The sequence below is a fragment of the Sinanaerobacter chloroacetimidivorans genome (genome assembly GCF_018128545.1).
GTDB classification, from domain to species: Bacteria; Bacillota; Clostridia; order Peptostreptococcales; family Anaerovoracaceae; genus Sinanaerobacter; species Sinanaerobacter chloroacetimidivorans.
The window spans coordinates 1-57,671 of the sequence record NZ_JAGSND010000013.1; the positions used below are offsets into that span (position 1 = coordinate 1).

The following is a 57,671-nucleotide window of genomic DNA, read 5'->3' on the forward strand; positions in this document are numbered from 1 at the left end:
AAGGGCGTCGAATGTCTGCAAAAGGCACCGGTGATGCCTTTTGCAATGAGACGGTCCAAGCCTGCTGAACGGGCAGGCGCAGGACGGCGGACACGTTAGTGGACGTGAAGTCCCTCATGCCTTTGAGAAGATCAAAGAAGGGACGAAAACCCGCAAGGGTATCGAGCGTTAAGAAAACCATCATGGATGGGTTTTAGCGAGATAGTCCAAGTCTGTCGCACAGGTGCAGGACGGCGGACACGTTAGTGGGCGCGAAGTCCCTCATGCCTTTGAGAAGATCAAAGAAGGGACGAGAACCCGAAAGGGCACTCACTGCTTTGAAATTCAAGCGTTCTTGCAGCAAGATTGAAATGATTATTTTATTTAAAAAATAGTCAAAGCAATTTTTGATAAAATAGATTATAATAATAAAGAAATAAAGATGCGATACATCAATCGTATGGCTCTTATGCGCCCGTAGCTCAGTTGGATAGAGCGTCAGACTCCGACTCTGAAGGTCACAGGTTCGACTCCTGCCGGGCGTACCAAACAACACTAAAAGACAACTCTAAAATCTAGGGTTGCCTTTTTTATTTTTTAAAAAAGGATACTCAAAGGAATGGGTCGATAAGTATGATTGCGGAACTTCAACTACCGAAATTTCTAAGCAAGGAGAGCCGGAGACTTTTGAAGAAAATAAGACAGTGGCTTGGCAGGGTGGACAAGTTGCAATAAATTAGGCAATTCTGTTTTATTTTAAGTTAAAATCGTTACCACTTCATATACTTGTAATATGGAGGGGACGATTATGGTAATAAAAATTAGAAAAAAGGCCTTTATCACAACGATCTGCGTGGTTTTATTTGGAATCATTTGTTGCTTGACACTACCCCATTTAATAAACTTATCCTCAAAACCATCAAACAAAATTATTGCAGGAGGTATACTTCATTTATCCTTGCATGATTCAGACGAGTTGATACCGGTAATGAATCAAGAGGACAATATTAGCAGTGAACGCTTTCAGAGGCCGTCTAAAGAGCTTCCATACCCTAATCCATACTCATTCAAGGACTTTCGAAAAGAAAATGAAAAACCACCGCTGCTAACAAAGAAATTTGAAAATCCTAAGGATTTGATTCTTGCATACTATGGAATATTGCGAGAAGCCTCCAATATGCTTGGATATTCAGGTGGATGTGGTACTATTGGATGGTCCGGATTACCTTATCCCTACGCATATGAATTACTGACAAAAGCAAAGCAAAAGGAAATACCATTTGATCAGTTTATCGATTCATTTAATGGGATAGGATATACAACACTTTTGAAACTGCTCCCCGCATACGCACCTCCCGATTCACCTAATGATACTAAATACTATATGGTTGAAATAGAGATCATAACTGGAGCTGAGGCAAACACCGATAAGGGGTATAATCAAGGCAGTCAATTTGCCTACTATTATGGTCTGATTACAGTTGAAAAAACTTCTGATGAGGGCTGGAAGATTAAGAATATTGACTATATTCCTGAGGATTTTCTTTGTGCACCCATGCACCATTGGTTTTATCTTTCTGATGCCGTAGTGCAAATCGTTTACGGAGGTAATCTGAAATTAATTGATAAAATAGATAGAACCGAGCAAAAAGACGATATGATTAGTATTTACGCGTCTGGAAACGGAAAAAGTTATCGGTTTGATTTTGTCAGACTTACCAATGGGTATGACATCCTTCTTCATGAATATATTCTTGAGAATGGAGATTGGAAAGAAACAAGCCTATTGACCAATAATTGGGAAGATATGAAGCTGACTATAAAAAATAGCCAATTACATAAAACTATATAATAAAGCAGCATGATTCTTGTCCCGGACTTTTCTGGGGAAATGCTGGAGTATTAGACGAAAGCGTCGGGATACCATTGCATTTACGCAAGACATGAAAGCAGAAATTGAATCAACAGAAGAAAGTTATGCGATTGGAAAAACACTAATCGAATCTGCCGGAATGACATGGGATCAATATTGGAATGAATATAAACCAACATATGAGGCTCCGGCACACCTCATTAAGATTAATATTGCCGAGTATCTTGCAGAAAACAATATAGAAGGGCCTGATGCATCATCCATAAAATATGAAATCTTAAATGAAGAATATCTTGATTTGTTCTAAACCCAAACTATTTTTAGGGCCTGTTGCCTGTGTATTGCAGGAAGCAAGCCCTTTAATTTTGCGTTAATACGCCGATTGTAGTAATTCGGATAGTCAAGGAGTTCAATTCTGAAAAGCTCAATGGAATTCTTTCAAAACCCTTAAGGTGTCCTCTTCGCTCATGAGCCGATTCGATCTGCGCATATCCATCATAATAAACTCCTCCTTTTAAACCGCCTATAAAGTCAGTTCTCGGTTAACAATATTCATAAGAGCAATTTCAACAGTACCACCAAGATACTTCTTGGTGAGCTCTGCTAATGATGCTGCAGCCGCTTCTAAATCATACTTTCTTTCAGGATCTACTGATTCGATAATTAGAAATGCATTGGCTGTATTCTCTGTAAGCATCGTCCTTTGTCCGTCACGCCAGTTCCAGCTCCGGCATACAGCTCCGGCCTCGTCCTTATAAATAACTTCCCCGGGCAAAGCATTGTCATATTCCTCATCACCAAGTGCAAGGAAAAGTTCTCCGCCAACCGCCTTAGTTAAAAGCAAATCACCCTGAAACGTATCAATGTCTTCGCCGCCGCAGGGGAGCCCGTAGGTCAGAGATACTGCATTATAGATGTCAACCAAAGGATTTATCAACGAAACTCCGGTCCCCTTTTCTATCCGTTTCAATAACGCCTCTATTGAGCATCTGACACCTTTTTTCGTCTTAAACTGCTGATATGCTTTTCGCCAAACAGAAATCACTTTATTTTCGCTGAACACTTCCTCTGTCAGAAATTTGGTTGCTTCTTTGCTGCTCCGCTGTAATAGTTCGTTGATTTCTTGTCTTACATCCGCCACATGTGCTTCCGTATTTTGAATCCCTTTCGCTAAAACTACAGCAATCTCCGCTTGCGGAAATAATTCCCAAAACTCATCTGTAATTATAAATTTTGCCATTCTAAATCTTCTCCTTTGTCTATTTTTTCATTGGTCTCACTAATTTTATTGGTCTCTTTTGATTTTGCCGGAATCTGTGCAAGTAGAATCGCTGCAAACATTATAATACATCCAAAAGTCTCACGCATAGAAATTTGCTCATTTAGGATAATAATTCCCGCAATCACAGCAAATACGGATTCCAGACATAGAATCAGGGATGTAACGGTAGGCTCCGTATACTTTTGAGCAATAACCTGCAAGGTATAGGCAACACCGCAAGACATAACACCGGCATATATGATTGGCAGCCAGCAATTCATAATATTGGTCCAATTGATGGTCTCAAAAATAATCATAAAAGGTATGGAAAGTATTCCACATATGAGGAATTGGAAGCAGGACAGTTTCACGCCATCTACCTTTGGAGAGAAATGATCAATTACTAAAATGTGTATTGAAAACCCGAATGCACAAATCACTACCAGCAGATCACCCTTACCGATTGAGAAACCTTCCTTAATACAAAGCAAATATAGACCTGCTGTTGCTAATACAACGCAGAACCATAGGATCGGACGAACCTTCTTTTTAAGAAAGATCCCCAAAATCGGAACGATAACGATGTACAATGCGGTAATAAAGCCGGCTTTTCCGGCAGTAGTATAAACCATTCCAATCTGCTGCACCGAACTGGATATGAAAAAAACAATACCGCATGATAACCCACCTGCAATCAGATTCTTTTTCGCAGCTTTCTTTTCAATCTCCGTTGTTTTTATTTCACTTTCAGTGGATTGCCTTATTTTTCTCTGGCGATCCATTATAATGATAACAGGAATCAGAACAAGAGCTCCAATGAAACATCTTATCCCGTTAAATGTAAATGGACCGATGTACTCCATTCCCGATCTTTGGGCTACAAAAGATACTCCCCATATCAATGCTGTTATCATCAACATGAATTCACCACGTATTTTTCTTTGCATAATTTCCTCCATTACATAACTAATACTCTGTAATCTAAAAAAGTTGACAGCTGCTTGCGACTTTCACAATTGCTGTGTTGTCGTTACTCGCTTTATATTAAAGCAATCTCCATGCCAATATTATGCCTTATTATGAATGTTGAAAAAATGTTTATATTACCAAGCTTTTTACTGTATGAAATAAATACTCGGTGAAAAATAATTGAATTAATATTGAATCATCATTGAGCAAATTGATCCAAAATCGATTCAAAGGATAGACATAGGTTCCCATAAAAGCTATAATGATTCAAGGAGGAAGAAAAATGGGTATGACAAATGATACATTCGGGCTCAGTCGAGTAATAGAGCCGAAGGCTGCCGTTCCGGTTACAGCATGGAAGGTTGATAATCATAGAGAAATATCACCTTTCGAGTGCAGAATATCCTTAGAATTGATTCATTTAGAAAGAGACTGCTTCCAGCAGTTTTGCAGCGAATGCGGTTTTGATGAGGCTAAGATCATTGCAAAAATTTTAGATTTAATCAATCGCAGAGGAAAGCTTCATAATCCTTTTACAAATACTGCCGGACAATTTTACGGTACCATTGAAGAAATGGGAAGTGAATTTGAAAAGAGTTCACGGTATCATACAGGGGATAGGATTTTTTGTTTGACAACAATGACAGCCCATCCGATTTTTATCGATAAAATCCATAAAATTGACTATAACTATGGTGAACTCGCTGTATCGGGTTATGGCATTGTTTTCATCGGCTCACCATTAACAACAATCCCTCCAGATTTACAGTTGAATTATACAATGGCGACCTTTGACGAGGCCGCGAGTTTATATAGTATCCATCGTGTGTCCGACGAAGGAATGCGTTATCTTGTGATTGGGAAGGACTTAGTTTCAAGTATCACCTATGTTTGCTCGATCAAGAAATCTGTAGGTGACAATTGCTACATTACAGTGATCCTTGACGAGGATGGAATCGGAACACTTACACCGAAGCAGGTAAAACATGAACTGGCGCAGTGGGTCAATTCATCCTATATCCTTAATGTCGCCCAGCCAATCAGTTCGTCAGAAGCGGTTTTGAAAGAAGAAAAAGAACACTATGATATGACAATTAATTGTGAAGACCTTCTGGGGTCCGAAGTTCTAAGCGTTATTCTTACACGTAATAAAGGAAAACTCTATTTCACAAGTCTCAAAAATAGCTATACCCAATCGATCCTGATTGCGGAGAGCATGAGTAAGGAACTTGAAACTAATGTACTGGGCCAGTACATTATCGGATATGAGGAGTTCACATTCGATTTGCTGATATCAATTGCAAAAGAGCTGGACAGGATCAATAAGCTTTATGAATCGCAGTCAATCGCTTTTCGTCAGGCAACGAAAAAAGCTATCGCTGCTTCTATTGAAAAAACCGGGAAAACAGATGACTTTATTTTTAGCAGTGCTGCAACAAAAGCCTTGGTAGATGAAGTCTTAAATATTGCTCAATACGATTGCAATATCATTCTTCAGGGAGAAACCGGCGTAGGAAAAGAGAAAATTCTTGATTTGATACACAAAAACAGTATTCGAAAGAACAAGCCATGTATCAAGATCAATTGCGCAACCATTCAGGAGACCCTTGCCGAGAGCGAATTCTTCGGATATGAGGCGGGCTCTTTTACCGGAGCACAAACAACTGGTAAAAAAGGATATTTCGAGCTGGCCAATGGAGGAATTCTGTTTTTAGACGAGGTCGGTACCCTTTCCCTGAATCTCCAGTCAAAGCTTCTGAGAGTTCTCCAGGAAAGTCAGTTCTATAAGGTTGGTGGAACAACACCTATTCATATTAATGTACGTGTAATCTGTGCAAACAATATCTCTTTACGTCAGCTCGTTGAACAGGGAAGGTTCAGAGAGGATTTGTATTATAGGCTAAATATCTGTACCATTACAGTTCCGCCTCTCAGGGATCGCCGTGATGATATTATGACCTTGGCGACTTCATTTCTAAGCAACTATTGTAAGCATTACGGGATTGACAAGGAGCTGGATCCCACTGCGCTTACAAAACTTGCGAATTATGACTGGCCTGGAAACGTCAGAGAGCTGGAAAATCTGATACATCGAGCCCTAATCAGCGTAAAAGGCTATATAATCACGGGAGATGATATACAAGAGGTTTTAAACGAGAATATCTATGAAGACTTAGTTCTGGATCTAAAACGCAGCATGAGATCTTCCTCCTCCTTGGATTTTGAGAAGATTATAGAGCAGCAGGAAAAGCAACTAATCGAATATGCTTTAAAAAAATTTGGTACGACCAGGAAAGCCGCAGAATTTCTTCATATGTCTCAACCCAAACTGATGCGAAAAAAACAGAAATATATGAAATTGGAGGAAAATACGGATGGAGAATTGCTTTGATATAGAGGAAATAAATGAGACAATTGCCGATTTGATTGATGACCATATTCTGGTTTGTGACATAGAAGGGCAAATTGTTTTCTCCAATAAGGCTATACAGTCGTACTTGGGTTATACTGATTCAGAGTTAAAACGAAGAAACTTTTTAGATTTCATTGCGGACATTCACATGAATAAGGCCGGATCCTTTATTAAAAGTGTGTCAGAGGAACCTTCTGACTGGGAGGAATTTTTGTTTCGTGGCAAGCATAATGTGCTGAAACTTCACCTCAGGTTTCTTCGGAAGAAGGATCTTATCTATATCTATGGCAATGAAAAATATGTAGAGTATGAAAGAATTCGAAAAAAGCTGGATGTTGAAATAGCAAATGCTATTAAGATTCATAGACGCTCCCTGCCTGTGAGTCTTCCTGACACAAAAAATATCTCTTTTGCTTCCTTATATATCCCTGCCGAAGAACTGGGCGGAGATTTATTCGATGCATTTAAAGTGGACAATGGGTTGCTGGATGATTATTTTGAACAATATGTTTGCTATACAGCGGATGTTTCAGGACATGGATTGGATAGTGCTATGCTGGCTATGTTTGTAAAAGATACGATAAGAAGTTTTTTCAGACTGAAGCATATACCGGGACAAGTATTGTCTCCTAAAGAAATTATGCATTTTTTTATTGAGCAATATATAAAGGAAGGATATCCAGGCGAATATTTAGTCTGCCTTTTTATCGTTGTTTTTGATTTTAAGACAAATGAATTGACTTATTGTAATGCAGGTTTTCATATCTGTCCTTTATTAATCAAAGATGAAGAAAATATTATCGAGTTGAACAATGCAGGTCTGCCAATTTCAACAGCGATAAATGCTGATTTGTTGAAGTATGAAGATTCTTCTCTGCATCTCCTCCCAACTATGACCTTGTTTATTATGTCTGATGGATTGCCGGAGCAAAGATCCAATAATGAAGCTTATGAAGATAGACTAAAGAAGCTGTTTGCTGAAATTTATAGTCTGAAGCCCGCTGATATTGTCCGAAGAATTCATGAAGATTTTACTGATTTTTTAAGATATGAGAAAATCAAAGACGATATCACCCTAGTTGTAGTGAAATTATTACAGGCATTGAACTAGTACGATAAATGTCAAATTTGTGAACGAAAGGAGGAAAATTGTATGCAGCAAATACTGGATGGTATTTTAGAAGCGATTGAAGATGAAATGAGAGCGCAGAAACATTATCAAATGCTGGCTGAAAAGGCGACGGATCCAAAAGTGAAGAAATTTTTTGAACAATTGAGAATAGACGAAGAAAATCATGAGCAGGCATTGCGTACCCGTTATGAAGCTTTTGCAAAAATATTAAAAGCAGATAAAGGAGAAAATGAATGAAACTCCCAATTGGTGGTTACATACAGAGGGAATCGTGAAGATCGTGAAAATCGGGGCAGAAAGGTGTATTTTTAGCCCCGATTTTTTTATGCTATTGCAGAGTTTGGTCACTGGATCATACAAAATTAAATCACTGCTTGCTGCAACAAGTACTTTGCAGTATTTGAGTCAATAGCAAGCGTATTGACAGCTCCGCATCGGATTGCTCCGATCAATGGTAATACTTTTCTTTCGGAACTAATGGCAACACAAGAAATACGAGCATTTTTTAAAGTCGGCAGTGTGACACTGATCGTTCTTTCATCATAATTATTATCAACAATATTTCCGTTGATATCAATAAATCTTGAACAAATAGCACCTACAGAATTCTTCGACTTTAATACCTGAAGATCCTCTGATGTGATATATCCTGTCTGGTGCAAACAATTTTCGTCACTTAATAACCCAATATTAATAAAAGCCACATCAATTTCATTGATTTGAGCAAGCACAGAACTGATTTTTGAATCATGAGACAATAAATCGACAATAATGGGACTCTCGACAATAACGGGACAAGGCAGTGTAATTTGGGACGAAACTCCAAAGCGCTGCCCAAACTGATGAATGATTTCATGCGCGAAATTTGTGTTGTGTGCATTGTCGAGATTGCCGGCTATTTGAACAATGCTGGTATTCGGAAAGCTGGAAAACGGTATGTTTTTCGCAATCTCAAGAAGTGTATATCCCCAGGAGATCCCAATTTTATCTCCATCATGAATGAAGGAAGCAAAAAATGGTGCGGCCGCTTTGGCTATTGCCTTCAAATTCTCATTTTCATCATATGATGTAGACGGTACAACCAATACATTCGATAAATCGAACGCTTCTCTAATTCTTGTAGATAAAAGCTCGATGTCATCGTCGTCTTTTCTGTTAAGACTGATGGTGACTATGTTTTTTTCTCTTGCTTTAGCAAGTAATCTTGATACCTTAGCGCGTGATAAGTTAAACTTTTTTGATATATCTGATTGATTCAGATTATCAAGATAATAGAGTTTTGCTATTTCGTATAATAAATCATCGTTTTTATTCATATTTTAACGATTCCTTTCAACGGATTAAACTTCGTGAGTCTTTTTCACAATGAATATATACAAAAAATGAATATTTGTCAATTACTAAAGTGAATAAATCATCAAATAATCATCAAATAAGAAAAAATAAATAAAAAAAGTGAACAAAATTTCAGTTTTGACTGTTAAATCATTTAAAACTTTGTTAATAATGGATGGTGCTAAGCAAAAAATGAAAATAAATTCATTTTTGTTCTTGGCTATGTGAAAATAATTTTATACAATGCGATTACAAGAACGATCGTATCTGGTATTGAATGAAAGGAAGAGTAGCGAAAGGACATTGAAAAATGGAAGAAAAGTATTTATTACATGGCCCAGCTTCGGAAATCATCACGCCCTTTACTGAAAATGGTGAAATTGACTATGAGTTGTTGGAAGCAGAATATGAATTTCTGATCAGTAATGGAATTACAGGTTTGTTCGTGAATGGATTAGCCAGCGAATCCTTAATGCTTGATGTTGATCAGCGAGTCGAAGCTGTTCAGAGAGCGGTAAAGGTCTCCAATGGACGTATCCCGGTTTTTGGCAATTTAATTTTTAACAGCATTGACTTGGCTGTTAGTTGTATGAAACGTTATGAAGAATGCGGCGTTGATGCAATCTTCATTACACCTCCGTTGGTTTATCAATATACCGGTGAGGGTTTGTACGATTATTTTGCCGGAATCGCATCGGCTACCAATCTGCCGGCTTACATATACAATGCCCCGGAGACTGGAAACAAAGTTCCGCCTGAAGTGGTTGCAAAATTGTTTCAAAATATTCCTAATCTACGCGGCTATAAGGACAGCACACAGGATATTATTCATCAGCAAACAGTAATTGATTTAATTGGTAAAGATCGTCATTTTGAGCTAATGGCAGGCAGTGATGCACAAATCCTATCAACAAGCATGCTGGGAGGAAAGGGAGTCGTATCACTGATTACCTGTGTATTCCCGAAGCTAATCTTAGAGTTGATTGATGCGATAGACCAAAAGGACTATGAAAAAGCACAGGAGTTACAAGGCAAAGTCTTGCGTGTTCGGAAAGCTCTTAAGGTTGGGCCATTTATGGGGGCATACAAATATGTTTCTGAATTAATCGGAAGTCCGCTTGGAAAAATGAAAGCACCTTTGAGAGAAGTAAGTGAAGCAGATAAAGTAAAAATCAAGGATATGCTTGTCCGAGAAAATATGATTTAATGTAAAAGACGAGATTTTTGACAGTCGTTATCAAGCTTATAAAGTGGAAAATGGAGGAAAGAAAAGTGAATAAATTAGAATTGGCAAAAATGATGGATCACACAATTTTAAAAGCGGCAGCCACCCCTACTGATGTGAAGAAAATTTGTGAAGAAGCGCTTATGATCAATGCTGCATCCGTGTGTGTGAATCCTTTTCACGTTCCTCAAGTAAAGGAACTGCTGGCTGGAAGTGATGTGAAAGTTTGTACGGTAGTTGGTTTCCCGCTTGGAGCAAATACTTCTGAGGTGAAAGCATTTGAAACAAAAGATGCGATTGAAAAGGGTGCCGAAGAGGTCGATATGGTCATTAATATCGGCGCCTTGATTGCAGGTGATACAGAAACTGTATATAGGGACATTCAGGCTGTAGTTGATGCCGCAAATGGCATTCTTGTTAAAGTGATTATTGAAACATGCTACCTGAATGATGAACAGAAGTGCATTGCCTGCGAACTGTCGCTGAAGGCGGGCGCAGATTTTGTAAAAACTTCAACAGGATTCGGAACAAGTGGAGCAACCCCCCATGACATAGAATTGATGCGCAGCGTAGTCGGCAATCAGATGAAGATCAAGGCTTCCGGCGGGATCCGCACCTATGACGATGCAATGGCTGTCGTTGTCGCAACTGCAGATCGTCTTGGAGTCTCTGCAAGTCTCACAATTCTGGAAGGTACAGAAGAATAGGTAAGAATATGTTTGATACTGTAATTTCGGGCGGGATCATCCTGTCTTCTCATAACGGATATAAGCCTTTTGCAGGGAGTATCGGTATAACCGGAGGAGTTATTGAGATCGTTTCTCCTTCGATACTGAAATCAAATGATGCCAGGGAATTTATCAATGCATCCGGAAAAATCATCATGCCTGGTTTGATTAACGGTCATTGCCATGGAGATATGGCATTTGCCAAGGGTTTTGGAGAAAACATAACCTTGAAGGAGCAAATGAGCGTATTTGGGGATGTAGGCTGGTTTTACCCCTATGTTACAGATGAAGAACGGTACTACGCAAGGCAGCATACATATTGTGAAGCCATGCTGAGCGGCACCACAACACTTGTTGAAAATATGTTCTGGAGTCTGGGAGAACGATCCCCAAAAGCCTTTAAGGAGGTTGGATTGCGCGGTGCGCCTGCGGAAGATGTACGGTACGATTTTATGAAGTCGGATGAATTCCTGACAGACAAGATGCTTACCAACTTCAGAACCTCATGTGAAGTTAACGGCTGTATTCCGATTCTCGGCACGCTGCCGGAAGAGGAGTTTACAGATCTCCGTCTGAAAGAAACAGATCGAATCGTAAATGGCAGTCATTCTCTGTACACGAGCCATCTAGCCGAAACCAACTGGCGATATGACAGTGTGATGGAAAAATTCCATATGAGCCCGGTGAAAGTACTTGAGAAATATAATCTGCTGAATGAACGCTACATTGGGTCACATGGAATTTACTTCGATGAAGAGGATATGGAGATCCTTGCAAAGAATCGCGTGAAGATCGTGAATACGCCGATCTGCGAACAGAAGATTGCTGACGGAGCCGCTCCCATCCGCAGATTGTTGGATCACGGAATCACAGTTGGACTTGGGACAGACGGCGCTATGTGGAATAATTCGAATGACCTGTTTCGTGAAATGAAATGTATGGCGATTGTTCATAATATTCGAAATGGAGCCGGCACATTTTCTCCGAAAGAAATTTTGAATATGGCCACTATTAACGGTGCAAAGATGCTGAGGCTCGAGGAAAAGCTGGGTACGCTGGAAGAAGGAAAAATTGCAGATATCATCCTGATTGATGCTGCCTCGCCTCATATGACGCCGATACACTATGGAGAATGGGAAAATGTAACCTCAAATACAGTGTTTTGTGCAACCGGCGCAGATGTGACCGATGTAATGATAGACGGTGAGTTTAGAATAAGAAATCGTAATATCTTGACATGCAGTGTAAAAGAAATCCAAAAATCAGTACAAGAAACATCAAATCAAATAATTAAAATTTTAAGGAGGATAAATAAATGAAAAAATTTCTGATTACTCTAATGGTCTTGTGCATGGTGAGTGCAGGATTTGCCGCATGCGGCGGTTCATCCAGCAGCAGCGGGGATGGTTCCGGGGAAGAGCCTTTGCGTGTTGTCCTAATCGGAAATCAAAAATTCGGCGACAATGGTCCTATGGATGATATGGCGGCAGGCGGTGAGCGGGCGGCGCAGGATTTCGGCGTTGAATTCAAGAAAATGGAGTCGGAACCGGTCAGCTTTGAAGAGGATATTCGTACCATGGTGCAGGAAGGGTATGACCTGATTATTACGACTTTCCCGTATATGTCGGAGGCAACCAAGGCGATCGCAAAGGAATCACCGGATACGAAATTTGCCGCGATCTTCCAGAGCATCAATACAGAGGGAGAAACGATACCGAATCTATGGGATACAAAATTCCTCGGACAGACAACCTTATATGTAGACGGTTATATGGCAGGGCTGGCAACGAAAACAAATAAGATCGGCCTGATTATCGGAGGAGAAGAACCCTCTCCAAACTCTGAAGGAAATGGATTTATGCGCGGTGTTTATGACGCAAATCCCAATGCTACGGTAGAATTCGCATATGCCAGCTATGAAGATACGGCAAAGGTTAAGGAAATGGCTCTGGCTATGATTGAAAAAGGTGTTGATTTCATTCAGGGGGACTGCGGATCGGCAGACTCCGGTATCGTCGAAGCGGTTAACGAAACAAAAAAAGATGTTATGGTATTCAGTGTGATCTGTGATTTTACCGATTCCTGTGATAATTTTGCCGGATCGATCGGCATGAGCTTCGGCAGTGCCGTGTATGATGCGGTGAAATACCTGGTTGAAGACAACTTCCCGGGCGGCACACAGGGCGTTCGTGATATTTCAAATGACGGATACTTCCTGGATTGGCCTACATACGAAGCTTTCGCAGAGAGAAATGAAGCCTATGGAGAAGCCTTTGCCAAAGCAATTGAAGAAGGTAAAGCAATTGAAGCAAAGATCAAATCCGGTGAACTGGAAATTCCGTATGATCCGGAAGTACCGAACTGGAAAAGAATCAGCTCTTTATAAATGAATCTGTATCGGGGCTGCCTCAAATAAATGATTTTTCATTTTGAAGTATCCCCGATTATTTTAATAAAAAACAGGAGGTTAAATTTGTATGGCAGATCAATTGTCAAAAGCGACAGCTCCTACCGTAGGGGAAAAGGTATATCATCTGAGACTGGCCAAAGGAGAGATCTCTCAGTATGTTTTGCTGCCTGGCGATCAAAACACTTCGGAAGTTGTCGCGAAGTTTTGGGATGATGCCAAGGAAATCGCATATAATCGGGAATACAAAACGGTCACCGGAAAATATGAAGGCATGGACATTGCTATGACTTCAACAGGAATCGGCTGCCAGCCTGCAGAAATTTGTGTCAATGAGCTTGCCAAGGTCGATGTTCATACCGCAATTAAGGTCGGCAGTGCAGAAAGTATTCGTGAAGATGTCCAGATAGGAGATATTATTATCCCTATCGCTTGTATGAGAAAGGGCGGCGCGGTTACGCACTATGTACAGCCCGAATTCCCTGCATTTGCTGCACCGCAGGTAACAAAAGCCCTGATGCAGGCATGCAATGAGCTCGGATATACCTATACTTTGGGCGTGGTTTGCTCGATCAGCTCGTATTATATCGGTCAGGGCAGGCCGATTGACGGAGATGAAAACAGTTATTGGCCTCCAGAAGCGGAAACGGTTATCAGCCGTCTTCAGAACAGCAAGGTTGTGGCTATCGACATGGAAACGGCAGGAACGCTGGTCATGGGATATTTGCACGGATTGCGCATGGGTGCCGTTTTGGGTGTGACCGCAAATCGTGTAACCAATGAATGGCTGGACGACGGAGGCCAGGAGAAGGCATGCCGCGCAGCCAGCAGAGCGCTGAAAATTCTGAAAGAACAAGATGAAAGCAGGTAAAATTCTGATACTGAGAGAGGTATAGATCATGAGAGAACTAAATCAAGTGCTTGATCCCAAAACCAAAGACGGAAAATCATATTATCTTCATTTGGCGAAAGGAGACATGCCGGGTTATGTAATTGTACCTGGCTCTCCTGAACGAATTACAAAAATTGCTGCAAATTGGGAAAATGTCGTTGATGTTGCCCATAATCGGCATTATCTTTCAAAAAGAGGAGTTTATAACGGAATGGAGCAGGGTGCCACCTCCACGGGAATCGGTGCACTCAGTGCGGAGATTTGCTTCAATGAATTGAAAAAAGCGGGAGCACATACATGCATCCGCGTCGGTACAACCGGCTGCCTGGATCCGGAATATGACAGCGGTGATTTATTGATTCCTTATGCTGTAATCCGGAAGGACGGCACCTCAGAGTGTTATATCGATCCTGAATTTCCGTCCTTTGGAGATCCTATCGTTACAATGGCACTGGCGGAAGCGTGTGAACGCTTAGGCTATAAATATGGTTTGGCACTGGAGTATACGGCCGGTTCGTTCTATATGGGACAAGGCAGACCGTTAAATGATGATCCGAATTCTTATTGGCCTTCCTGGGCGAACAATATTCTTCCTGATGCTGAACAGCAGGGCGTTAAAGTTCTTGAGATGGATACGGGCGGCCAATTTGTAGTGGCGTTCCTGCATGGGATTCGAATGGGCGCAATATTAGCTGTCGTTGCAAATCGCAAGAAGAACAGCTTTGCTTATAACGACGGAGAAGAGAAGGCTTGTCTGGCTGCATCTGAAGCTCTTAAAATTTTGAAGGAGTGGGATGAGGAAGGAAGATTCAGGAGGTAAGAGTCCATGGCTTACGCTATTGAATTACAGAACATTACCAAAAGATTCCCGGGTGTAACTGCCAATGATCATGTTACGATTTTAATCAACGAAGCAGAAATCCATGGACTTATCGGAGAAAACGGCGCTGGGAAATCAACCATAATGAATATTCTTTATGGTCTTTCTCAAGCCGATGAGGGAATGATCCGAATCTTCGGAAAGGAGCAGGTCATCAATTCGCCTCATGACGCAATTCGTTTGGGAATTGGGATGATCCATCAGCATTTTATGCTGATGCCGAATCAAACGGTACTTCGAAACATTATTTTGGGAAGTGCTCCGAAAAAAGGTCTGGTCATCGACGAGAGAGCGGCAAGAGAGAAAATCAAACGAATTATGAGTATATACGGTATGCAGGTGAATCTGGATGCCGTGGTCTCGCAGATCTCTGTGGGAGAGAAGCAAAAGGTTGAGATTATCAAAGCCCTTTATCGGGAAGTTAAAATCTTAATTCTTGATGAGCCCACTGCCGTCTTGACACCGGCAGAGACCGATGCCTTGATTGAAACCATGAAGAAGCTGAAGGACCAGGGCTGTACCATTATCTTTATTACCCATAAGTTGAAAGAAGTACTTGCAGCAACCGATCGCATTACGGTTATGAGAAAAGGCATCGTCACAGGCTCTGGTGAAACGAAAGACATGAGTGTCAGAAAGCTTTCTGAGCTGATCGTAGGTCGCGAAGTAAATTTTAACATTGCGTTCGATACCTATGCTCCCGGAGATAAGATCTTAGAACTGAAGGGAGTCAGCACGATTTCGAAGAGCGGAAGAATGCCGATCAGAAATATCGATATGAGTGTTTGCAAAGGGGAAATCGTAGGGATTGCAGGCGTAGAGGGAAACGGACAGAGCGATCTGATCGATGTTATCGCAGGCCTGATTCCTGCAGGAACCGGGAGTATAACCCTTTGCGGAAAAGAAATTAGCAGGCTGCCTATTCGGCAGCGAAGGTTAGCCGGGTTAAGCCATATCCCTGAAGATCGTCTCAAGACAGGCACGTCGAAAGTCTGTAGCATTAGTGAGAATTTGATTCTGAATAAGTACTTTCTCAACCCGTTTTCAAATCGTGGGGTTTTTAATCATAAGCATATCAGACAATATTCGGAAATGCTTTGTGAGAAATTTCTTGTCAAAACCCCGGATTCGTCTTATGAACTGAAAACCTTATCTGGGGGCAATATGCAGAAAGTCGTTTTTGCCCGTGAGTTTGATACGGATCCAAGTCTGATGATTGCAGCACAGCCGACTCGCGGTGTGGACATCGGAGCTATTGAATATATTCACGGTAAAATCGCCGAATTGCGTGACTCGGGGAAGGGAATTTTGCTGATATCGGCAGAACTGGATGAGGTTATGGCGCTGTCGGATCGTATTCTTGTGATGTATGAAGGTGAAATTGTTGCCGAATTCCATCGTGATGAAGCGGATGAATATGAGATCGGAGAATATATGTTGGGAGCAAAAAGGCAGGTGACCCAGGGTGGATGAAAAATCTGTAGAGAAGCAAAAAAGATTGTTGAATAAAAGGGTTGCTGATTCATTGAGATTGATTGGGAAGCAAGTGGTGATGATGCTGATTGCTGTGACGGTGGTTATGATTTTCCTTTCAATCTCAGGATACAGTCCCGATGCGGTTCTTGTGGGACTGAACCGGGCACTTACAAAAGATATCGCCGGCAGCATCAGGTGGGCTGCTCCATTGATGCTTGCAGGGATTGCTGTTTGCATCCCCTTTAAGGCGGCCGTATTCAATCTCGGTGTTGATGGTCAAATCTATATGGGGGCCGTTGCCGCCACATCCGTAATGCTTGCGCTCCCGGAGAACATGGGAAAATGGGGCCTGCTGATCGCTTTTCTTGCCGCCATGGCCGCAGGCGCAATGTTTGCCTTGATTGCCGCAGCAATGAAGGTGTATTTCAATACGGATATGATCGTCTCGACGCTGCTGCTGAACTTTGTTGCACGTCTTTTTACGGAATATATAGCGGCGGATGTACTGAGAGATGCAGATGCTGCAATTCAGATGAATGCCAGCAAGATGTTTCCCGAGAATATGTGGCTTCCGAGATTAGCGTTCTTTGAACCATCCAGCGCCAATGTAGGTATTTACATCGCGGTTATTACGGCGCTGATTGCGGCATTTATTTTCTATAAGACAACCCTTGGATATGAAATTAAACTGGTAGGAACCAACCCCAATTTTGCCAGATACGGTGGGATGAATTCAAATCGAGTGGTTTTAAAGACGATGGCATTAAGCGGTGCCGTAGCAGGTTTGATTGGAGTCATTGAGGTGTCTGCCGTCCAACATAGATTGCTGGCCGGATTTAATCCTTCCTTTGGTTTTGATGGAATCGTAGTATCCTTGCTTGCAAACAATAACCCTTTCGGCGTCATTCTGTCTTCTTTGTTCTTCGGCGTTTTGAAAAACGGCGGAAATAACATGGAACGGCTCACAGAAGTACCGCAGGTCATTACTCAGATTACGATGGCTATCATCATTATTACCGTAAGCTCAAATATTGTGATAAAGAAAGTGAAGCTAAGAAGGAGGATGAAAAAAGATGGATCTGCTATTTAGCGCAAGTGTGATTTCCTCTGCGATACGAATCGCGACTCCCCTTCTGCTGGCAGCTTTAGGCTGTATCTTGTGTGAGAAAGCAGGCATTACAAATTTGGCAATTGAAGGGTTTATGCTGATGGGGAGCTTTATCAGTATTGCTTACATAACCAAGTCGGATGGCAGTGTTCTGATTGCCATGCTGGTGGCCATGATTGGTACGATGCTGTATAGCGGGTTGTTTGGTCTGGTCGTCGTAAAATTTGAAGCGAATCACGTTGTGGCCAGTATTGCCATGAACATGCTGAGTGTAGGCCTTACAACGTTTCTTTTGCAGGCGATGCTCGGTGCGCAAGGGATGATCCGCCCTGCAAATATTCAAAAAATACCTAATATGCAGTTCACATTCCTGGAGAAGATCTCGTTTGTCGGTTCGGTGTTTCATAATCAGAGCTTCGTAGTTCCGCTTGCGATCCTCATGGCAGCAGCGCTGTACTTTGTAATTAAGAAAACTGTTTATGGATTGAATGTTGTTAGTCTGGGCGAGTCCGAAGGGGCCGCACGTTCTGCAGGTATTTCAGTGAAAAAGGTTCAGTGGAGCGTGATCCTGCTTTCGGGATTGTTTTGCGGACTGGCCGGAGCATATTTGTCAACAGTCATATTATCCGAGTTTTCTATCAATATGGTTCAGGGCCGCGGATTTACCGCCTATACGGCAGTTATCTTCGGCAATACAAACGCGATTCTTGTATGGCTGGTTACTTTACTGTTCGGATGGGCAGAAGCAATCGGAGTACAAATTGAGCTGGCCGGAATGGGTATTCCCTCTTCCGTTATAAAGATGTTCCCGTATGTATTAGCGATTCTGGTATTGATGATCAGTTCGATTACTGCAAAAAATAATAAAGAAAAAAGGCTTGAACGACGGCGTTAGTTTAACGATTTAATGCCGTGCGAATATTCGCCCTCGGCGAATCGCACATGGCCATTCAAAACAAACAAGTCGATTTGAAAGAAAAGTAAAGGGTACAGGCAGATAGCAGTACCCGCGGTATTGACGTGGAGGTGTTCAGATGTCTAGAGTTACAGTGATAGTTTTAGACAGCTTCGGTGTGGGGGAATTGCCGGATGCCCATCTGTATGGGGATGAAGGTGTCTTTACAATGAAGCATATTAAAGAATTCGTCGGAGAATTGAAAATTCCAAATATGAGAAAAATGGGACTGTACAATATCGACGGACTTGAAATGGAAGCAGAAGATGAAAGGAATCTAATCGGTTCCTATGGTAAATCTCTTGAAAAATCGCCGGCAAAGGATACAACGACAGGCCATTTTGAACTGATGGGACTGATCGTGGAAGAGCCTTATAAAATCTTCATGGAAGGCTTTCCAAAGAGAATTACTGATGAGCTGGAAAAACGAATCGGAACAAAGGTGATCGGAAATCACCTTGTGTCCGGTACAAAAGTCATTCAGGACCTTGGCAAGGAGCATATGGAAACCGGTTATCCGATTATTTATACTTCAGCCGACAGTTTAATGCAGATTGCAATGCATGAAGACATCATTCCGCTGGAAAGGCAATACGAAATCTGCAGGATAGCGAGAGAACTTTTGATGGGGGATGACACCGTATCACGTATAATCTGCCGCCCCTTTGTGGGAAGTCCGGAAATTGGATTTACGAGAACGGAAAACAGAAAGGATTTCTCCATCGATCCCCCGGGGAAAACGGTAATGGAATATCTGAAAAATGATGGTAAAGATGTGATCGCTGTCGGCAAGCTTGAGGACATCTTCAATAACATCGGCATCACATTGGTTGATCATACCAGGAATAATCAGCAAGGGATAGAAGCTGCGATCAAATACCTGAAGACCGATTTTGACGGATTGCTTTTTGTTAATCTGGTTGATTTCGACATGCTTTACGGTCATCGAAACGATCCCCGGGGATATGCCGATGCGCTGGAATATTTTGATTCAAGACTGCCTGAGATCATGGAGCTTCTGAAGGGCGATGACATTCTGATTCTTACGGCGGATCACGGTTGTGATCCTACTACGAAAGGCACCGATCATACAAGGGAGTACATACCAATTCTGGTTTACGGGCCGAAGCTCAACGCAGGTGTGAATCTGCATATTCGAGAAACCTTCGCAGATATTGCGGCGACCATTGCAGAGAAATTCAAAATTGGGGATTATCATGTGGGGACGTCTTTCCTCAAGGACGTTATCGAATAGAAAGGAAGATTAAAATGCCATTTGTACATTTGAGCACGACGAAAGCAATCGCGCCAAAGGAAAAGGCGGAGCTTGCTGATGAAATTGCAAAGCTTGTTTCGACTATGCCGGGAAAGCCATATGAAAGAACAATGGTGAGAATTGAGGCGGAGTGCGAGATTTATCGCGCGGGAGAACCTGCGGAATGCGCATATTTTCAGACGCACTTCAGAAAGCCGGTTCCCATGGAGCTGCAAAAAGCCTATATTGAGAAAATGTATGCGCTGTTCCACGACAAACTCGGGCTGAAAACCCAGCAGATCTATATGTCTATGATTGGCCTTGATACGTGGGGATCACGGGGAACACTGAGTGAATAATTCCCTGCCAATGATTATAGAGTACCTAAAACAAGTGATTGCGTGTGCTTGTTGACGTAAATAACAGAAGCAGCAGCAGTGTTTTTTTGACAAAGCTGCTGCTTCTGCTATTTTTTGCATAGATTTATTCTTACGTAGTAGATATGCAATCTGTCATTATCTGATTTTATCATTGTATTTTTTATTTGAAAAAAGAATAGAAAGGATACAAAAAGGATAGATTTGTGTGCTATTCTATGTTCTGGAGGTGGGAAAATGGCCTACACATTTCTATTAGTTGAAGATGACGCGGAGATACGAGAGATCATTACAGACTATTTTTCAGAGAAAAGCGAAGGAGCCTATCATATAGACATTGCAGGAACCGGCGATGAAGGTTGGAAAAAATGTATGGAAAATGAATATGATTTAGTCCTTTTGGATATTATGCTGCCGGAGATTGACGGATTTACGATATGCAGAGAACTTCGAAAAAACAGTGATGTTCCTATTATCTTTATTACTGCGAGACATGGTGAGGATGACAGATTACATGGGTACCGTCTCGGGTGTGACGATTACATATCGAAACCCTTTTCTCTGGCAGAGCTGTACGCGAAGGTCACGGCTTTACTGCGACGTGCAAAAGGCACTGTGAGGAACGAAATGATGAACGTGGGCAGAATTCATTTGGATCCGTACCGTTATACGGTTTCGGTGGACGACTCAGCAGTAATCCTGGCGCCGATGGAATTTGCCATTTTAAAAATATTGATGGAAAACCGAGGCAGATTAGTGAGCAGGGAAAGCCTTTTAATCCGGATTTGGGGATATGATTTTGAGGGGAATGACAGAGTTGTGGACAATCATGTAAAAAAACTTCGAAAATCCCTGGGTGATGCCTCAAGCCAAATTAAAACCGTAATCAAAAGGGGTTATAAATTGGAGGGATAAAATTGAAAAGAAATAAAACAAAACGCGCAATCTATATCCGTACCTTTTCTGCCTTATTTGCCATGTACTTAGTGCTTATGGCAGGATTCAGCATCTTTCTGATATTGCAGGAAAAGAAAGTGATGGGTATGGAGCTTCAGGCACATGCTTTTCATGTAAATAATACGATTGAAGAAATCCTGCAGAATAATATGGATCTTGATCACCATATTACCAACATCGCAAAAATAAAAAAGGAACTCGTGGGAAAATCACCTTTTGTTTTGAATCATCATACTGAAATTGCACTATATACCGGTACTTATGATCTGATTTTTCATACCAACGACTATTGGCTTTGCAGTTATACAGAGTATAGCATAGGTGACACACAATATACCGGATACGCATATTTGAACCCGAAGGATTGGTTTGATGAAAAAGAAGTAAATGAGCTTCAAAATTACTTTTATGCTCAGCCAAAGGCAGAAAAACCGGGAGATCTTACCGAATATTCACTGGATATTGACGGCTTTTGGCTTGATAACGAAATGATCATTCCCGATAAAATCTATGTTACTTCCATGCATGCCGTCAGCTTTGATGAAACTGGAAATGTAACTTCAAGCAGCGGCACACGGCCGAAGGATATGGTCTATCGTTCCGGCTATCAAAACACCAGGGGCCTGCCCTATTTTGACTTTGCCGGCATACAGCCCGTTATGAACGACTATTCCAACGATCAAACGCAGATTGAACTGCGCAATATGGTGCTGAATAAAGAAAAATTGAAAGAAGCTGCGAAACAGCCGGGCAGGATTTCCTATGAACGAGTGAATCCGGTTACGTATCGCTATTATCTGACGATGCCTTATCAGAATACGATAGATGTAACAGATGACCAAAAACCTTACAGTGCGTCATGGACGGTCGTCGCCCGAGAGATTCATCTTTTGGATCAATGTACTGGCACATTGACTTTTGTCTGGGTTAGCTGTTTTATCACATTTCTTACGGCTGCCCTGATACTATCAGTACAGACTTATAAAACCTATAAAGAGAGGGAGGAACTGGAAAGACATAGAAAGGAAACCACAAATGCATTGGCTCATGATTTAAAAACACCTTTAAGCATTATTTCAGGATATGCACAGAATCTTATAGAAAATATCCATACAGAGAAGAGGGGGTACTATGCGGCTCATATCCAGTCTAATGTAAAACGTATGGATAAGATAATCCGTCAAATGTTAGATCTATCCAGATTAGAAACCGATCAATTTCAAATGAACTTTGAGAATGTATCTCTTAGCAAAGTGTCCGCAGACCTAATCAACCGATACAGTCTGGTTTGTGATGAAAAATCCATAGCAGTCCGCTTGGAAGGTGAAGCGGTGATAAAGGCAGATTACTCTTTCATGGAAAGAGTGATTGATAACTTTTTTATCAATGCACTTGATCATACTCCGGTGGGCGGATCAATTTCTATCAGGATAACTGACAGTCTTCTTGAGTTTTATAACAGCGGCAGCCATATCCCTGAAGAAAAGATAAAAGAAATATGGGAACCTTATAAAAAAGCTGATGAATCACGCGGCAACACGAAAGGTACCGGTCTTGGCCTTTCCATTGCGGGTACAATATTGAAACTCTATCATTTTTCTTATGGCGTTGATAACAAAGATGACGGTGTTGTATTCTGGTTTCAGTTTGCTTAAAATCGCCTTTTCGGCGGTTTTTTCTTTATTTTTCAAGTTTAAAACTCCGAGCAACAATTTCTTTTATTCACTTTTTAAATTTTTACTAAAATATATATTTAAAAGTTGTAGGGTTTTCTGTAATTTTTGCGTCTAATTGTATGAAAGGAGGCGGCGGATGAAGCAATTTTCAGTACCGGATCATGATAATTTACCTGATATGCAGCGACTAATCAGCGACTACGGCAATCATCTTTTACGAATGTGCTATCTCTATCTGCATGACTTACAATTAGCGGAGGATGCTGTACAGGAAACCTATATCAAGGTCTATCAAAATTGGAGTAAATTTAAAAGAGCGTGCTCCGAAAAGACCTGGATTACAAGCATTGCTATGAATGTCTGCAAGTCGTATTTAAGAGGCTCGTGGTATAGAAATCTGATGCTCAGCAGTGATTTGGAACAGGAACCTTTCTATGATGGAAAGATAAAAGACGATACCGTACTGCATGAAATAGGAAAGCTAAAGCCTAAGTACAGAGAGGTAATCTTATTGTTTTACTATCAAGAAATGAGAATAAAAGATATTGCATCTGCTTTAAAAATTACAGAGTCTGCTGTAACCGTTCGGTTGAGCAGGGCCAGGAAACAACTTGAAAAAACTTTGAAGGGGTGGTATTTCAATGTCTGATATAAAATCCTATATTGACAATCAGCTCTCCGATATTACGGTTAGCAGCGAACTAGCAATGGCTGTCCTGAATCAAACTATTTATAAAAAAGAAAATAAGCGTCACCATTTTTCAGCACGCAGATTGGCCTTTTCAGCTGCTGTTATTTGTCTGATTTTTGTTTGCTCTTTCACTTCATTTGCAGCGACGATTCCGGTTTTTAATGATTTGCTGTATACAGTGACGCCGGAACTGGCAGAAAGACTTTATCCAATTAAAAAATCTGCTGAAGATAACGGTATTTTAATAGAAGTGCTATATGCTTTCAATGACAGTCACAATGCGGTTGTCTATTTTACGGTTCAGGACACAACCGACCAAAACAGAGTTGACGAGAAACTAGATCTTTGTGATACCTGTAGTATTGACGGGCCTGGTGCATTTAATATAGAATTCCTTTCTTATGACAAGCAAACAAGTACTGCATTATTTGTTATGCGTGGATCCGGAGGTGAAGAACTATCGAATCGCATGACTGCTTTTACTATCGATATGCTCATGAGCAATAAAACCATTTATGATTGGTTTGATACCGAAATTGATCTTGCGAGCCTGGCTGACAGCAACGCAACGGCTCTTCCAATATCAGAATTCAGATATACCGGCGGTTCCGTATTGACTGATAATGGTTTATCCGTGCTGGAACCGGATGCTATGAATGTCCCGCTAGGTGATGGCATTGATTTTGTGACGATAAGCAATATTGGCTTTGTAGACGGCAAACTGCATATACAGACAAGATGGGAAACAAGCTTTGACAATCATGGTGATCTTTGGATTACTGACAAAAAGGGTGTAGTAAACGGTAAAGCGAATGCGATTCATTACAGTAATTATTCTTTTACAACTGCAGAGGATAGTGAAAACTGCAGCAATAACAGATTTGCAAAGCACATAGAATATGTGTTTGATGCAAGCAGCCTAGAAGAATTGGCTGATTATCATCTGTGGGCATATCTTGTTAAAGACGGCATTTTCACAAAGGGTAAATGGAAAGTAAACTTCAGATTGTCTGATACCGATCATATTTTGACACCGACTGAAATTGATGATATTTCTAAAATATCTGTTAACGATACTTTGATTTACCAATTGAAATAACTCCGAGACTTTTTTCTGTAAATATGATAAATTGTTATAGAGACATCAGAACTGAAAGGTGAGTGATATTTTGACGATTCGTTCTGAAAAAGATTTAAAATCATTAGAGAAAATTGGAAAGATTGTATCAATTGCAAGAGATGAGATGATAAAGGCAGTAAGACCTGATATAACAACGAAAGAATTGGATCGGATAGGGGAATTCGTGCTTTCAAGCTATGGAGCAAAATCTGCACCCAAATATGAGTATGACTTTCCGGGGCACACCTGTATTAGTGTCAATAATCAGGCAGCGCATGGAATTCCAGGCTTGAGAAGGCTAAAAGCCGGTGATGTGGTTAATATCGATGTATCTGCAGCATTAGACGGATACTTTGCTGATACGGGAGCAACCATTGCTTTGAATGTTTGTCAAGAAAAGCAGAAACTATGCGACTGCTCCCAAATGGCACTAGCAAAAGGGATCGATAAAGCCAGGGCAGGTTCTAAAATAAATCAGATCGGTAAAGCAATCTATCAGGAAGCGAAGGATAATGGATTTACCGTTATCAAAAATCTGGCGGGTCATGGTATCGGCAAGAGACTCCATGAAGAACCATCCCATATTCTCAACTATTATGATAAAAGGGATAATCGAATCCTGCACCGGGGACTTGTATTGGCAGTGGAAACATTTCTTTCAACAGGTGCTGAATATGTCATTGAGGGAAGAGACGGCTGGACTCTGAGGACACCGGATAGAAGCCTGGTTGCTCAATTTGAGCATACCATTATTGTAACTGAAAATGAGCCGATTATTGTTACAGCATAACGGTCCGGGCGAAGATAGAGTTTTATTTGTAAAAAAAAATATAGAAAGGAGATGTATAATGCTTTTTGCATTGTACAGGGAATGGATATGGAGCCTTTACGATTTGGATTGATCGGCGGAGCGGGAAATGCATTTATCGGTGACGTACACCGGCACGGTGCACAGATGGACGATCTGGCAATACTGTCTGCCGGGTGTTTTTCCCGTGATCCGGAAAAAAATCGGGACGCCGCACGGAAATGGCATGTAGATGAATCACGCGTTTATGCAGATTATATCGAGATGGCTGAGAAGGAAAGCGCACGGCAGGACGGAATTGACTTTGTCATTATCGCTACGCCCAATAATACGCATTATCCCATCGCAAAATATTTTTTAGAGCACGGCATACATGTATCCTGTGACAAGCCTGTGGCCGTAAGCGTCGCAGAAGCAGAGGAATTGCAGCAGATCGCGAACCAGTGCAGCCTGCATTTTGGTGTCAGTTACACCTATGTCAATTATCCCATGGTGCACCAGATGCGTGCAATGATCGAAGGAGGAGAGATCGGCAGAGTACTCACGGTAATGGCAGAATATCCGCAGGATTGGGTGATCAATTCCATTGACCGCGGTGAGCCTATGCAAGATGCCTGGCGCTTCAATCCTGCAGTTGGGGGGAAGTCTGCCGCAACCGGCGATATCGGCACCCACGTGGAATGCTTGATTCATATGGGTACCGGCCTTTCCGTCGAACGGGTACTCGCTAATTTAACCCGGATTCCTGCCGACATGCCGCTGGAAACCAATACACAGCTGCTGGCCACACTGACGGGCGGCGTGCCCGGCATGTTATGGGCTTCACAGGTTGCCATCGGGTATGAATGCAGTATTTCACTTCGCGTGTTCGGGGACAAAGGGGCTCTTGAATGGTGTCACGACAATCCGTCTCGGCTGAAATACACCCGGGTTAACGGTCCGGAAACGTACCTGACCTGTGCACGCAGTTTTCTCGAGGAAGGTCCGCGTGCCATGTCCCGGCTGCCCTATGGGCATCCGGAAGGTTTCTTTGAAGCCTTTGGAAACTATTATCGGGCTTTCTGCCGTGAGGTGCTGCGGGCGAAAAAACTGACGGATGCGCCTGCACTCGTTCATCCGACCATCGAAGACGGTGTCCGTGGTCTGCGCTTTATAGAGGCATGCCTGAAAAGTCAGGAGCAAGGGAACATATGGATATCGGTTCAATAAACCCGGTAAAAATTCTAAGATTGGTAGATCCATCTTAGAATTTTTTTAATATAAAACCTTTTTTAATAAGAACCCTTATTTTCCCTCAACAAACCACCCTGGATTCTCATAATACAGGTATCTCTCTTTCCCTGCAATCATACAGGTATATCGGATCCCCTGGCCCCCCGCCTTTAGACTTGCGGCCCTTCTGACATCGATTACTTTATCGATAAGAAAAGTACGGCCATCTTCCCATACGATGGACCGGGGAACCATGATTCCATCGATATTAAAATGTGCGTTTACTTCGACAAAGACTTTGGACATAGAGCGCCCTCCATTAATTTTTAAAGAAACTGATCGGATGGATGATGTGGTCGCTTTTCGGATCCAGATCCGACAGTTCCTTATCTTTCAGCATGATTGCCCGCTGGATGCTATGATGACCATAACGCTTTCTTATCGTATCTATCACACTTTCCAAATTATGCTGGGCTTGCATTCTTTTGATTTCCGGAAGAAAAGAGAGCTGAACATCCTTCTCTTCCGAGAGATCACAGGCCCTGACTCCAAGGCTTCTGATTGGTTTTTTCGAGATATGGTTTGTTTTGTAGAGGTAAAATGCCTTTTCGAAAATATCTTCGGCGTTACAGCTTGGTAAGGAAAGTTTCCCTTGTCTTGTATAAGAAAACAATTCATTGTCTCTGATGGTGATCTGAACCGTGGAGCATACAAAATGATCCTCCCTGAGTCTTGCAGCTACGCTTTCGCAGAGAACATACATGGTAATTCTTATATCATCATCAAGGATCAAGTCTCTGGGTGTAGTTGTGCTGTTGCCGATACTTTTTATGACGGGCTCAGAACTGATCCTTGCCACAGGCGAAGGATCCAGTCCATTGGCAAACAGCCATAGAATATAACCGTTTTTGCCCAGGAGATTTCTCATAAAATCCGGATCTGCCCTTGCAATATCACCTATTTTCAGAATCCCCAGTTTGTTCAGCTTTTTTTTCGTTGCCGGACCCACGTACAATAAATCCTGTGCAGGAAGCGGCCAGGCGATATCTTTATAATTATCCTCCGTAATGACAGTAGTAGCATCGGGTTTTTTATAATCAGATCCCAGCTTGGCAAATATTTTGTTAAATGAGACCCCGATGGATGCCGTTACACCCAGCTCGAATTTGATGGTTTCACGTATCTTATCGGCGACGTCTTCTCCGGATCCAAATTTTTTGATGCTTCCCGTGATGTCAAGCCAGCACTCGTCTAAGCCGAAGCTCTCAACCTGGTCTGTGTATTCACAATATATTTCTTTTGCCATCTTGGAGTATTTTAAGTATCTGTCATAATTAGGAGGAACAAATACAATGTCCCGGCATAGCTGCTTTGCTTGCCACAGTGCCATACCTGTTTGGATTCCGTATTTCTTTGCAATATAATTTTTGGCAAGGACAATGCCATGCCGCTGTTCGATATCTCCTGAGACCGCTACCGGTTTATCCCGTATCGCCGGATTGTAAAGACATTCCACAGAAGCATAAAAATTATTCAGATCACAATGCAAAATAACTCTCATAGTTAAACCATCCGAAAAGAACATTTGTTCTATTTTATGCTCCTTATTATAGATTTATTAATAAGGAATTTCTACATGTAAATACTTCCTGTTTCGGAATATAATAAGGCATAAGGTGGTGGGTGCAATGTGCGGAAGATATACTTTTTATCCGGATGAATCCCCATCCGGATTTAACGGGTATTGAAAAAAAGGGTTGACAGGGCAGGTTTACTGGGATAAACTTAGTGCGTGAAGTTTATTGCAATAAACCTGGATTAGAGATGGATGAGGAGGGGGAAAGAATGTCTGGTTATAAGCTGTTTGAATCTGAATACAAATTTATGGAGGTGGTTTGGAATCACGCGCCGGTGAACTCTACTAGACTGGTAGCACTGTGCTCGGAAATTCTGGGATGGAAAAAATCGACCACCTATACGGTTTTAAGGAAGTTGTGCGAAAGGGGTCTCCTGAAGAACGAAAATGCCATGGTGACTTATCTGGTGGGGAAAGAAGAAATCCAAATACAGGAAAGCAAAGAACTGCTGGAAAAATCCTTTGAGGGATCCCTGCCCATGTTCCTGGCCACATTTCTGAAAAAAGAGCCTCTGTCCGAGCAGGAGGCCATGGAATTAAAAAGGGTCATCGACGCAAGCAGAAAGGAAAAGGGTGAGTGAAATGCTGGAGCTTTACCTGACGGTTTTGAATATGAGCTTAACCGCTGCACTTGCCGCTTTGATCATCATAATTCTGCGTGGAAGTCTGGGAAGGGCGCTGCCTCGGACTTTTTCCTACGCTATATGGGCAATCGTCTTATACAGGATGATTTGTCCGGTTTCCTTTCCTTCCATATTCAGTATGCTGGAAAGGATCAAGCCAGGCCTGGATGCTTATACCTCTACCCTCAAGGCAGTATCCTTGACGGAAGCCCTTGGCTTTGAAGTTCTATCAGGGCACAGAGCACAGGAATTGGGGTTGACGCCCAACCTGCTGCAAGAGACACCGATAGAAACAACAGGAGGATTGACGCAGACACCGCTGACTGCTGCTCCCATGTCTATAGACTATGTTACCGTAGTATTGACTATGTTATGGGTTTTGGGAATTTTTGCGCTGCTGCTTTACAACGCGGTGTCCTATAGAAGGCTTTGCATGAGCATGAGCACTTCGACTTTCTTTGAGGATTACCAGCTGGTGAAAGAATGTAAGACAGCAATCTGCATGAAAAGAAGGGTGGATGTGTATGAATCGGACAAGGTGGAGAGCCCCTTTGTATACGGAATCTTTAGACCCAGGGTGATGCTACCGGTTTCTGCAGCCTATTCGTCAGACGGACAAGAAAGGGAGCAGCTTCGGCATATCCTGCTCCATGAGCTTTATCATATCAAAAGATTTGACTATCTTGTCAAGCCTTTGGCATTTCTAGCCCTATGCGTACATTGGTTCAATCCGGTCTTATGGGCCGCTTTCCGGCTTTTCGATAAAGATATGGAGATGTCCTGTGATGAAGGTGCTGTTAAAGCTTTAAAAACGGGTACTTGCCAAGATTATGCGGCAACCCTGCTGACCCTGGCCTCGAGCCAGGGGAGAATCGGAAAAAGCTGTGCGCTAGCCTTTCGTGAAACCAACGCAGGGGAAAGGGTGAAGCATATCGTGAAATACAAAAAGCCCGGTCTGGCAGTTGGTGTAATCTCTGTGATTCTTATCATCCTCTGCGCCGTTGGTCTATTGTCAAATCCGACTTCTCTAGCAGGGGAGCTAGAAGATGGTCAAGCCAATGTCCTGGTAATGTGCAGTGCGGAAGATTCGAATATCCCAGACACCATTCTTCTGATGGGGTATAACGGCGACAGGAAAGAAGTAAATATTGCATTTCTTCCAAGGGATTTAGAAGTTTTACCTGATGATGGAAGTTATGGGATTGCTGAGAGAAAACTCTCCGGTTATGCAGGTGGGAATCCTCCAGAAGAGGTAATGAAAAGGCTGAGAGAAATGCTTGGAATTGAAATACATAATTATATCAAGCTTGACACGGGTAACTTCCGAGATTTAGTGGATGCTCTGGGCGGTGTGGAGTTCAACGTGCCTATAAAAATGGTATACGAGGATCCCTATCAGAATCTTGCTATAAATCTTGAGAAGGGAAGACAGGTGCTTGACGGAGAGAAAGCGGAAATGCTGATCCGTTATAGAAAGGGCTATCCGGAAGGGGATCTTGCCCGTATAGAGGTGCAGAAGGCTTTCCTTGGGGCAATGATTGAACAGAAATCTGATATAAAGATTGGTTCCGTGAAAGAGATTTATCAGCTGCTGTCCAAAGAAATGGAAACAGATCTTGGTATAGAGAAAGCAAAGAAGCTGTTTACGCTGTCCCGCACAGCGAAAACCATAGCCTTTGTCGATGTTCCTATCCTGCAGGACTCCGAAGATCCACTGGCACCACTTCTGCTTGCCCCGGAAGCAAAGGATCAGGTGAAAGAGAAGTTTTAGCGTCCCGGTTAATCGTGATCAATTAAAAAAGAGGAAACCGCATTTGTTTCCCCAATTAATAATAAGTTATAGAATAGCCGTAAATATTGTAGTCATGGCCACCCGTTTTACGGGTGGTCAAATACCCGATTTAACTCACCGTTTGACTTTCTCCATAAACTCTGCTATATTGAAATAAAATAAATAGTAATTAGTTTTATAGGGTTCCGCAGTTTCATTGAAAACTGGTCTGGTCCGAGATAAAACGTACAGATGAGCTGTATACACGGAAGGACAAAAGCCTGGGAGATATTCAATTAATATCAACCATGGTTTTTTTTATTGTTCTAAAAAGTTAGATAAGGAGGAGTACAATTTATGAAGTGGATTTTTTTATTGGTGGCAGGTGGCTTTGAAGTACTTTGGGCAATCGGGTTAAAGTATTCATTTGGGTTTACAAGACTCATACCAAGTATATTTACAATTATCGGGATGATCGCCAGCTTTTATTTTTTATCATTAGCTTTAAAAAATCTTCCCATAGGAACCGCATATGCAATATGGACTGGAATTGGTACAGTCGGTACTGTGATTTTAGGGATAATTCTTTTTAAAGAACCGATGAATATGAGTAGGGTAGTTTTTATAAGCTTTATCATAATAGGAATCATCGGATTGAAAATAACCTCTTCTAATTAATGCTGCGGACCGATTTGCTCAACGGTGTACTCAATAAACCGACGCGCGGCAGGAGAAACATATCGCAGCTGGCGGGAAGCAATTCCCAACTCCCGGTAACATGGAGGAGAGAGTGAGCGCAGGCAGACCTTGATGGGCTGATCCTTCAATATCAGGGAAGGCAGGATCGTGACTCCGTGTCCGTGTTCTATCATTGCAGCAATGGAAATTTCATTGTTTAATATATACTTGATCTTCGGCTGTATGTTCAGCTGCTCCATTAACTGGCGGATGTCTGCATCGTTCCTGGTATCCGGTACTAAAAACGGCTCATCACGCAGCTGTTCCACACGGATGCTTTTTTCCTTTGCCAATGTATGGTCAGGAGGAAGCACTGCAAGCATGGGATCTTTGTATAATGAAATGAAATTCAGGCCTGATGGGACAGGCGCGCTTAGGAAACCACAGTCAATTTCACCCATTTCAAGCAGGTCGATAATTTCGCTGTAGTCAGCATCGAAAAGCTGAAAAATGATATTTGGATACAACTCCTGAAAACCTCTAATGATTTTCGGAAGCCAGTTTACGGAAACACTGGTGAAGGTACCTACGCGTATTGTCCCTGAGCTTAAACCCTTGATCTCGTCGATAACTTGGGACAGGTACTGTCTGTCATTGACCAGGGCGCGTATCGGTTCCAGAACTTGTTCTCCGTTACCGGTCAGATGTACCCCCTTCTGGCTGCGTACAAAGAGTGTAAAGCCACATTCCTCTTCCAGCATTGCGATAGCGCGGCTGACACCGGACTGCGTATAGCCCAGCCGTTCGGCAGCGGCGGTAATACTGCCCAGCTCGGCGGTTATAAGAAAAATCTCATATCGGTCGATATTTCCGTGCATAGATTCCTCCTTGATATGCGAATTAGTCATGTTTTTCATAAAAAATATTCGTTATTAATAATGTCATTCATATTTTATAATATGCTTACGAAAGACACAAGCCTTTTAACAGGCCTATAAAGGAGAAAATCTATGCAAAAATCATCGCAATTCCTTATTATACTTGCAGCATTTTGCTGGGGGCTAATAGGCGTATTTACAAGGCAACTGACGGCTGCAGGCTTCTCTTTTGTTGAAATTGCATCATCCAGAAGCGTTATTACAGCAGTATGCCTCTTTTCATATTTACTGCTTACCGACAGGGAGAAACTGAAAATAAAGCGAAAGGACAGCTGGATTTTCCTGTGCATGGGCGGTTTCGGAATCGTTCTGAATAATGTCTGCTATTTTAATACTATAGAATTGATTACCTTATCGGCGGCATCGATCATAATTTATACCGCGCCTTATATGGTAATCGTCATGTCAGTTCTGGTATTTAAAGAAAAAATCACTTTACAGAAAATGAGTGCACTATTGATTGCATTCACCGGCTGTATTATGACGGTTGGCGTTACCAACAGCGGAGAAGTCTCGATAATGGGGATCACATCCGGACTGGGTTCGGCGTTTGGTTATGCACTCTATAGCATTTTTGGCCGCATAGCATTGCAAAAATATCACCCCTTTACCGTTACCGCGTATACTTTTGCCGTTGCCGGCATTGCACTGGCTCCCGCAAGCGATATGGGAAACATGTTTATGCTTCTTAGTGAAAGCGCCGTCAATTTCAGCAACCTGTTGGTTCTGGGAATATTCCTGACACTGGTCCCTTATGTATGTTATACGAAAGGACTTGAAGAGATAGAGGCAAGCAGAGCATCCATCATTGCATTTGTTGAACCTCTGACTGCAGCGGCTGCAGGGATGGTTGTGTACGGTGAAATGCTGTCTCTGATGAAAATACTTGGCATGGGATTCATCTTCTTTTCCCTGGTCATTCTCAATGTGAACCCCAAGAAGCTGTTAGAGGCCAGTTTTATATTGAAAATTTTAAGGGTGAAATGAGAAAGATGAACGTATTTTTGTGATAGAGGATTGCAACTTATAGACAAATAAAATATGTATGGTATAATTTAGTCATAGATTATCAGTATATTTTAGATTTAATTTACAGAAAGATAAAAGGGGTGGATGGAATGACCCAGAGTAACAATATATCGGTAAATACAAATGAAATAGAACAGCCGCTAAATCAGGAGAATGCGAAAAGTGCTTTGTTTGACCAGCACCATAGCCTGGTAAATGTTGCAGAGGTTATCGCAAAAGAAAAGGTTTCAGAGGTAATCAAACGCATGGAAGTATGCGATTGTTCGAAATGTACCAATGATGTGCTGGCGTTGGCTCTAAACTACCTGCCGACAAAATACGTTACTTCGGATGCCGGAAAACAGTACATTCAACTGAATGCCTATAAGAAACAATTTGAGACGGACGTTGTGGCAGCATTGATAAAGGCTTGTCTTGTTGTAAAATCTTCGCCGAATCATGAGTAAAAAGTAAAAGAATAAAGGGACGCAGTTAATAACAGATACTCTGGAGAAATCCAGGGTTTTTTAGCTTTTAGCACTTATTCGAAAATAAATAGAGGAGAATTTATATGGAGATTAGAAAGGCAACCGAGGTAAACCTATGATCATCAGTGCAAGTCGAAGAACGGATATTCCTGCATTCTTCTCGGAATGGTTTTATAACCGGATTCAAGAAGGCTATGTTCTTGTCCAAAATCCTATGAATCCTCATCAGGTTCGGAACGTGGATCTGACACCTGATTCAGTTGACTGTATTGTGTTCTGGACCAAAAATCCGGAGCCCATGCTGGAGCGGCTGATGGAATTGAAGGATTTTCCGTTCTATTTTCAGTTTACATTGAACAGTTACGGAGAAGATGTGGAAGAAAATGTTCCAGATGCGATCAATGCCTTTCAGCGTCTATCCGATAAGATTGGGAGGGAGAGGGTTATTTGGAGATATGATCCTATTTTAATAAACCCCTTATATACGGAAAGCTTTCATTTGGAAAGCTTTGAAAAGACAGCTTCCCGGCTCAGTGATTTCACTGAAACATGTACGATCAGTTTTTTAGATCACTACAGAAAGATTCAGAAACGTATGAAACAGCTGGAGGTTCAGGAATTATCCGCCGGGGAAAAACGCCGGCTTGCTGAACAGCTGGTGAAAATAGCATCGGCTTATGGCTTGAAATTAGAAACTTGTGCTGAGGATATTGAGCTGGAAGACCTTGGCATCAGTCACGGCAAATGTATCGATGACCGTTTGATTACCCGTATGACCCGCTGCCCCTTATCGGTTCCAAAGGATAAAAATCAGCGGCTGGAATGCGGATGTGTTTCAAGTGTAGATATAGGATCATACAATACCTGCCGTCATGGATGCAAGTATTGCTATGCCAATAGATAGCAAGGGAGCCTGAACTGGTTCCCTTGTTTTAACGAAGACTGAAAGAAATCTGAAAATGGGCAGCCTTTCCACTTTTTACATTTCTATTACAAATTATTTTATCTTCCATTTTTCCTGGAAAATATATTATAATATAAAGGTCGAATTTGGACGTAATTTGGGATATATTAGTCAAATGAGGGTTGGGATAATGGATAAAAAAGTAAGATTTGGAAGACGAATTCTTTACATCATGATGCTGGTTTTATTAGGAACAGGCTGCGTGTCTGCCGCCGGGACTGCAGACATTACCCAGAGTGATATCGACGCAGGGATTGCCTTCTGCAAAGAATATCCGGTAACGCTGCAGGTGGATGGAAAAACTGTCCAAGCCGAGGTGCCCCCGATTATTGTAAAAGAAAAAACCTTGATACCGGCCAGAGCCGTCTTCGAAAATATGGGGGCTACCGTTACCTGGGATGAAGGTGCAAGGCTAGTGGAAGTCACTTTGGGATCATCCAACGTAAAGCTGACCATAGATTCAAAAACCGCCTTTGTTGACGGAGTTCAAAAAACTATGGATGTACCTGCCATGATTATTAACGACAAAACTCTGATTCCGGTAAGATTTGTTGCGGAATCCCTGGCTTGTTCGGTTAATTGGGATGATGCAAAAAGAATCGTAAAAATTTCTTCTCCTGAGGTAAAAACCACCACACCCATCACCTCTATTACAGTAGAAGAACAGGCGGATTTTTACAGAATTGTTGTTCAGGGTGAAGGCATCATTGAAGGATATAAAACCTCAGCCTATGATAATCCGGACAGATTCGGAATTGATATGAAAGGTGTAACTTTAAATATAGAGAATAGTGGTATCGACAGCAAGAATGAAATATTCAGTGCTATCAGATATTCGCAGTTCGACAGCAAAACAGTAAGACTTGTGGTGGATCTGGAAGAAAAGGTTGTCGGCAAGGTAACTTTGTCTTCGGATAAACAAAGCCTGTTTATTGATTTCAGTAAAAAGCAGAATTCTATTCCTTCGAATCCGGGAGGGGTTACCTCCTATGGTCATGAATATGTAGACTGGAGAGCCTCCGGCAAACTGGTGGTCATTGATCCGGGGCATGGAGGAAAGGATACAGGATCTCAAGGGAAAGAAAACGGTGTTGAGATATTAAATGAGAAGGATATCAATCTCGATGTTGCTCTAAGGCTGAACAGCATGTTGAAAGAAGCAGGCGTCAGCACCTACATATTAAGAGAAACCGATAAGACCATTACGCTGTATGATCGCCCGGCCCTGGCAAATGCTGCAAACGGGGATCTTTACATCAGTGTACATAATAATTCTTCGGAAGGCTCCAGTGCAAATGGGGTGGAAGTTTACTACAATTCAAAATCCAATGAATCTGATTATGGAATTTACAGCAAACATCTTGCTGAAGTTGCACAGACCGAATTGGTAAAAGCATTGGGTATCCGTGACAGGGGAGCAAAAAGTGAACCTGCATATGCAGTATTGAATAAAACCCAAATGCCTGCTATTATAATTGAGGGAGCATTTCTATCCAATCCGGATAATTTGAAATTAATGCTAACCGATGAATTCAGAGAAAAATATGCTTATGCCGCCGCAAAAGCAATCATTCAGATCCTGAATGAAAGTGTTTCGGAATAATATTTCCGTGAGAGATGTATCGGAATAATATCCGGAATTCCAGGGATAAAGGTCATATTTTCGCTTATAATAGTTCGGAGCAATGAACACGAACAATCATAAAATCAATCATGAGGAGAAATAAAATGACGAATAGTATGAACAAGTTTAAGGGCAGCAACGACTATGTAGTGTCTAAAGAGCTGATGCATGCAGTAAATGTATCCATCGCTCTGCAAAAGCCTTTGCTGATAAAGGGAGAACCGGGAACAGGAAAAACAATGCTGGCAGAATCCATTTCTCAAGCATTAGATAAAGACCTCATCATTTGGAATATAAAGTCTACTACGAAAGCCCAGGAAGGTCTTTATGTTTATGACACCGTACAAAGACTGTATGACAGCCAGTTCGGGGAAGGTGATGTTGCCGACATTAAAAAATATATTAAAATGGGGAAACTGGGCGAAGCCTTTTCCTCACAGGAACAGATAGTTTTATTGATTGATGAAATCGATAAAGCCGATCTGGAATTTCCCAATGACCTGCTCTGGGAACTGGACAAGATGGAATTCTATATCAATGAAACAAAGGAGACCGTTAAAACCAACCACAGACCAATCGTAATTATTACTTCCAACGCTGAAAAAGAGCTCCCGGATGCCTTCCTGAGAAGATGTATCTTCCACTATATTGAATTTCCTGATCAGGAGAAGATGCAGGAAATCGTAAAGGTTCATTACGGTGATATCGAAGAAAAACTGCTAGCTCAGGCAATGGAGACTTTTTACTGGATACGGAGTATGAAGGAAATTCAAAAGAAACCGAGCACGTCAGAACTTCTTGACTGGCTGCAGGCTCTAATGCTCAGTGGTATTTCCCTGGACAAGATAAAGGAAGAAATCCCATTTGCCGGTGTCTTACTGAAAAAGAATCAGGATATCGAAGCGATGTTTGAAATCAAAGATAAGGGTTACACCTTGAAGAGATGGTTATAGTATGTTTATTTCATTTTTCTATTTATTGCGGGCAAGAGGGCTGAAGGTTTCCTTGAATGAATGGCTCTCTCTCACCGAAGCTCTAGACAAGGGATTATGCAGAGCCTGTCTCTTGGATTTTTACCATCTTTGCAGAAGCATCCTGGTGAAAAGCGAAGGAGATTACGATAAATTTGATATGGCCTTTGCCGAATATTTCAAAGGCATAAAAACCCCGGAAGACATACCGGAGGAAATCTGGAAATGGCTCAACGAGGATGTAAGAACCAGAGACATAAATGATAAGAACATGCTGGACGATTACGTCCTGGAGCTGGAAGAGCTTCAGAAAAGACTTCAGGAAAGAATCGCAGAACAGAAGGAAAAACATGATGGAGGAAATTACTGGATTGGAACAGGAGGCACCTCTACCATGGGCTACAACGGTTATCATGAAAGAGGGATCCGTGTAGGCGGAGAAGGCCGTCATAAAAATGCGGTTCAGGTAGCAGGTGAAAGGCACTTCAAGGACTTCCGGCAGGATAATATTTTGGATACCAGACAGTTTCAGATGGCCTTCCGCAAGCTGAGACAGTTCTCCTCCAGACTGGACGGAGCGAAAACAGAGCTTGATATTGACGGAACCATTGATGAGACCTGTGAAAATGCCGGAAATTTAAAGCTGGTTTGGGCACCGCCGAGGAAAAACACGGTAAAGCTGCTGCTGCTTTTCGATTCGGACGGTTCCATGATGCCGTACAGCAGGCTTTGCAGCCAATTGTTTCAGGCTGTGAGCAAGTCCAATCATTTTAAAGATCTGAAGGTGTATTATTTCCATAATTGCATTTATGAGCACCTTTATACGGACCCCCATTGCAGACGGGGAGAATGGGTAAATACGGAATATGTTCTCTCCAATCTCAGCAGTGAATACAAGGTCATCTTTGTGGGTGACGGAACCATGGCGCCTTCGGAGCTTATGAGCAAGGGCGGAAATTGTTATGTTGGATTGTATAACGAAATTCCCGGAATTGACTGGCTGAGACGTTTTAAAAACAAATATCCGAAACATATCTGGCTGAATCCTATCCCGGAATCTGAATGGGAGTATACCTACGGCAGCAGAACCATATTAAAAATTAAAGAATTATTCCCCATGTTTGAGCTTACCTTGGATGGCTTGGAAGCGGGAATTAAAAAATTACTGGTCAGTAAATAAATCATAATCCTTATTGCAAAAAAAAAAATCATTGTAATAAGGATTTTTTTGTTATAATCATTCATAAGTCCGTTGAACAATTAATTTGAAAAGGTAGTACCCCAAGGCGCCGGGGCAGCATAGAAGGAGGTAGAGCAACAATGACCATTGATCGTGACTACAAATTTTTTCTGGAGAATATACTGGGCCTTATGGTAATTAATGCAGAGGGAAATGTGATATATATGAACCGTCAATGTGCCGATTACATCAAGATGGATCAGGAAAAATCCATAGGAAAATATATAACGGATGTTTTTCCGCCCTCCAATATGCAGAAACTCTTGACCGGTGATAAAGCGCTGAATACGGATTTTTATTTTTATGACGGCAGAATGAGCGTCAGCACTCAGGCCCAGCTGCGAAAGGATGGAGAGATCGTAGGGGTTCTGGAATATGATATCATTCAGGATCTGGATTCACTGGAGGATATTCTGGGGAAATATGCACAGGTTTTAAATGATGAAATGAAATATTACAAGGAACAATTCCGCAACCTGAGACGTACCAAGTATTCTATTGAGAACCTGATCGGTTCTTCCAAAAAGATGGAAGACCTGAGAAAGCAGATCGAACTGGCTGCGGCATCCAATTCCACGGTGGTTGTCACCGGTGAAACCGGTACGGGAAAGGAACTGGTGGCGCATTCCATTCATAATCTCAGCAATCGGAAATTTGGCAGCTTTGTTAAGATCAATGCGGCGAACTTGCCGGAAACCTTGGCTGAGTCCGAACTTTTCGGTTATGAAGACGGTGCTTTTACAGGCGCCAAAAAAGGCGGAAAAAGAGGAAAATTTGAGCTGGCCAATGAAGGTACTCTGTTTATAGATGAAATCAGTCAATTGCCCATTGTACTCCAGCCAAAATTGTTAAGGGCGCTGCAGGAAAAAGAAATAGACAGGCTTGGAGGTCAGAAGAGCATCTCTGTCAACGTAAGGATTATTGCAGCCACCAATGAAAATTTGAAGGAACTGGTGCGCAGTGGCAGATTTCGAGAAGATTTATATTATCGGCTGGATGTCTTTTCCATCGATGTTCCGCCTCTTCGGGAACGCTTGGAGGATCTGCCGGAACTGGTTATGTACCGAATTGAACAGCTGAATCTGGAAATGGGCAAAAACATTACAGCGGTTGAAGATCAGGTTTATTCTTATCTGAGAAAATATGAATGGCCGGGAAATGTGAGGGAACTCTATAATATCGTTGAGAAAGCGATGAACTATGCAGAGGGGAATGTACTGAAACTGGGGCATTTCAGGCCGGAGTCCGGCAACGGAGCGATGGATCTTGGTACCTTGAATAAATTGGGAAATCCTATAGAAGTGGTAAAACGAGAGGCGGAAAGAAAGCTGATTATGCATGTATTGGAGATGTATCAAGGGAACAAATCCAAGGCAGCGGAATACTTAAAAATCCCGAGACCCTTGTTGTATCAAAAAATGAAGCGCCTTGGGATCAATAAATAATCGTTATTATAAAATGGAAGTGTAAGTTTATAATGACGGTGTAATTTAATAATGACATATGGAAAAACGATGAATTAACTGATTTGTTAGAAAATTCTTATAATAAGTGTAAGTTTATGCTTACACTTATTCTTTTTTCTATATTGAAAAATCAACGTTTCTTATCTGGCATAAAAATTGCTCATTAAAATATCAATGATAATATCAAGAATCGATTCGGAAAGGAGGGTTATTTATATTTTATCATCATAAAACTAATTAATAAATGATAGGAGGAAACGAATATGGAAGCAGTAGAAGCTATAGAAACTTATGGCATAATCAGTTTGATACCTGTTTTGGTAGTCATCATTTCAGCTGTTATTTCGAAAAGAGCACTGGAATCTCTTGTACTGGGAACCTTTGTCGGTTCTATTATTCTTACCAAGTCAGCCTGGTGGGGGACCTGGTTTGATTACACCCTGAAAGAAATCGGAGATTCCGCTTATTACATTATCATGTTTGGCATGTTCGGAGCTATGATTCGAATCTTACAGTACTCCGGATCGGCGCTGGGATTTTCAGACATCGGCGCCAAGGTCGCCAACTCCCGAAAGAAAACCATGATTTTCACATGGATCTTAGGAATTATTATTTTTGTAGAAGATTATCTGAATGCGTTAGGGGTAGGTGTTGCCATGCAGACCTTAACGGATAAATGGAAGATATCAAGAGAATACCTGGCCTTCATCGTCAACTCGACAGGAGCCGCAGTCTGTATTCTGGTACCCTTCTCATCCTGGGGAATTCTTTACGCAAGCCAGATTGAAGAAGTCGGGATACTGGAAGGCATGTCAGGCTTTACTGCCTATGTCAGCTCAATTCCATTTATGCTGTATGCATGGATCGCAGTCATCGTAGTGCCTTTATTCTGCTTAGGCGTCATCCCGCTTTACGGACCTATGAAAAAAGCTGAGGAAAGAGTTGCCCTGACCGGCAGAGTATTTCCGGACTATCATTATGAAGGTGACGAAGTGGAAGGTCTTGAAGACGAGACGAAAGCTTCCAGCGCATGGAATTTTATCGTTCCCATGATTGTATTGATCGCTGTCGCAATTTACACCGCTGATATCGTATTCGCTGTTATTATTTCCGTAGTAGTGGCATTTATCATGCTGTTTGTGCAGAAACTTATGACACTCGGCCAATTCTGCGATCATATCGTGGGAGGCTTTAAGGATATGCTTTATGTTACCATGCTGGTACTTGCAGCCTTTGTACTGCAGGATTTCAACGATGCCCTGGGTCTGACTCCGTACGTTATCGAAAGTGTTGCTCCAATCCTGAGCCCGGCATTATTCCCTGCAATCACGTTCCTGGTGATAGCAGGGCTGGCTTTTGCTACCGGAAGCTTCTGGGGCGTAGCTGCTATTTCCTTCCCAATCATCCTGCCCCTTGCCGTTGCTCTCAATGTGAATCCGTTCCTGGCCATTGGAGCAGTTTCCGCCGCAACCGCTTTCGGAAGCCATGCTTGTTTTTACAGTGATGCCGTTACCGTTACTTGTGCCGCAACCGGGTTGAAAAATATGGATTATGCGAGAACAGCCATACCGCTTATCGGTCTTCCGTTTATCCTGGGTATTATTGCATATCTTGCAGTGGGCATCGTTATGGCATAAACAAGAAAAAGGAGGAAATGGACAAATTATGAACAAAGGTAAAGTGACAATCGGAATGACCCAATTTGCCTGTGACCCTGACCGTAACGAGAATATCAAGAAGGCAGAGGAGCAAATACGGAAAATGGCTGCTATGGGTGCAAAAATCATCTGTACCCAGGAGCTGTTCTCCGGACAATATTTTGCCCAAATTATCGATTATACCAAATATGACTGGGCTGAACCCGTAGATGGACCCGCCAATCAACGTATGCAGGCTTTGGCAGCAGAATTGGACGTCGTAGTGGTCAGCTGCTATTACGAATATGCCATGGATGGCGTCTACTTTAATTCAGCAGCAGTTTTTGATGCAGACGGAACCTTACTGGGTAATTATAGGAAGCACCATATCCCCGAAGGGCCGCAGTACATAGAAAAGTACTATTTTACTCCTGGAGACAGCCCCTATCTTGTATTCAAATCAAAATACGGCAAATTCGGGGTGCTGATCTGCTGGGATGAGTGGTTTCCGGAACCGACCAGAATTCTTGCACTGAAAGGCGCAGACTTTATATTCTACCCCTCTGCCATCGGATCAGAGCCGGATAATCCGGAACTCGATACCTCTCAGACCTGGATGGATGCCATACGAGGGCATGGAATCCATAACAACTTCTATGTCTGTGCCTGTAACAGAGTAGGAAAGGAAGATGCGGCGGACGGTTCGGGTTTTATGGAATTCTATGGAAGAAGCTTTGTCTCCGATCCCTGGGGAAACGTACTCTGCGAAGGAAAGCGGAAGGAAGCGGATCTGATTGTAGCGGAGCTAGATCTGGATGAGATTAAAAGAGCCAGAGATATCCTTCAGTTTCATAGAGACCGCAGGGTAGATTCCTATCAGGAATTACTGAAATTGCACATCCATGAATAATCATGAATCCATACTTCCTTTATTGGAAGGAATTCATGAGTGGTGAAAGGAAACAACGAATATGTATGCCGATATGTTAATAAAGAGTAAGAGAATATTTGACAGTATCAAGGAAAAGCCTTTCGATGGCTATGTGGCAATAAAAGGGAACCGAATTTTAGCAGTTGGTCAGGGAATCGAGCCGGATCAGATAGCAGGTCCCGATACCCGGGTGTTTGAGTTTGGGGAGGAGCTTGTCATGACAGGCTTTCATGATAGCCATACTCATCTGCTTATGGCGGGCATGTTTCAGACCTATGTGAATCTGGCAAATGCCAGATCGGAAGAGGAAGCAGTACTGATGGTAAAGGAGGCTGCAGATGAAAACCAGGACAAAGAAGGCTGGGTCATTGGATTCAGCTGGTATCATGTATTCTGGGATATCAAAGAGCTCCCCACAAGAAAATCTCTGGATCGTTATTTTCCCCATCGGCCGGTCTTTCTGCTGAATGCAGAAGCTCACGGTGCCTGGGTCAACAGTAAGGCGCTTGAAATTGCCGGAATTACAAAAGACACACCGGATCCTTTCGGCGGAGAAATCGCAAGAGATGAAGACGGGGAGGCAACGGGATTCCTGTATGAATCTGCGGTGGGACTTGTCAGCAAATATGCGCTGTCATTCAATGAGGAAGAAGAAAAAGTTCTGATCCAGGCTTTTCAAAAAAGTGCAGGTGCCTATGGAATTACCTCGGTAAACGATGTTCAGCCCTATTTCCACGGAAACATGGGAAATCTTGCGGTATACCATGATATGGACCGGAAGGGAGAACTCACGGTCAGGATTCATGCCGCACCGGATCTTCTGGGAGACCTGGATCAGGTCAATGAATGGCGGGAACGCTATTCTTCGGAAAAACTGAAGGTGAATCACTTAAAACAATTTCTGGACGGCGTCAGTACCACTCATACCGCCCTGGTACTGGATGAATATGCAGATCTGCCGGGCAGCTACGGAATCTCCCTGAATGATACGCAAGCTATCAGGGATGCTGTTCCGGAAGCACATAAGAGGGGATTTTCGGTGAAGCTTCATTCCTGCGGAGATAAGTCTGCAAGGATGGCATTGGATTACTATGAAAATGCCATAAACCTCCATGGTAAGAATCAATGCCGCCATGCCATCGAGCATGTGGAATTGATAGCAGAGGAAGATATTCCGAGGTTTGGTGCCCTGGGAATCATACCATCTGTTCAACCGGAGCACATTGCCCTGACCCAAGCCTTTGATGAGAATCCCTATCCTGTCACCTTAGGGGAAGATAGGGCTTCCAGGACGTGGCCGCTGAAGAGCCTGTATGACAGTGCAGGCATACTGGCTATTGGAAGCGATTGCCCGGTGGTGGACAACAATCCGCTCCTGGAAATCTACAGAGGAGTCACCAGACTTCATAATGACGGCAAACCGGAAGGGGGATGGAATCCCTTTGAAAAGCTTACCATGTATGAAGTGCTTAGGAGCTATACCTATGGTTCTGCCTATGGTGCATTGAGAGAGCAGGAACTGGGATCCCTGGAACCGGGTAAATTTGCCGACATCGTGGTCATCGACCGGGATCTCTTTTCCGTGGATCCGTCGGAGATTAAGGACAGCAAGGTCCTCCTGACCATCATGGACGGAAAGGTTGTCTTCGAAAGATAATCACCGGGAGTCTAAATATCAGGTAATACAGAAAGCAGAAGAGGGCTGTCATAAAAAGATCCGAGATACATTGTGATAGCCATAATTTGCAGGGTTGGTTTTCGGAATTTATCTTTGTGTAAATTTCCCTCCCGGCTTTCAGACAGAAAAGCAAACTAAAACGAAAACAGTGCTTTTCTTCGCATTTCATGCTCGCTGAAAGCCTTGGTCATGAAATTTGAAAAGATAGAAATTCCTCAAAATACCCTGCGCATCACGGCCATCCCAAATGTATCAATACGGATCTTTAGACAGCCACTTTTTTATCTGTAACTCCCGGTACCTCCTTAATAATACAACTCTTTCGGTCCCTTGTATTCCTGGATGGTATTGCCGCCGTCCACAATAAAGGTCTGGCCGGTTATGTAGGATGCTTCTTTGGAAGAGAGAAATACGATCATATTTGCCACTTCTTCCGGGGAGCCGCCTCTTCCTACCGGCGTATTCAACCCTCCGGCGGCTTCTCCCTCCGTCTGGGAGGCAGTGGCGATCCAACCGGGAAGAACGTTATTGATCATAATATTTTCCTTTGCAGCTTCAATGGCAATGGCTCTGCTCATCCCGATAATGGCAGCCTTTGCGGCGCTGTAGGAGGCTTCGCCAGGATTGCTGACAACCGGGCCGGTAACCGAAGAAACATTTACAATTCTTCCATAGCGAGCCGCTTTCATAAACGGCAGCACCTGCCTGGTTACGTTAAAACAGAGCGTTAAATTACGCTGAATCGATCGGTCCCATTCCTCATAAGACATTTCTGCGAATTCCGAAAAATCTTCACTTTCGCCTACCTGTGTCATACCGGCATTATTTACCAGCACGTCGATCCTGCCGAAATCCGAAAGGATAGCTTTTATGACATCTTCCGTTTGCTTTCTGTCAATTAAATCTACCTGATACCCCCGGGCGGTGATGGCAAGGCTGTTTAGTTCCTGTACTCTTTTTTGAATTCGATCTGTTGTTGATATGAGGGCAACTTTTGCTCCCAGCGACCCAAGCAGTTTGGCGGTACAAAAGCCGATGCCGCTTTCACTGCCGGCTCCCGTAACAAGACATACCTGATCCTGAAAATTTACAAAATGACTCATGATATTCCTCCTGACAGAACATATTTTTTTCTGAATTCTATTATACTATAGAATCGAACCCGGAAAGCAACTAAAATACGGAACATCTGTTTACTTTTTTCGAAAAGTGTGATAATATGTTCGTATTAATGGGAGGGCAGACGAACATACTTTCATGACCCTTCCCTTATGATTTATTCTGAAGGAGGTACTTTACATGGAGCCGTTAAAAGATCGTGAGCGAAAAATACTGATATATATGAAGAATGAGATAAAGAAGAAGGGCTATCCCCCCACGGTGAGGGAGATGTGTACCGCTTTAGGGATAAAATCTACTTCTACGACCCACAAGGATTTGGAAAATCTGGAGAAAAAAGGGTATATCCGGAAAGATCCCTCGAAGCCGAGAGCTTTGATGATTATTGATCCCGATGGAGCGGGTGAGAAAGAAGAAGCTGTTCTTGACAGCGGGATCAGTGCCATAGGAAATACAGAAAGAACGGATGTGGTTGATATTCCTGTCGTGGGAAGAATTGCCGCAGGCACTCCTATTCTGGCGGACCAGAATATAGAGGATACATTCCCCGTACCGGCCAGGTTTTTGTCAAAAGGAAATAACTTTATGCTGACGGTAAGGGGAGAGAGCATGGTAGAGGCCGGTATACTGGATGGAGATTATATCCTTGTCCAGCAGCAGAATACTGCCAATAACGGCGATATCGTGGTTGCCATGGTAGATGGCTTCGAAAGTGAGGCAACAGTAAAAACTTTTTACAGAGAAAAGGGACATATTCGTCTGCAGCCGGAGAATCAGAATATGAGCCCGATTATTGTAAGTGATGTAAAAATTCTCGGTCTGGTGAAGGGTGTATTCCGTTATTTTTAAATTTAAAATATAAAACTAAATATAAAATGAAACAAATAGATACAAATATAAATATACAAATATAAAAATATAAAAATCCCAAATTTAAAAAATTCAAATAAACAAAATGAAAAGAAGGACAGATTCACATCTGTCCTTCTTTTCATTAAATTGGGTTATGTCTAATGGCTTTGCCATCTTTTTAAAACAGGAAATTTATTTAATCATGTTGTCTACGGAATCCAATACCTTATCCATAATCTTCATAGCGTCTCTTAATTCAGTCTCAGTGATATTGAGAGGAGGAGCTACTAAGATCATGTTTTCGTGGGAGTAAGTTGAGAATCCTTCAACCTTCAGCATACCAACGATTTTAGGCATTAAACCTTCAGCGTCATTATTGAAAGGTACGATAGGTTCACGAGTTTCCTTACTCTTTACTAATTCTACGCAGCTGAATAATCCAATGTGTCTAACTTGACCAACACATGCGTGTTTCTTTTCGAAATCATCAAGAATTTCTGCAAGAACTTTACCCTGCTGTGCAACGTTATCAGCGATATTTTCTTCTTTGTAAGCGTCAAGAGTTGCAATTGTAGTTGCGCAACCCATTGGATGAGCACTGTAGGTAAGTCCGCTGTACATTTTCTTTTCGTCGAAGATCTTAGCGATCTTTTCGGAAACGATAACGCCGCCGAGAGGAACGTAACCGCAAGTTGCGCCCTTCGCAAATGTTACAAGGTCAGGTTTTACATTGAACTGATGGAATGCAAATGCAGTACCGGTTCTGTAGAAACCAGCCATAACTTCGTCACAGATCATTACGATATTGTATTTGTCGCAAAGAGCTCTAACTCCTTCATAGTATCCTTTAGGCGGAATCAGGATTCCGTTGGATCCTACTACTGTTTCAAAGAAAATACCTGCGATCTGATCTGGACCTTCATATAAGAACTGGTTTTCCAGCAATTCAAGATAGAAAGCTGTTACGTCTTCTTCTGATTTGAAGTTGCATGCTTTCGGTGCTCTGTAAGCATAAGGTCCGTCATACTTAATGAATCCAGGAACGCCTGGTTCTGCGATAAATCTTCTTGGTTCACCAGTCAGCATACTTGCTCCGAATGTAGCTCCATGATAGCTTCTGTATGCGGAAAAGATCTTCCATTTACCGGTATAAGCCTTAGCCATTTTAATAGCGTTTTCGTTTGCTTCTGCACCAGCATTGGTGAAGAATACTTTTGCACCTTCAAGACCGGATAATTCAACGATTTTCTGTGCAGCTTCGGAACGTACGTCTACGGAATAGCCAGGACCCATGAATGCCATTTTTTCTGCCTGATCTTTGATTGCCTGGATTAACTTTTTGTGTCCATGTCCTAAATTTGAGTTAACTAGCTGTGAGGACATGTCATAATATTTCTTGCCGTCTTCATCCCAGAAATAGACTCCTTCTGCTTTGGAAACTACCATAGGGTTGATCTTCTTTTGTGCACTCCAGGAGTACAGATTATATTTCATTCCCTGTTCTTTGATCTTTGACATTTTCTTTTCTCCTTTTAAAAATTTTTATCATATAGAGCAGGTGTAAAATGCTGGTTCATCATACACCTGCACCTGATATAACTTTTAGAATGCGTTTCTGATTTCTTCGTCAAACAGTACTTCGTCAGTTGGCTGGTAGGAAGGAATTGGTCTTGAAACATAGGTGAAGTTTAAAAGGTCCTTCCAGGTAGCGTTGTGGGAAATGCTGTTGTGGCCCCAAGTTCCGCAGCCTAATGTCATGGACATTGGGAAACCGGAAGTCCATGAACCGCTGTTTGTCAGTGACTGTGGAGCATTTACGCAAACTTTGCAAACTGGAACCAATTCGCCAAGCTTTGTAACTCTTTCGTCAACAGTGGTGTGGATACCGCAGCTGTGACCTTTACCTTGATAATCTAAGATTTTCATCATTTTATCAACTGCATCGTCGAAGTCCTTTGCTTTTCTAACGCCGGAAACTGGGGAAAGCTTTTCGCCTGTGAATGGGAATTCGTTTCCGTATCCGCCGTTTTCTTCTGCCATCAGCATTTTGGTTCCTTCTGGAACGGTGATTCCAGCAGCTTCGGCAATTTGAGCAGCAGGCTGAGCAACGATGTGTCTGTTCAGATCATGGTTAGCTGGGCTTTCAGGCCATAAAGTCTTAAGCAGCTTCGCTTTTTCTTCGGAACCATCCTTAAACATAACAGCACCCTGTTTCGCCATAGCTTCTACGAATTCGTCATAGCAGCTTTCGAATACGATGATATTATTTTCAGTTGAGCAGGAAGTTGCATTATCAAAAGTCTTGGACTTAACGATAAGAGAAGCAACATCTTCCATCTTAGTTGTTCCGTCAACGATGGTTACAACGTTACCAGTTCCTACACCGATAGCTGGATTTCCGGATGAGTAAGCCTGTCTTACCATTGGAGTTCCGCCGGTTGCAAGAATGAAATCTACCTGCTTCATTAATTCTGCAGAAGTTTCAATGCTTACGTAATCAGGATCGATTGCCTGAACAAGATCTTCCGGAGCGTCAAACTTTTTAAGAACGCTTCTGATTAATTCGGTAACAGCCCAGTTTGTTCTTCTTGCTTTTGGATGTGGAGCAAGGATGATAGCGTTTCTTGTCTTAAGAGCCATAAGTGACTTTACAACAGGAGTTGCTTCACCGTTTGTTACAGGAATAATAGCGCCGATAACGCCCATTGGCTTCGCATATTTTTCCATGCCCATTTTTTCATCAACTTCTACAAGACCAACGGATTTCTGTCCTTTCATCTGGAAGTAAGTACCTTTAACCTTACCAAACATTTTTGCTTGTTTATCAGCAGGAATTCCCATTCCGGATTCTGCAACCAGGTCTTCACCAAATTTAAGAGCAACTTCTGGTCTGGTAAGCGCGTATGCTACTGCAGCTGTGAGCTGATCAACTTTTGCCTGAGTAAAACCTTCGGCAATTTTCTGAGCAGCATGGCCTTTTGCAACTAAACCTGCTACATATTCTGCATAATTAATTGACATTTTTTACATTCCTCCTTAAGAAATAAAATCGATTTCGCTAACGTTAATTATATTATGCAATGGTTATGCCATAACTATGAATGTTTATAAAAAAAATAAATAGAAAAAATAGAAATCTTAAAATCCATTGAAAAATCAATCTTATAGGTGGACAAGTTATTTTTTTATCATAAAATGAAAGAGTGATAGGAATGCCAGAAAAGGACTACATTTGAGAAAAACGATTCATTATTGTATCGGTAATTTCGATTGTAAGTGTATTCCAGTGTGAAAATGGGAAAATTTATGGGTTTTTTAGGCGATACAAAATAGTATCGGCGATACTATTTTGTATCGCCGATTTTGTATTTTTGCAGCTTGCGAACGATAGTCGGCTGGCTGACACCCAAAGCTTTAGCCATTGCCCTGGTGGATTTGTGCTTTTCCAATGCTTTTGCAAGAATCTCCTGCTCTGCGTGGTCTAAAGCCTGCTTTAAACTAGTGATGGCAGGGATCTTCAGCATTTCTTCTTCAGTATTCTCCGGTTGATGGATAAAGCTTGGCAGATTTTCAGGGTGAATGGTATTGCCCTTAGTCGTTATGATTAATCTTTCTATGATATTCTCCAACTCTCTGACATTGCCCGGCCACGGATATTTCATGAGAATGGCAATAGATTTGGAGTCGATTTCCTTATGTTCTTTCATTTTTTTATTGGTTTTGTTAAGGAACTTTCGAATCATGGGAATGATATCCTCAGGCCGCTCTCTGAGAGGCGGAATGCTGATAGGCACAACGTTTAACCGATAATACAGATCTTCCCTGAATTTCCCTTCCTGTACCAGCGAATGAAGATCCTTATTGGTAGCGGCGATGATCCTGACATCAATGGGAATACTGTCAATGCCGCCTACTTTTTTGATTTCCCTTTCCTGAATAACCTGCAGGAGCTTTACCTGGAGGTTCAGAGGCAGTTCGGAAATTTCATCGAGGAAGATGGTACCTTTATCCGCAACTTCAAATAATCCCTTTTTTCCTGCTCTTCTGGAGCCGGTGAAGGCGCCGCTCTCATAACCGAAAAGCTCTGATTCTATCAGGTTTTCTGGTATTGCTCCGCAGTTTACCTTGACAAAGGGGTGATCCTTTCGATTGCCGTTTTCATGAAGCAGCTTGGCAATAACACCTTTTCCTACGCCAGATTCTCCGGTGATCAAAACGGTCGAATCGATATCCGACAGTCTTCTTGTAAGCTGGATCACATTGTACATGGAGGGACTGTTGGCTACAATATCGCCGAAGATATATTGTTCATTATCCTTTAAACCATGTAAGGTATTCTGGATACTTTCAAGTTCATTTTGAAGATTGATGAGCTCCGTGATATCATGAGTTGTGGTAATAATTTTGCTCATGTTGTGATTGGCATCCATAATGGGTATTCCTGTTGTCAAAAGCCTTTTGCCGTCTCTGTTTTCATGTATGATGTTGACTTCTTTTTTTTCTTCCATTACAATACGTGCAACAGAAGGGGTAAAAATACCTTCGCTTTCAAGAAACGATACATGCTTCCCGATGATATCTTCTCTCTTTATTTTATACAGCTCTTCACTGGCCCTGTTCACCCAGATGGTAAAGCCCTGTGCATCATCGATAAAAATGGCGTCGCTGATGCTGTCCAAAATGGGTACAAGCTCATCTAAAGACACTGCTGATAGTGCTTTTTTATTGCTCGACATTGAAATTTAACTCCTTGTCCTGTATTGACTAGTTGTGATTCATTCTAGTATCACTTTTATGATATAATATATTATAATTTTTATCAAATAATAAAAAGTAAAATAATCTAAAAGTTAAATTAAATTTCTTTAAGATTTCAAAGCTCAAATAGCAAATGATTCATCAATTGGATAAATATAAAAAATTTCATTTTAAAACTTGACAGAAATCTTCCAAAATGATATCATACTTCAGTAATAAAGAAGAAGTAGTCCGCTTCTCACCTTCTCGGCGATTGCTGTTTGGGTTAATATGACGAAGGCCTGATGGGTTTGTTATGTTTGGAGCGGATACGATTATCCGCTTTTTTTATTATGTAGGAAATACCGCATTTGTATTGCCAGGAGCGGTATTGACGGAATCACAAAAAAAATTACATTGTAACAGGGAGCGCATTCGCGTGAACCGTTTACGAAAAGGTATTTTTTTTATTTTAGGAGGTGCAAAACAATTAGTAAGGAAAATCAAATCAACGAAGAAATTCGTGATAAAGAATTAAGAGTAATCGATAGTGATGGTACACAACTGGGCATTATGAGTCTGGATGAAGCTATGAATCTGGCGATTGAAAAAAAGCTGGATTTGGTTAATATTGCTCCAACGGCAAAGCCGCCTGTTTGTAAAATTCTTGATTACGGAAAATACAGATACGAGCTTCAGAAGAAGGAAAAGGAAGCCAAGAAAAAGCAAAAAATTACCCAAGTGAAGGAAATCCGTCTGAGCACCTTTATTGAGGAACACGATCTTGTGGTAAAGGCAAACAACGCTGCAAAATTCCTGAAAGAGGGAGACAAGGTCAAAGTAAGCCTTCGTTTTAAAGGAAGAGAAAAAGATTATGCCAGCAAAGGGCAGGCAGTCATGGCAAAGTTTGCTGAGACAATTTCTGAAAGCGGAGTGGTGGAAAAAAAGCCTGAATTTGAAGGTAGAAGTTTGATTATGATTTTAGCACCTAAAACTGATAAATAAACGAGTTGACAAAATGCTCGATGATGTAGGAGGAAATTTTTAAGATGGCAAAATCAAAGATGAAGTCTCATAGAGGAGCAAGCAAAAGGTTTAAATTAACAGGAAGCGGTAAAGTAAAGAGAAACAAGGCATATAAGAGCCATATTCTTACAAAGAAAAGCGCGAAGAGAAAAAGAGGCTTAAGAAAGGCAACTCTTCTTACAAGTGCAGACCTAAAAAGAATAAAATCAGTATTGAATGTGTAAGGATATAGGAGGAAAATAAAATGGCAAGAGTTAAAAAGGGATTAAATGCTAGAAAAAGGCATAAGAAAATATTAAAGTTGGCAAAGGGCTTTTACGGCCAGAAGAGCAAGGTATTCAGAGCTGCTAACCCAGCCGTAATGAGAGCTCTACGTTCCGCTTATGTTGGAAGAAAGAACAAAAAGAGAGAATACAGAAGACTTTGGATTGCAAGAATCAATGCCGGAGCCAGAATGAATGGTCTTTCCTACAGCAAGATGATGAACGGCCTCAAGGTTTCAGGAATTGAAATCAACAGAAAGATGCTTTCCGAAATGGCTGTTTATGATCCAGCAGGATTTGCAAAGCTTGCGGAAACAGCAAAAAAGGCAGTAAAATAAATTAGAAATCGACATTCACTTTTGACAAAATATTCCCCCGATCTGGACTATAATCTTGAAATAGATTATGCCGGAGAGGGGGTTTTTTCATGTGGTAATTTATGCCGAATATCTATTTACGGAAAATTTTATTACAGGTGGAATTATCCTGCTGCTCACAGCTAAAATAACCGGTTTTCATCTCAAAAAAAGCCTGATGGTTCTGGGCAGTGCCTTATGCGGGATTTATGCTTTCATTCTGTTTTGGGATACACTGAATCCGTGGATTGCAATCTTGTTTAAAATCGCATTTTCTGCAGTTCTGGTGAAACTGGTATACCCCGTGAAAGGTATGCGCCAATTCCTTCGTACATTGCTGATTTTCTATCTTGTAAGCTTTGCAATGGGAGGAATTACTATCGGTGCAGTCTACTTTATGGGACTTTCGGGAATTACTCATAACAGCGCAATTTACATAGAAGGCTTTACGTATCTCAATATTGCACTGGGTTGTGTCTTAACCTGCTTACTATTCTACTTTTTTGCTTCCTTTATGAAAGGGAAGCTTATCAGAGAAAAGACGACAGCCAATGTGAGAATTGAGTTTGAAGAGAAACATGTTACTGTAAAAGGTATGGTGGATACGGGAAATTCTCTGACGGATCCTTTTACCGGAAAGCCGGTACTGATTATTTCCGCCGATGCCGCAAGTAAAATATTGCCTGAGGAAATGATGAAAGAAACGGCCAGGGATGAAAAAGAACTGGCAATTTATGAACGATTGATGCAAGGCAGTTTTGCAGGCAGAGTTCGATTGATTCCCTATAAATCCATTGGAGCGGAAAAGGGATTTCTCATTGGCATCAGGCCGGATAAAATAGTGATTGAAATGGATCATGCAAAGGGTTATGTCAATCCGGTGAATATGCCCGAGGGCACAATTCTAGCATTATATAAGGGCATCTTCTCAAATGAAAATACGGAAGAGGGCTATTCAATATTATTACATCCAAGTGTTATGGAGGGAGGCATAGCTTGTAATGTATAAAACAATACTGGAAATGACCATCAGAAACGGCAGAGAATTAAGTCTGCTGAAAATGAAAATCAGAGATAGGCTGGTCCTGATTTTAAGGGGACATAAGCTGAAAGAAATCTTTTACATAGGGGGCAGCGATGTCCTGCCGCCGCCGTTATCATCGGAAGAGGAAAAAAATCTTCTGGATCAGTTGGCTTTAAATAACGAAGATGCGAAAACCGTTCTGATAGAAAGGAATTTGCGTCTGGTGGTTTATATTGCCAAGAAATTCGAAAATGCCGGAGTGAATGTGGAAGATCTGATTTCTATCGGAGCTATCGGCTTGATAAAAGCCGTCAATACCTTCAACCCGGAGAAAAATATCAAACTGGCCACCTATGCATCCCGTTGCATAGAAAATGAAATTTTAATGTACTTACGGCGCAGCAGCAGAACGAAAAGTGAAGTTTCCTTTGATGAACCGCTGAATATCGACTGGGATGGCAATGAACTGCTGCTTTCCGATATCTTGGGAACAGACAATGACATCGTATATAATCATATCGAGGAGGAAGTGAACCGGAATCTTCTGGTCTATGCCTTGAAAAAACTGACTTCCAGGGAAAAGCAGATTATGGAGATGCGTTTTGGACTTATCAGCGGCAGGGAAATGACGCAGAAGGAAGTAGCGGATAAGATGGGAATATCTCAATCATACATATCAAGACTGGAAAAAAAGATTATCGGACGATTACGAAAAGAAATTAAAAAGCTGGGTTAGAAATCTATTTTTCGCAGAATAAAAACAAACTCATCTGTTAAAAATAAGGTATACGCTAAAGTGCTGCTTAGGGGGGCAAAACGGAAAGCGGAGGTCCTTATTTATGGTCAGTAAAGTTGAAATCTGCGGTGTGAATACATCAAAACTGCCTGTTTACAAAGATGTAGAGATGAAAAGAATGATTGAACAAATAAAAGGGGGAGATAATGAGGTAAGGGACGAATTTATAAGAGGAAATCTGCGATTAGTATTGAGTGTAATACAACGTTTTAGCAATAGAGGTGAAAATCCGGATGATCTGTTTCAGGTAGGCTGTATCGGACTCATCAAGGCGCTGGATAACTTTGATACCTCACATAATGTAAGGTTTTCAACCTATGCGGTGCCAATGATTATCGGTGAAATCAGGAGATATTTGCGTGATAATAACTCCATCAGAGTGAGCCGTTCCCTGCGGGACACTGCCTATAAGGCTTTGCAGTCCAAGGAGAAGCTTTCACGAGAGCTGCAGCGGGAACCTACCATTACGGAAATTGCAAAGGATCTGGATCTGCCAAGAGAAGAGATCGTGCTGGCTCTTGACTCCATTCAGGATCCCATATCCTTGTTCGAGCCTGTATTTCATGACGACGGCGATGCCATTTATGTCATGGATCAGGTAAAGGATACGAAAAACACGGACGAAAAATGGATGGAGAATATCTCTCTGAAAGAGGCGTTGAAGAAGCTTACCAACAGGGAAAAGCATATCTTAACCATGCGATTTTTCGAAGGCAAAACCCAAATGGAGGTTGCCGACGAAATCGGAATCAGCCAGGCTCAGGTAAGCAGGCTGGAAAAGAATGCGTTGAAATATATGCGAAAATACGTATAGCTGAAATATAGGCGAAAATACGTATAGCTGAAATATAGGCGAAAATACGTATAAACAATAATAAATTCCAGATTACATGAGGTGTCTCACACTGATGCTTGATAACATCAGTTGGAGGCTCCTTCTTTTTTTGTTTGCAGCTATTGACAATGCCATAAATGCAGTATATAATCACAAAAGTAATAAATCATAGTAAACATATAATAATACTATGATATAAATAAACCCATAGAAAAGGAGACTTGAAAAATGAAAGGTTTAAAAGGAATTTTTGTATTACTGCTTACACTGACATTGATTTTCAGCCTCATTGGCTGCGGCCAAAGCGAACAGGAAGGACTCGATACTTCTGACACGGCAGCCGGACTGCTGGAAGAAATTCAGGAAAAAGGCGTACTCACAGTGGGAATCGAAGGTACCTATCCTCCCTATACTTATCACGACGAAAGCAGTGATGAATTAACAGGTTATGATGTCGAAATTGCAAGAGCCATCGCTGAAAAGCTTGGCGTGGAGGCTGAATTTGTGGAAACCAAATGGGACAGCATCATCGCCGGATTGGATGCCGGACGTTTTGATGTGATTATCAATCAGGTTGGAATAACGGCTGAAAGACAGAAAAAATATGATTTTTCCCAACCGTATACCTATACGAAAGGCGTTTTGATCGTCGCTGAGGACGATGAGGATATCAAAGCCTTTGAAGACTTGAAGGGGAAGAAATCAGCGCAGACTGTAACCAGCAACTGGGCCGCTTTGGCGGAGTCCTACGGCGCATCCATTGAAGGTACGGACGGTTTCAATCAATCCATTGAACTTGTTCTTGCAGGCAGAGCAGATGCAACGCTGAATGATGATGTTACCTTCTACGATTATATGAACACAAAACCCGGTGCGAAGGTTAAGATTGTAGCCACTTCAAATGAAGTGAGCACCAGCGGTGTCATGATTAGAAAAGGGAACGAAGAACTGATTGCAGCCATAGATTCCGCTTTGGATGAATTGAGAACAGAAGGTAAACTGAAAGAAATTTCCGAGAAGTATTTCGGAGTGGATGTTAGTGCAGAGTAAGCATTGAATACAGCGTAGTAATAAATGCAGAGCAAAGAAAAAGATAAGGAGCCAAGTAATGTTTAATGAAAGAGTCATCAACATACTGCAGGAATCATTTGTCAAGATATTGATTCCCGGAATCACCTATACGATTCCGCTTACCTTGGTGTCCTTCGCCATTGGATTGTTTATCGCAGTCATTGCGGCATTGATTCAAGTAAGCAATATCAGGATCCTCACTCCCATCGTCAGGTTTTATGTCTGGGTGATTCGTGGAACTCCTTTGCTGGTACAAATATTTATCATCTTTTATGGGCTTCCAAATGCAGGGATTGTACTGGATGCACTCCCTGCAGCCATTATCGCTTTTTCTCTGAATGTGGGGGCTTATGCCTCGGAAACGCTCCGGGCAGCGATCCTGTCGGTACCGACAGGGCAAATTGAGGCGGGATATTCGCTGGGTATGAACTATTTTCAGACCCTGCACAGAATCATTTTGCCCCAGGCCTTCAAGGTATCCGTGCCGCCGCTCTTTAATTCCTTTATCGGGCTGGTTAAGGATACCTCACTTGCAGCCAATATTACGGTAGCAGAAATGTTCATGGTCACTCAGCGGATTGCAGCGAAAACTTTTGAACCCCTTGCACTTTATTGCGAGGTGGCGGTGATCTATCTGATCTTTTGCACCGTTCTGAGCAAGGTTCAGCATATAGCCGAAAAATCGTTAAAGCTGGAACAGGGATGAGAAGGGGGAAGGAAATATGCTTCAAATTAAGAATGTAAGCAAACAGTATGAAGAGCTGAAGGTTTTGGATCAAATCAATTTAAATATTGAATCCAATCAGACCACCGTGATTATCGGTCCTTCCGGTTCCGGAAAAACAACGCTGCTTCGGTGCATGAATCTGTTGGCAGTACCCGACTCCGGAGAAATCGATCTGAACGGAACCTCTCTGATCTTTGATCCTAAGGCTCCCATACAAAGGAAAAAAGTGATTGACTTCCGGAAGAAAACCGGAATGGTGTTTCAGGGGTTTAACCTGTTCTCCCATAGAACGGTCATCGAGAACATCATGGAAGGTCCGGTGACGGTTCTGAAGAAAAAGAAGCAGGAAGCCAGAGAAGAGGGAATCCTGCTGTTACAAAAGGTAGGTCTTGAAGAGAAAGCGAATCAATACCCCAGACAGCTTTCGGGAGGTCAACAGCAGCGAGTGGCCATTGCCAGAGCCTTGGCTATGAAACCGGAAGT

Annotated in this window: 56 protein-coding genes, 1 tRNA gene, 1 riboswitch and 1 other annotated feature (1 of these 59 running past the window's edge); of the genes, 46 read left to right on the top strand and 11 right to left on the bottom strand. The window is 42.0% G+C overall.

Translation table 11 applies throughout. The features are described from left to right. Positions 1-184: hypothetical protein (locus KCX82_RS16240; protein ID WP_227019547.1), on the bottom strand; the 184-nt coding region annotated here is incomplete at its 3' end. Positions 185-450: 266 nt separating this feature from the next. Between KCX82_RS16240 and KCX82_RS16245 the strand changes: the two genes are divergently transcribed. The 3 genes from KCX82_RS16245 (at position 451) to KCX82_RS16255 (ending at position 2,159) form a co-directional block, all read left to right on the top strand. Then, positions 451-527: transfer RNA gene (locus tag KCX82_RS16245), tRNA-Arg, on the top strand. 260 nt (positions 528-787) lie between these two features. Further along, complete coding sequence (locus tag KCX82_RS16250) at positions 788-1,831, top strand: hypothetical protein (protein ID WP_227019548.1); 1,044 nt, start codon at positions 788-790, stop codon at positions 1,829-1,831. 91 nt (positions 1,832-1,922) lie between these two features. Further along, the gene (locus tag KCX82_RS16255) at positions 1,923-2,159 is read left to right on the top strand and encodes a hypothetical protein (protein ID WP_227019549.1); all 237 of its coding nucleotides are present in this window, start codon (positions 1,923-1,925) and stop codon (positions 2,157-2,159) included. Between the two features lie 216 nt (positions 2,160-2,375). Here KCX82_RS16255 and KCX82_RS16260 read toward each other — a convergent pair whose 3' ends face one another. Next, on the bottom strand, positions 2,376-3,092 hold the full coding sequence (locus KCX82_RS16260; protein ID WP_227019550.1) for a B3/B4 domain-containing protein: 717 nt from the start codon (positions 3,090-3,092) through the stop codon (positions 2,376-2,378). Continuing rightward, a complete protein-coding gene (locus KCX82_RS16265) occupies positions 3,077-4,060 on the bottom strand; it encodes a DMT family transporter (RefSeq protein ID WP_227019551.1) in 984 nt (327 codons plus the stop codon). The genes KCX82_RS16260 and KCX82_RS16265 overlap by 16 nt, the downstream gene beginning before the upstream one ends. Positions 4,061-4,365: 305 nt before the next feature. Between KCX82_RS16265 and KCX82_RS16270 the strand changes: the two genes are divergently transcribed. From KCX82_RS16270 to KCX82_RS16280, 3 genes are read left to right on the top strand one after another with little or no spacing between them, the layout of a single operon-like run. Next, on the top strand, positions 4,366-6,474 hold the full coding sequence (locus KCX82_RS16270) for a sigma-54 interaction domain-containing protein (RefSeq protein WP_227019552.1): 2,109 nt from the start codon (positions 4,366-4,368) through the stop codon (positions 6,472-6,474). Further along, positions 6,458-7,606, top strand: a complete 1,149-nt coding sequence (locus tag KCX82_RS16275; RefSeq protein WP_227019553.1) for a SpoIIE family protein phosphatase — start codon at positions 6,458-6,460, stop codon at positions 7,604-7,606. The genes KCX82_RS16270 and KCX82_RS16275 overlap by 17 nt, the downstream gene beginning before the upstream one ends. 42 nt (positions 7,607-7,648) lie before the next feature. Beyond that, complete coding sequence (locus tag KCX82_RS16280; RefSeq protein WP_227019554.1) at positions 7,649-7,864, top strand: ferritin family protein; 216 nt, start codon at positions 7,649-7,651, stop codon at positions 7,862-7,864. 125 nt (positions 7,865-7,989) lie between these two features. Here the strand turns inward: KCX82_RS16280 and KCX82_RS16285 are convergent, their stop codons facing one another. Beyond that, positions 7,990-8,943 (bottom strand): sugar-binding transcriptional regulator, encoded by a 954-nt coding sequence (locus tag KCX82_RS16285; RefSeq protein ID WP_227019555.1) that lies wholly within the window; start codon positions 8,941-8,943, stop codon positions 7,990-7,992. Positions 8,944-9,272: 329 nt separating this feature from the next. Between KCX82_RS16285 and KCX82_RS16290 the strand changes: the two genes are divergently transcribed. The 17 genes from KCX82_RS16290 (at position 9,273) to KCX82_RS16370 (ending at position 26,726) form a co-directional block, all read left to right on the top strand. Beyond that, positions 9,273-10,169, top strand: coding sequence for a dihydrodipicolinate synthase family protein (locus KCX82_RS16290; protein WP_227019556.1), 897 nt, complete (start codon positions 9,273-9,275; stop codon positions 10,167-10,169). A 65-nt stretch (positions 10,170-10,234) separates the two neighbouring features. Further along, complete coding sequence (gene deoC, locus KCX82_RS16295) at positions 10,235-10,894, top strand: deoxyribose-phosphate aldolase (protein ID WP_227019557.1); 660 nt, start codon at positions 10,235-10,237, stop codon at positions 10,892-10,894. An 8-nt stretch (positions 10,895-10,902) separates the two neighbouring features. Next, positions 10,903-12,234 (top strand): amidohydrolase family protein, encoded by a 1,332-nt coding sequence (locus KCX82_RS16300; protein WP_227019558.1) that lies wholly within the window; start codon positions 10,903-10,905, stop codon positions 12,232-12,234. Beyond that, on the top strand, positions 12,231-13,301 hold the full coding sequence (locus tag KCX82_RS16305; RefSeq protein WP_227019559.1) for a BMP family ABC transporter substrate-binding protein: 1,071 nt from the start codon (positions 12,231-12,233) through the stop codon (positions 13,299-13,301). The genes KCX82_RS16300 and KCX82_RS16305 overlap by 4 nt, the downstream gene beginning before the upstream one ends. Before the next feature lie 91 nt (positions 13,302-13,392). Then, positions 13,393-14,193, top strand: a complete 801-nt coding sequence (locus tag KCX82_RS16310; RefSeq protein ID WP_227019560.1) for a nucleoside phosphorylase — start codon at positions 13,393-13,395, stop codon at positions 14,191-14,193. A 28-nt stretch (positions 14,194-14,221) separates the two neighbouring features. Next, a complete protein-coding gene (locus tag KCX82_RS16315) occupies positions 14,222-15,034 on the top strand; it encodes a nucleoside phosphorylase (protein ID WP_227019561.1) in 813 nt (270 codons plus the stop codon). Positions 15,035-15,040: 6 nt separating this feature from the next. Next, positions 15,041-16,567 carry an ABC transporter ATP-binding protein gene (locus KCX82_RS16320; RefSeq protein ID WP_227019562.1) on the top strand — a complete coding sequence of 509 codons (1,527 nt, stop codon included), beginning with the start codon at positions 15,041-15,043 and terminating at the stop codon, positions 16,565-16,567. Positions 16,568-16,625: 58 nt separating this feature from the next. Beyond that, positions 16,626-17,660, top strand: coding sequence for an ABC transporter permease (locus KCX82_RS16325; protein WP_227019563.1), 1,035 nt, complete (start codon positions 16,626-16,628; stop codon positions 17,658-17,660). Beyond that, positions 17,644-18,573, top strand: a complete 930-nt coding sequence (locus KCX82_RS16330) for an ABC transporter permease (protein WP_227019564.1) — start codon at positions 17,644-17,646, stop codon at positions 18,571-18,573. Before KCX82_RS16325 ends, KCX82_RS16330 begins: the two co-directional genes overlap by 17 nt. A 139-nt stretch (positions 18,574-18,712) precedes the next feature. Beyond that, entirely contained in the window at positions 18,713-19,888 is a 1,176-nt protein-coding gene (locus tag KCX82_RS16335) for a phosphopentomutase (RefSeq protein WP_227019565.1), read from the top strand. A 14-nt stretch (positions 19,889-19,902) separates the two neighbouring features. Continuing rightward, positions 19,903-20,247: a tautomerase family protein gene (locus KCX82_RS16340; RefSeq protein WP_227019566.1), complete on the top strand. Its 345-nt coding sequence runs from the start codon at positions 19,903-19,905 to the stop codon at positions 20,245-20,247. Positions 20,248-20,502: 255 nt separating this feature from the next. Beyond that, the gene (locus KCX82_RS16345) at positions 20,503-21,180 is read left to right on the top strand and encodes a response regulator transcription factor (protein ID WP_227019567.1); all 678 of its coding nucleotides are present in this window, start codon (positions 20,503-20,505) and stop codon (positions 21,178-21,180) included. A gap of 2 nt (positions 21,181-21,182) precedes the next feature. Continuing rightward, a complete protein-coding gene (locus KCX82_RS16350; protein WP_227019568.1) occupies positions 21,183-22,877 on the top strand; it encodes a sensor histidine kinase in 1,695 nt (564 codons plus the stop codon). A gap of 157 nt (positions 22,878-23,034) precedes the next feature. Then, the gene (locus KCX82_RS16355; RefSeq protein ID WP_227019569.1) at positions 23,035-23,547 is read left to right on the top strand and encodes an RNA polymerase sigma factor; all 513 of its coding nucleotides are present in this window, start codon (positions 23,035-23,037) and stop codon (positions 23,545-23,547) included. After that, positions 23,540-24,688 carry a DUF4179 domain-containing protein gene (locus KCX82_RS16360; RefSeq protein ID WP_227019570.1) on the top strand — a complete coding sequence of 383 codons (1,149 nt, stop codon included), beginning with the start codon at positions 23,540-23,542 and terminating at the stop codon, positions 24,686-24,688. The genes KCX82_RS16355 and KCX82_RS16360 overlap by 8 nt, the downstream gene beginning before the upstream one ends. Before the next feature lie 58 nt (positions 24,689-24,746). Next, a complete protein-coding gene (gene map / locus KCX82_RS16365) occupies positions 24,747-25,499 on the top strand; it encodes a type I methionyl aminopeptidase (protein ID WP_465250672.1) in 753 nt (250 codons plus the stop codon). Positions 25,500-25,550: 51 nt separating this feature from the next. After that, the gene (locus tag KCX82_RS16370) at positions 25,551-26,726 is read left to right on the top strand and encodes a Gfo/Idh/MocA family protein (RefSeq protein WP_227019571.1); all 1,176 of its coding nucleotides are present in this window, start codon (positions 25,551-25,553) and stop codon (positions 26,724-26,726) included. Positions 26,727-26,801: 75 nt separating this feature from the next. Here KCX82_RS16370 and KCX82_RS16375 read toward each other — a convergent pair whose 3' ends face one another. Together KCX82_RS16375 and KCX82_RS16380 are read right to left on the bottom strand one after the other, a co-directional pair. Continuing rightward, entirely contained in the window at positions 26,802-27,035 is a 234-nt protein-coding gene (locus KCX82_RS16375; RefSeq protein ID WP_227019572.1) for a hypothetical protein, read from the bottom strand. Between the two features lie 13 nt (positions 27,036-27,048). Further along, on the bottom strand, positions 27,049-28,290 hold the full coding sequence (locus KCX82_RS16380) for a DNA polymerase Y family protein (RefSeq protein ID WP_264373306.1): 1,242 nt from the start codon (positions 28,288-28,290) through the stop codon (positions 27,049-27,051). 284 nt (positions 28,291-28,574) lie between these two features. Between KCX82_RS16380 and KCX82_RS16385 the strand changes: the two genes are divergently transcribed. The 3 genes from KCX82_RS16385 (at position 28,575) to sugE (ending at position 31,437) form a co-directional block, all read left to right on the top strand. Continuing rightward, on the top strand, positions 28,575-28,946 hold the full coding sequence (locus KCX82_RS16385) for a BlaI/MecI/CopY family transcriptional regulator (RefSeq protein ID WP_227019574.1): 372 nt from the start codon (positions 28,575-28,577) through the stop codon (positions 28,944-28,946). Position 28,947: 1 nt separating this feature from the next. Further along, positions 28,948-30,759, top strand: coding sequence for a M56 family metallopeptidase (locus tag KCX82_RS16390; RefSeq protein WP_227019648.1), 1,812 nt, complete (start codon positions 28,948-28,950; stop codon positions 30,757-30,759). Positions 30,760-30,946: 187 nt separating this feature from the next. After that, positions 30,947-31,049: riboswitch (guanidine-I (ykkC/yxkD leader) on the top strand. Between the two features lie 67 nt (positions 31,050-31,116). After that, positions 31,117-31,437 carry a quaternary ammonium compound efflux SMR transporter SugE gene (gene sugE / locus KCX82_RS16395; RefSeq protein WP_227019575.1) on the top strand — a complete coding sequence of 107 codons (321 nt, stop codon included), beginning with the start codon at positions 31,117-31,119 and terminating at the stop codon, positions 31,435-31,437. On the opposite strand, the gene KCX82_RS16400 is transcribed toward sugE, so the two are convergent. Then, positions 31,434-32,315, bottom strand: coding sequence for a LysR family transcriptional regulator (locus KCX82_RS16400; protein ID WP_227019576.1), 882 nt, complete (start codon positions 32,313-32,315; stop codon positions 31,434-31,436). The two genes, sugE and KCX82_RS16400, sit on opposite strands and share 4 nt — an antisense overlap. Positions 32,316-32,447: 132 nt before the next feature. Here KCX82_RS16400 and KCX82_RS16405 point away from each other — a divergent pair, with 132 nt between their 5' ends. The 10 genes from KCX82_RS16405 to KCX82_RS16450 all read left to right on the top strand — a co-directional run bounded on the left by KCX82_RS16405 (position 32,448) and on the right by KCX82_RS16450 (position 44,361). Further along, positions 32,448-33,362, top strand: coding sequence for a DMT family transporter (locus KCX82_RS16405; RefSeq protein ID WP_227019577.1), 915 nt, complete (start codon positions 32,448-32,450; stop codon positions 33,360-33,362). A gap of 131 nt (positions 33,363-33,493) precedes the next feature. Beyond that, entirely contained in the window at positions 33,494-33,850 is a 357-nt protein-coding gene (locus KCX82_RS16410; RefSeq protein WP_227019578.1) for a late competence development ComFB family protein, read from the top strand. Between the two features lie 136 nt (positions 33,851-33,986). Next, a complete protein-coding gene (locus KCX82_RS16415; RefSeq protein WP_227019579.1) occupies positions 33,987-34,775 on the top strand; it encodes a DUF1848 domain-containing protein in 789 nt (262 codons plus the stop codon). A 190-nt stretch (positions 34,776-34,965) separates the two neighbouring features. Further along, positions 34,966-36,438: an N-acetylmuramoyl-L-alanine amidase family protein gene (locus tag KCX82_RS16420; RefSeq protein WP_227019580.1), complete on the top strand. Its 1,473-nt coding sequence runs from the start codon at positions 34,966-34,968 to the stop codon at positions 36,436-36,438. A gap of 125 nt (positions 36,439-36,563) precedes the next feature. Continuing rightward, positions 36,564-37,412, top strand: coding sequence for an AAA family ATPase (locus tag KCX82_RS16425; protein WP_227019581.1), 849 nt, complete (start codon positions 36,564-36,566; stop codon positions 37,410-37,412). Between the two features lies 1 nt (position 37,413). After that, positions 37,414-38,610: a vWA domain-containing protein gene (locus KCX82_RS16430; RefSeq protein ID WP_227019582.1), complete on the top strand. Its 1,197-nt coding sequence runs from the start codon at positions 37,414-37,416 to the stop codon at positions 38,608-38,610. Positions 38,611-38,750: 140 nt separating this feature from the next. Beyond that, positions 38,751-40,115: a sigma-54 interaction domain-containing protein gene (locus tag KCX82_RS16435; RefSeq protein WP_227019583.1), complete on the top strand. Its 1,365-nt coding sequence runs from the start codon at positions 38,751-38,753 to the stop codon at positions 40,113-40,115. 284 nt (positions 40,116-40,399) lie between these two features. Beyond that, positions 40,400-41,773, top strand: a complete 1,374-nt coding sequence (locus KCX82_RS16440) for a Na+/H+ antiporter NhaC family protein (RefSeq protein WP_227019584.1) — start codon at positions 40,400-40,402, stop codon at positions 41,771-41,773. A 28-nt stretch (positions 41,774-41,801) separates the two neighbouring features. After that, complete coding sequence (locus KCX82_RS16445) at positions 41,802-42,683, top strand: carbon-nitrogen hydrolase (protein WP_227019585.1); 882 nt, start codon at positions 41,802-41,804, stop codon at positions 42,681-42,683. A 73-nt stretch (positions 42,684-42,756) separates the two neighbouring features. Next, positions 42,757-44,361: an amidohydrolase gene (locus KCX82_RS16450; protein ID WP_227019586.1), complete on the top strand. Its 1,605-nt coding sequence runs from the start codon at positions 42,757-42,759 to the stop codon at positions 44,359-44,361. Between the two features lie 326 nt (positions 44,362-44,687). On the opposite strand, the gene KCX82_RS16455 is transcribed toward KCX82_RS16450, so the two are convergent. Next, a complete protein-coding gene (locus KCX82_RS16455) occupies positions 44,688-45,485 on the bottom strand; it encodes an SDR family NAD(P)-dependent oxidoreductase (RefSeq protein WP_227019587.1) in 798 nt (265 codons plus the stop codon). Between the two features lie 196 nt (positions 45,486-45,681). On the opposite strand from KCX82_RS16455, the gene lexA reads away from it, so the two are divergent. Further along, positions 45,682-46,350, top strand: coding sequence for a transcriptional repressor LexA (lexA, locus tag KCX82_RS16460; RefSeq protein WP_227019588.1), 669 nt, complete (start codon positions 45,682-45,684; stop codon positions 46,348-46,350). A 195-nt stretch (positions 46,351-46,545) separates the two neighbouring features. On the opposite strand, the gene KCX82_RS16465 is transcribed toward lexA, so the two are convergent. From KCX82_RS16465 to KCX82_RS16475, 3 genes are all read right to left on the bottom strand, one after another. Continuing rightward, positions 46,546-47,871, bottom strand: a complete 1,326-nt coding sequence (locus KCX82_RS16465; protein ID WP_227019589.1) for an aminotransferase class III-fold pyridoxal phosphate-dependent enzyme — start codon at positions 47,869-47,871, stop codon at positions 46,546-46,548. Between the two features lie 84 nt (positions 47,872-47,955). Further along, the gene (locus KCX82_RS16470) at positions 47,956-49,374 is read right to left on the bottom strand and encodes an aldehyde dehydrogenase family protein (RefSeq protein WP_227019590.1); all 1,419 of its coding nucleotides are present in this window, start codon (positions 49,372-49,374) and stop codon (positions 47,956-47,958) included. A gap of 323 nt (positions 49,375-49,697) precedes the next feature. Beyond that, a complete protein-coding gene (locus KCX82_RS16475) occupies positions 49,698-51,089 on the bottom strand; it encodes a sigma-54 interaction domain-containing protein (RefSeq protein ID WP_227019591.1) in 1,392 nt (463 codons plus the stop codon). Between the two features lie 234 nt (positions 51,090-51,323). After that, positions 51,324-51,447, top strand: a sequence feature (ribosomal protein L20 leader region). Between the two features lie 150 nt (positions 51,448-51,597). Here KCX82_RS16475 and infC point away from each other — a divergent pair. From infC to KCX82_RS16520, 9 genes are all read left to right on the top strand, one after another. Then, complete coding sequence (gene infC / locus KCX82_RS16480) at positions 51,598-52,095, top strand: translation initiation factor IF-3 (RefSeq protein WP_465250673.1); 498 nt, start codon at positions 51,598-51,600, stop codon at positions 52,093-52,095. 44 nt (positions 52,096-52,139) lie between these two features. Then, on the top strand, positions 52,140-52,340 hold the full coding sequence (gene rpmI / locus KCX82_RS16485) for a 50S ribosomal protein L35 (protein WP_227019592.1): 201 nt from the start codon (positions 52,140-52,142) through the stop codon (positions 52,338-52,340). Positions 52,341-52,360: 20 nt separating this feature from the next. Further along, on the top strand, positions 52,361-52,717 hold the full coding sequence (rplT, locus tag KCX82_RS16490) for a 50S ribosomal protein L20 (RefSeq protein WP_227019593.1): 357 nt from the start codon (positions 52,361-52,363) through the stop codon (positions 52,715-52,717). 91 nt (positions 52,718-52,808) lie between these two features. Next, the gene (locus KCX82_RS16495; protein WP_227019594.1) at positions 52,809-53,744 is read left to right on the top strand and encodes a sigma-E processing peptidase SpoIIGA; all 936 of its coding nucleotides are present in this window, start codon (positions 52,809-52,811) and stop codon (positions 53,742-53,744) included. A 43-nt stretch (positions 53,745-53,787) separates the two neighbouring features. Further along, positions 53,788-54,495: an RNA polymerase sporulation sigma factor SigE gene (gene sigE / locus KCX82_RS16500; protein WP_465250674.1), complete on the top strand. Its 708-nt coding sequence runs from the start codon at positions 53,788-53,790 to the stop codon at positions 54,493-54,495. A gap of 103 nt (positions 54,496-54,598) precedes the next feature. Next, positions 54,599-55,369, top strand: coding sequence for an RNA polymerase sporulation sigma factor SigG (sigG, locus tag KCX82_RS16505; protein WP_227019595.1), 771 nt, complete (start codon positions 54,599-54,601; stop codon positions 55,367-55,369). A gap of 249 nt (positions 55,370-55,618) precedes the next feature. Beyond that, positions 55,619-56,440, top strand: coding sequence for an amino acid ABC transporter substrate-binding protein (locus tag KCX82_RS16510; protein WP_227019596.1), 822 nt, complete (start codon positions 55,619-55,621; stop codon positions 56,438-56,440). 58 nt (positions 56,441-56,498) lie between these two features. Continuing rightward, on the top strand, positions 56,499-57,167 hold the full coding sequence (locus tag KCX82_RS16515; RefSeq protein ID WP_227019597.1) for an amino acid ABC transporter permease: 669 nt from the start codon (positions 56,499-56,501) through the stop codon (positions 57,165-57,167). Between the two features lie 16 nt (positions 57,168-57,183). After that, positions 57,184-57,671, top strand: the 5' portion of a protein-coding gene (locus tag KCX82_RS16520; RefSeq protein WP_227019598.1) for an amino acid ABC transporter ATP-binding protein. Its footprint extends 256 nt past the window's final position; the window shows 488 of its 744 coding nt (coding positions 1-488); the start codon lies at positions 57,184-57,186; the stop codon falls past the right edge of the window.

Excerpts from the sequence above, each read along its gene's own strand:
- KCX82_RS16355 (WP_227019569.1), top strand. The coding sequence starts at position 23,035 with ATGAAGCAATTTTCAGTACCGGATCATGATAATTTACCTGATATGCAG.
- KCX82_RS16285 (WP_227019555.1), bottom strand. The coding sequence starts at position 8,943 with ATGAATAAAAACGATGATTTATTATACGAAATAGCAAAACTCTATTAT.
- KCX82_RS16435 (WP_227019583.1), top strand. The coding sequence starts at position 38,751 with ATGACCATTGATCGTGACTACAAATTTTTTCTGGAGAATATACTGGGC.
- KCX82_RS16425 (WP_227019581.1), top strand. The coding sequence starts at position 36,564 with ATGACGAATAGTATGAACAAGTTTAAGGGCAGCAACGACTATGTAGTG.
- KCX82_RS16390 (WP_227019648.1), top strand. The coding sequence starts at position 28,948 with ATGCTGGAGCTTTACCTGACGGTTTTGAATATGAGCTTAACCGCTGCA.
- KCX82_RS16475 (WP_227019591.1), bottom strand. The coding sequence starts at position 51,089 with ATGTCGAGCAATAAAAAAGCACTATCAGCAGTGTCTTTAGATGAGCTT.
- KCX82_RS16445 (WP_227019585.1), top strand. The coding sequence starts at position 41,802 with ATGAACAAAGGTAAAGTGACAATCGGAATGACCCAATTTGCCTGTGAC.
- KCX82_RS16380 (WP_264373306.1), bottom strand. The coding sequence starts at position 28,290 with ATGAGAGTTATTTTGCATTGTGATCTGAATAATTTTTATGCTTCTGTG.
- KCX82_RS16375 (WP_227019572.1), bottom strand. The coding sequence starts at position 27,035 with ATGTCCAAAGTCTTTGTCGAAGTAAACGCACATTTTAATATCGATGGA.
- KCX82_RS16305 (WP_227019559.1), top strand. The coding sequence starts at position 12,231 with ATGAAAAAATTTCTGATTACTCTAATGGTCTTGTGCATGGTGAGTGCA.
- KCX82_RS16360 (WP_227019570.1), top strand. The coding sequence starts at position 23,540 with ATGTCTGATATAAAATCCTATATTGACAATCAGCTCTCCGATATTACG.
- KCX82_RS16515 (WP_227019597.1), top strand. The coding sequence starts at position 56,499 with ATGTTTAATGAAAGAGTCATCAACATACTGCAGGAATCATTTGTCAAG.
- KCX82_RS16335 (WP_227019565.1), top strand. The coding sequence starts at position 18,713 with ATGTCTAGAGTTACAGTGATAGTTTTAGACAGCTTCGGTGTGGGGGAA.
- KCX82_RS16330 (WP_227019564.1), top strand. The coding sequence starts at position 17,644 with ATGGATCTGCTATTTAGCGCAAGTGTGATTTCCTCTGCGATACGAATC.
- KCX82_RS16340 (WP_227019566.1), top strand. The coding sequence starts at position 19,903 with ATGCCATTTGTACATTTGAGCACGACGAAAGCAATCGCGCCAAAGGAA.
- KCX82_RS16510 (WP_227019596.1), top strand. The coding sequence starts at position 55,619 with ATGAAAGGTTTAAAAGGAATTTTTGTATTACTGCTTACACTGACATTG.
- KCX82_RS16260 (WP_227019550.1), bottom strand. The coding sequence starts at position 3,092 with ATGGCAAAATTTATAATTACAGATGAGTTTTGGGAATTATTTCCGCAA.
- KCX82_RS16410 (WP_227019578.1), top strand. The coding sequence starts at position 33,494 with ATGACCCAGAGTAACAATATATCGGTAAATACAAATGAAATAGAACAG.
- KCX82_RS16290 (WP_227019556.1), top strand. The coding sequence starts at position 9,273 with ATGGAAGAAAAGTATTTATTACATGGCCCAGCTTCGGAAATCATCACG.
- KCX82_RS16385 (WP_227019574.1), top strand. The coding sequence starts at position 28,575 with ATGTCTGGTTATAAGCTGTTTGAATCTGAATACAAATTTATGGAGGTG.
- lexA (WP_227019588.1), top strand. The coding sequence starts at position 45,682 with ATGGAGCCGTTAAAAGATCGTGAGCGAAAAATACTGATATATATGAAG.
- KCX82_RS16250 (WP_227019548.1), top strand. The coding sequence starts at position 788 with ATGGTAATAAAAATTAGAAAAAAGGCCTTTATCACAACGATCTGCGTG.
- sigG (WP_227019595.1), top strand. The coding sequence starts at position 54,599 with ATGGTCAGTAAAGTTGAAATCTGCGGTGTGAATACATCAAAACTGCCT.
- KCX82_RS16345 (WP_227019567.1), top strand. The coding sequence starts at position 20,503 with ATGGCCTACACATTTCTATTAGTTGAAGATGACGCGGAGATACGAGAG.
- KCX82_RS16315 (WP_227019561.1), top strand. The coding sequence starts at position 14,222 with ATGAGAGAACTAAATCAAGTGCTTGATCCCAAAACCAAAGACGGAAAA.
- KCX82_RS16415 (WP_227019579.1), top strand. The coding sequence starts at position 33,987 with ATGATCATCAGTGCAAGTCGAAGAACGGATATTCCTGCATTCTTCTCG.
- KCX82_RS16455 (WP_227019587.1), bottom strand. The coding sequence starts at position 45,485 with ATGAGTCATTTTGTAAATTTTCAGGATCAGGTATGTCTTGTTACGGGA.
- KCX82_RS16265 (WP_227019551.1), bottom strand. The coding sequence starts at position 4,060 with ATGCAAAGAAAAATACGTGGTGAATTCATGTTGATGATAACAGCATTG.
- KCX82_RS16440 (WP_227019584.1), top strand. The coding sequence starts at position 40,400 with ATGGAAGCAGTAGAAGCTATAGAAACTTATGGCATAATCAGTTTGATA.
- KCX82_RS16430 (WP_227019582.1), top strand. The coding sequence starts at position 37,414 with ATGTTTATTTCATTTTTCTATTTATTGCGGGCAAGAGGGCTGAAGGTT.
- sugE (WP_227019575.1), top strand. The coding sequence starts at position 31,117 with ATGAAGTGGATTTTTTTATTGGTGGCAGGTGGCTTTGAAGTACTTTGG.
- KCX82_RS16400 (WP_227019576.1), bottom strand. The coding sequence starts at position 32,315 with ATGCACGGAAATATCGACCGATATGAGATTTTTCTTATAACCGCCGAG.
- KCX82_RS16280 (WP_227019554.1), top strand. The coding sequence starts at position 7,649 with ATGCAGCAAATACTGGATGGTATTTTAGAAGCGATTGAAGATGAAATG.
- KCX82_RS16255 (WP_227019549.1), top strand. The coding sequence starts at position 1,923 with ATGAAAGCAGAAATTGAATCAACAGAAGAAAGTTATGCGATTGGAAAA.
- rpmI (WP_227019592.1), top strand. The coding sequence starts at position 52,140 with ATGGCAAAATCAAAGATGAAGTCTCATAGAGGAGCAAGCAAAAGGTTT.
- KCX82_RS16370 (WP_227019571.1), top strand. The coding sequence starts at position 25,551 with ATGTATAATGCTTTTTGCATTGTACAGGGAATGGATATGGAGCCTTTA.
- KCX82_RS16275 (WP_227019553.1), top strand. The coding sequence starts at position 6,458 with ATGGAGAATTGCTTTGATATAGAGGAAATAAATGAGACAATTGCCGAT.
- KCX82_RS16310 (WP_227019560.1), top strand. The coding sequence starts at position 13,393 with ATGGCAGATCAATTGTCAAAAGCGACAGCTCCTACCGTAGGGGAAAAG.
- rplT (WP_227019593.1), top strand. The coding sequence starts at position 52,361 with ATGGCAAGAGTTAAAAAGGGATTAAATGCTAGAAAAAGGCATAAGAAA.
- KCX82_RS16320 (WP_227019562.1), top strand. The coding sequence starts at position 15,041 with ATGGCTTACGCTATTGAATTACAGAACATTACCAAAAGATTCCCGGGT.
- KCX82_RS16300 (WP_227019558.1), top strand. The coding sequence starts at position 10,903 with ATGTTTGATACTGTAATTTCGGGCGGGATCATCCTGTCTTCTCATAAC.
- KCX82_RS16465 (WP_227019589.1), bottom strand. The coding sequence starts at position 47,871 with ATGTCAAAGATCAAAGAACAGGGAATGAAATATAATCTGTACTCCTGG.
- KCX82_RS16470 (WP_227019590.1), bottom strand. The coding sequence starts at position 49,374 with ATGTCAATTAATTATGCAGAATATGTAGCAGGTTTAGTTGCAAAAGGC.
- KCX82_RS16420 (WP_227019580.1), top strand. The coding sequence starts at position 34,966 with ATGGATAAAAAAGTAAGATTTGGAAGACGAATTCTTTACATCATGATG.
- KCX82_RS16270 (WP_227019552.1), top strand. The coding sequence starts at position 4,366 with ATGGGTATGACAAATGATACATTCGGGCTCAGTCGAGTAATAGAGCCG.
- KCX82_RS16450 (WP_227019586.1), top strand. The coding sequence starts at position 42,757 with ATGTTAATAAAGAGTAAGAGAATATTTGACAGTATCAAGGAAAAGCCT.
- KCX82_RS16405 (WP_227019577.1), top strand. The coding sequence starts at position 32,448 with ATGCAAAAATCATCGCAATTCCTTATTATACTTGCAGCATTTTGCTGG.